Source organism: Hydrogenophaga atypica, assembly GCF_042665215.1.
In the GTDB taxonomy this organism is placed as follows: domain Bacteria; phylum Pseudomonadota; class Gammaproteobacteria; order Burkholderiales; family Burkholderiaceae_C; genus Hydrogenophaga; species Hydrogenophaga defluvii_A.
In genome coordinates this window covers 1-57,317 of record NZ_JBHTCA010000016.1, presented here as the reverse complement: position 1 = coordinate 57,317, position 57,317 = coordinate 1, and the positions used below count along the sequence as shown (strand labels likewise).

General features: G+C 64.5%; 48 protein-coding genes and 4 tRNA genes (1 of these 52 running past the window's edge). 19 read left to right on the top strand and 33 right to left on the bottom strand.

The annotated features are described in order from the left end of the window. Nucleotides 1–758: the 3' portion of an IclR family transcriptional regulator gene (locus ACFQPB_RS16975; protein ID WP_382200822.1), read on the top strand. It extends 28 nt beyond the left edge of the window; the window shows 758 of its 786 coding nt (coding positions 29–786); its start codon lies beyond the left edge, outside the window; it ends in the stop codon at nucleotides 756–758. Nucleotides 759–821: 63 nt separating this feature from the next. Here the strand turns inward: ACFQPB_RS16975 and pbpG are convergent, their stop codons facing one another. Continuing rightward, entirely contained in the window at nucleotides 822–1,799 is a 978-nt protein-coding gene (gene pbpG / locus ACFQPB_RS16970) for a D-alanyl-D-alanine endopeptidase (protein WP_382225889.1), read from the bottom strand. Here pbpG and ACFQPB_RS16965 point away from each other — a divergent pair. Beyond that, nucleotides 1,737–2,111: a hypothetical protein gene (locus tag ACFQPB_RS16965; RefSeq protein WP_382225891.1), complete on the top strand. Its 375-nt coding sequence runs from the start codon at nucleotides 1,737–1,739 to the stop codon at nucleotides 2,109–2,111. The two genes, pbpG and ACFQPB_RS16965, sit on opposite strands and share 63 nt — an antisense overlap. 2 nt (nucleotides 2,112–2,113) lie before the next feature. Here the strand turns inward: ACFQPB_RS16965 and ACFQPB_RS16960 are convergent, their stop codons facing one another. The 10 genes from ACFQPB_RS16960 to ACFQPB_RS16915 all read right to left on the bottom strand — a co-directional run bounded on the left by ACFQPB_RS16960 (nucleotide 2,114) and on the right by ACFQPB_RS16915 (nucleotide 15,341). Next, nucleotides 2,114–3,655 (bottom strand): 2-isopropylmalate synthase, encoded by a 1,542-nt coding sequence (locus tag ACFQPB_RS16960; RefSeq protein WP_382200820.1) that lies wholly within the window; start codon nucleotides 3,653–3,655, stop codon nucleotides 2,114–2,116. 33 nt (nucleotides 3,656–3,688) lie between these two features. After that, entirely contained in the window at nucleotides 3,689–5,398 is a 1,710-nt protein-coding gene (gene leuA, locus ACFQPB_RS16955; protein WP_382225797.1) for a 2-isopropylmalate synthase, read from the bottom strand. Between the two features lie 189 nt (nucleotides 5,399–5,587). Continuing rightward, on the bottom strand, nucleotides 5,588–6,394 hold the full coding sequence (gene pssA, locus ACFQPB_RS16950; protein WP_382225794.1) for a CDP-diacylglycerol--serine O-phosphatidyltransferase: 807 nt from the start codon (nucleotides 6,392–6,394) through the stop codon (nucleotides 5,588–5,590). 61 nt (nucleotides 6,395–6,455) lie between these two features. Next, nucleotides 6,456–8,897 carry a GspE/PulE family protein gene (locus ACFQPB_RS16945; RefSeq protein ID WP_382225791.1) on the bottom strand — a complete coding sequence of 814 codons (2,442 nt, stop codon included), beginning with the start codon at nucleotides 8,895–8,897 and terminating at the stop codon, nucleotides 6,456–6,458. A 134-nt stretch (nucleotides 8,898–9,031) separates the two neighbouring features. Next, entirely contained in the window at nucleotides 9,032–10,729 is a 1,698-nt protein-coding gene (locus ACFQPB_RS16940; RefSeq protein ID WP_382225788.1) for an ABC transporter ATP-binding protein, read from the bottom strand. Then, complete coding sequence (locus ACFQPB_RS16935; protein WP_382225785.1) at nucleotides 10,729–11,772, bottom strand: ABC transporter permease; 1,044 nt, start codon at nucleotides 11,770–11,772, stop codon at nucleotides 10,729–10,731. Before ACFQPB_RS16935 ends, ACFQPB_RS16940 begins: the two co-directional genes overlap by 1 nt. Further along, nucleotides 11,769–12,173, bottom strand: a complete 405-nt coding sequence (locus tag ACFQPB_RS16930; RefSeq protein ID WP_382225783.1) for a type II toxin-antitoxin system VapC family toxin — start codon at nucleotides 12,171–12,173, stop codon at nucleotides 11,769–11,771. Before ACFQPB_RS16930 ends, ACFQPB_RS16935 begins: the two co-directional genes overlap by 4 nt. 2 nt (nucleotides 12,174–12,175) lie before the next feature. Next, nucleotides 12,176–12,466, bottom strand: coding sequence for a type II toxin-antitoxin system Phd/YefM family antitoxin (locus ACFQPB_RS16925; protein WP_382225780.1), 291 nt, complete (start codon nucleotides 12,464–12,466; stop codon nucleotides 12,176–12,178). A 59-nt stretch (nucleotides 12,467–12,525) separates the two neighbouring features. Beyond that, nucleotides 12,526–13,554, bottom strand: coding sequence for a microcin C ABC transporter permease YejB (locus tag ACFQPB_RS16920; RefSeq protein ID WP_382225777.1), 1,029 nt, complete (start codon nucleotides 13,552–13,554; stop codon nucleotides 12,526–12,528). Between the two features lie 2 nt (nucleotides 13,555–13,556). Continuing rightward, nucleotides 13,557–15,341 (bottom strand): extracellular solute-binding protein, encoded by a 1,785-nt coding sequence (locus ACFQPB_RS16915; RefSeq protein ID WP_382225775.1) that lies wholly within the window; start codon nucleotides 15,339–15,341, stop codon nucleotides 13,557–13,559. Between the two features lie 38 nt (nucleotides 15,342–15,379). Between ACFQPB_RS16915 and fabI the strand changes: the two genes are divergently transcribed. Then, nucleotides 15,380–16,174 carry an enoyl-ACP reductase FabI gene (fabI, locus tag ACFQPB_RS16910; RefSeq protein WP_382225771.1) on the top strand — a complete coding sequence of 265 codons (795 nt, stop codon included), beginning with the start codon at nucleotides 15,380–15,382 and terminating at the stop codon, nucleotides 16,172–16,174. Nucleotides 16,175–16,184: 10 nt separating this feature from the next. Next, nucleotides 16,185–17,069 (top strand): DNA ligase, encoded by an 885-nt coding sequence (locus ACFQPB_RS16905; protein WP_382225768.1) that lies wholly within the window; start codon nucleotides 16,185–16,187, stop codon nucleotides 17,067–17,069. Here ACFQPB_RS16905 and ACFQPB_RS16900 read toward each other — a convergent pair whose 3' ends face one another. After that, entirely contained in the window at nucleotides 17,070–17,294 is a 225-nt protein-coding gene (locus ACFQPB_RS16900) for a YdcH family protein (RefSeq protein ID WP_382200796.1), read from the bottom strand. A 44-nt stretch (nucleotides 17,295–17,338) separates the two neighbouring features. Further along, nucleotides 17,339–19,621, bottom strand: a complete 2,283-nt coding sequence (locus ACFQPB_RS16895) for an Orn/Lys/Arg family decarboxylase (RefSeq protein ID WP_382200794.1) — start codon at nucleotides 19,619–19,621, stop codon at nucleotides 17,339–17,341. 148 nt (nucleotides 19,622–19,769) lie between these two features. Here ACFQPB_RS16895 and ACFQPB_RS16890 point away from each other — a divergent pair, with 148 nt between their 5' ends. The 3 genes from ACFQPB_RS16890 to ACFQPB_RS16880 all read left to right on the top strand — a co-directional run bounded on the left by ACFQPB_RS16890 (nucleotide 19,770) and on the right by ACFQPB_RS16880 (nucleotide 21,304). Continuing rightward, on the top strand, nucleotides 19,770–20,204 hold the full coding sequence (locus ACFQPB_RS16890; protein ID WP_382225765.1) for an NfeD family protein: 435 nt from the start codon (nucleotides 19,770–19,772) through the stop codon (nucleotides 20,202–20,204). Between the two features lie 31 nt (nucleotides 20,205–20,235). Continuing rightward, nucleotides 20,236–21,153 (top strand): SPFH domain-containing protein, encoded by a 918-nt coding sequence (locus ACFQPB_RS16885; RefSeq protein ID WP_382225762.1) that lies wholly within the window; start codon nucleotides 20,236–20,238, stop codon nucleotides 21,151–21,153. Nucleotides 21,154–21,211: 58 nt separating this feature from the next. Continuing rightward, nucleotides 21,212–21,304 (top strand) — tRNA-Ser (locus ACFQPB_RS16880). A 152-nt stretch (nucleotides 21,305–21,456) separates the two neighbouring features. On the opposite strand, the gene ACFQPB_RS16875 is transcribed toward ACFQPB_RS16880, so the two are convergent. The 6 genes from ACFQPB_RS16875 to cysS form a co-directional block, all read right to left on the bottom strand. Beyond that, nucleotides 21,457–21,546: transfer RNA gene (locus ACFQPB_RS16875), tRNA-Ser, on the bottom strand. Nucleotides 21,547–21,591: 45 nt separating this feature from the next. Further along, nucleotides 21,592–22,875 (bottom strand): aspartate kinase, encoded by a 1,284-nt coding sequence (locus ACFQPB_RS16870; RefSeq protein ID WP_382225759.1) that lies wholly within the window; start codon nucleotides 22,873–22,875, stop codon nucleotides 21,592–21,594. Between the two features lie 136 nt (nucleotides 22,876–23,011). After that, on the bottom strand, nucleotides 23,012–23,974 hold the full coding sequence (gene tilS, locus ACFQPB_RS16865) for a tRNA lysidine(34) synthetase TilS (protein WP_382225756.1): 963 nt from the start codon (nucleotides 23,972–23,974) through the stop codon (nucleotides 23,012–23,014). Beyond that, nucleotides 23,971–24,963 (bottom strand): acetyl-CoA carboxylase carboxyltransferase subunit alpha, encoded by a 993-nt coding sequence (locus ACFQPB_RS16860; RefSeq protein WP_382202500.1) that lies wholly within the window; start codon nucleotides 24,961–24,963, stop codon nucleotides 23,971–23,973. The genes tilS and ACFQPB_RS16860 overlap by 4 nt, the downstream gene beginning before the upstream one ends. 46 nt (nucleotides 24,964–25,009) lie before the next feature. Next, nucleotides 25,010–25,657: a DNA-3-methyladenine glycosylase family protein gene (locus tag ACFQPB_RS16855; RefSeq protein WP_382225753.1), complete on the bottom strand. Its 648-nt coding sequence runs from the start codon at nucleotides 25,655–25,657 to the stop codon at nucleotides 25,010–25,012. Then, a complete protein-coding gene (gene cysS / locus ACFQPB_RS16850) occupies nucleotides 25,657–27,030 on the bottom strand; it encodes a cysteine--tRNA ligase (protein WP_382225751.1) in 1,374 nt (457 codons plus the stop codon). The genes ACFQPB_RS16855 and cysS overlap by 1 nt, the downstream gene beginning before the upstream one ends. 254 nt (nucleotides 27,031–27,284) lie before the next feature. Between cysS and ACFQPB_RS16845 the strand changes: the two genes are divergently transcribed. From ACFQPB_RS16845 to ACFQPB_RS16825, 5 genes are all read left to right on the top strand, one after another. Next, nucleotides 27,285–27,824, top strand: coding sequence for a tetratricopeptide repeat protein (locus ACFQPB_RS16845; RefSeq protein WP_382225748.1), 540 nt, complete (start codon nucleotides 27,285–27,287; stop codon nucleotides 27,822–27,824). A 78-nt stretch (nucleotides 27,825–27,902) separates the two neighbouring features. Next, a complete protein-coding gene (locus tag ACFQPB_RS16840) occupies nucleotides 27,903–28,490 on the top strand; it encodes a peptidylprolyl isomerase (RefSeq protein ID WP_382225745.1) in 588 nt (195 codons plus the stop codon). Nucleotides 28,491–28,492: 2 nt separating this feature from the next. Next, complete coding sequence (locus tag ACFQPB_RS16835) at nucleotides 28,493–28,999, top strand: peptidylprolyl isomerase (protein WP_382225742.1); 507 nt, start codon at nucleotides 28,493–28,495, stop codon at nucleotides 28,997–28,999. Nucleotides 29,000–29,019: 20 nt separating this feature from the next. After that, nucleotides 29,020–29,802, top strand: coding sequence for a UDP-2,3-diacylglucosamine diphosphatase (locus tag ACFQPB_RS16830; protein ID WP_382225740.1), 783 nt, complete (start codon nucleotides 29,020–29,022; stop codon nucleotides 29,800–29,802). A gap of 26 nt (nucleotides 29,803–29,828) precedes the next feature. Further along, on the top strand, nucleotides 29,829–30,701 hold the full coding sequence (locus ACFQPB_RS16825; protein WP_382225738.1) for a M90 family metallopeptidase: 873 nt from the start codon (nucleotides 29,829–29,831) through the stop codon (nucleotides 30,699–30,701). On the opposite strand, the gene ACFQPB_RS16820 is transcribed toward ACFQPB_RS16825, so the two are convergent. The 9 genes from ACFQPB_RS16820 to tolB all read right to left on the bottom strand — a co-directional run bounded on the left by ACFQPB_RS16820 (nucleotide 30,688) and on the right by tolB (nucleotide 42,128). Then, nucleotides 30,688–33,411, bottom strand: coding sequence for a DUF349 domain-containing protein (locus tag ACFQPB_RS16820; RefSeq protein ID WP_382225735.1), 2,724 nt, complete (start codon nucleotides 33,409–33,411; stop codon nucleotides 30,688–30,690). The two genes, ACFQPB_RS16825 and ACFQPB_RS16820, sit on opposite strands and share 14 nt — an antisense overlap. 83 nt (nucleotides 33,412–33,494) lie before the next feature. Continuing rightward, nucleotides 33,495–37,100 (bottom strand): DUF748 domain-containing protein, encoded by a 3,606-nt coding sequence (locus ACFQPB_RS16815; RefSeq protein WP_382225733.1) that lies wholly within the window; start codon nucleotides 37,098–37,100, stop codon nucleotides 33,495–33,497. Between the two features lie 98 nt (nucleotides 37,101–37,198). Further along, nucleotides 37,199–37,274 (bottom strand) — tRNA-Lys (locus tag ACFQPB_RS16810). An 11-nt stretch (nucleotides 37,275–37,285) separates the two neighbouring features. Beyond that, a tRNA-Lys gene (locus tag ACFQPB_RS16805) sits at nucleotides 37,286–37,361 on the bottom strand. Between the two features lie 46 nt (nucleotides 37,362–37,407). After that, nucleotides 37,408–38,220 carry a tRNA threonylcarbamoyladenosine dehydratase gene (locus tag ACFQPB_RS16800; protein ID WP_382225730.1) on the bottom strand — a complete coding sequence of 271 codons (813 nt, stop codon included), beginning with the start codon at nucleotides 38,218–38,220 and terminating at the stop codon, nucleotides 37,408–37,410. Nucleotides 38,221–38,231: 11 nt separating this feature from the next. Next, nucleotides 38,232–39,344 (bottom strand): YeeE/YedE family protein, encoded by a 1,113-nt coding sequence (locus ACFQPB_RS16795; protein WP_382225727.1) that lies wholly within the window; start codon nucleotides 39,342–39,344, stop codon nucleotides 38,232–38,234. An 82-nt stretch (nucleotides 39,345–39,426) separates the two neighbouring features. Further along, nucleotides 39,427–40,221, bottom strand: coding sequence for a tol-pal system protein YbgF (gene ybgF, locus ACFQPB_RS16790; protein WP_382225724.1), 795 nt, complete (start codon nucleotides 40,219–40,221; stop codon nucleotides 39,427–39,429). 11 nt (nucleotides 40,222–40,232) lie between these two features. Beyond that, nucleotides 40,233–40,820 carry a peptidoglycan-associated lipoprotein Pal gene (pal, locus tag ACFQPB_RS16785; RefSeq protein ID WP_382225722.1) on the bottom strand — a complete coding sequence of 196 codons (588 nt, stop codon included), beginning with the start codon at nucleotides 40,818–40,820 and terminating at the stop codon, nucleotides 40,233–40,235. Between the two features lie 45 nt (nucleotides 40,821–40,865). Continuing rightward, complete coding sequence (gene tolB, locus ACFQPB_RS16780; RefSeq protein WP_382225886.1) at nucleotides 40,866–42,128, bottom strand: Tol-Pal system beta propeller repeat protein TolB; 1,263 nt, start codon at nucleotides 42,126–42,128, stop codon at nucleotides 40,866–40,868. Nucleotides 42,129–42,368: 240 nt separating this feature from the next. Here tolB and msbA point away from each other — a divergent pair, with 240 nt between their 5' ends. Then, on the top strand, nucleotides 42,369–44,132 hold the full coding sequence (gene msbA / locus ACFQPB_RS16775) for a lipid A export permease/ATP-binding protein MsbA (protein WP_382225719.1): 1,764 nt from the start codon (nucleotides 42,369–42,371) through the stop codon (nucleotides 44,130–44,132). A gap of 21 nt (nucleotides 44,133–44,153) precedes the next feature. Here msbA and ACFQPB_RS16770 read toward each other — a convergent pair whose 3' ends face one another. Continuing rightward, on the bottom strand, nucleotides 44,154–44,996 hold the full coding sequence (locus ACFQPB_RS16770; RefSeq protein ID WP_382225717.1) for a fumarylacetoacetate hydrolase family protein: 843 nt from the start codon (nucleotides 44,994–44,996) through the stop codon (nucleotides 44,154–44,156). Nucleotides 44,997–45,106: 110 nt separating this feature from the next. On the opposite strand from ACFQPB_RS16770, the gene grpE reads away from it, so the two are divergent. From grpE to ACFQPB_RS16740, 6 genes are all read left to right on the top strand, one after another. Next, a complete protein-coding gene (grpE, locus tag ACFQPB_RS16765; RefSeq protein ID WP_382225883.1) occupies nucleotides 45,107–45,661 on the top strand; it encodes a nucleotide exchange factor GrpE in 555 nt (184 codons plus the stop codon). Between the two features lie 83 nt (nucleotides 45,662–45,744). Continuing rightward, the gene (dnaK, locus tag ACFQPB_RS16760; RefSeq protein WP_382225714.1) at nucleotides 45,745–47,685 is read left to right on the top strand and encodes a molecular chaperone DnaK; all 1,941 of its coding nucleotides are present in this window, start codon (nucleotides 45,745–45,747) and stop codon (nucleotides 47,683–47,685) included. 88 nt (nucleotides 47,686–47,773) lie between these two features. After that, nucleotides 47,774–48,907: a molecular chaperone DnaJ gene (dnaJ, locus tag ACFQPB_RS16755; RefSeq protein ID WP_382225711.1), complete on the top strand. Its 1,134-nt coding sequence runs from the start codon at nucleotides 47,774–47,776 to the stop codon at nucleotides 48,905–48,907. Between the two features lie 110 nt (nucleotides 48,908–49,017). Next, the gene (locus ACFQPB_RS16750; RefSeq protein ID WP_382225708.1) at nucleotides 49,018–50,382 is read left to right on the top strand and encodes an MBL fold metallo-hydrolase RNA specificity domain-containing protein; all 1,365 of its coding nucleotides are present in this window, start codon (nucleotides 49,018–49,020) and stop codon (nucleotides 50,380–50,382) included. A gap of 135 nt (nucleotides 50,383–50,517) precedes the next feature. Next, nucleotides 50,518–51,690: a porin gene (locus ACFQPB_RS16745; RefSeq protein WP_382225705.1), complete on the top strand. Its 1,173-nt coding sequence runs from the start codon at nucleotides 50,518–50,520 to the stop codon at nucleotides 51,688–51,690. 40 nt (nucleotides 51,691–51,730) lie between these two features. Beyond that, entirely contained in the window at nucleotides 51,731–53,008 is a 1,278-nt protein-coding gene (locus ACFQPB_RS16740) for an ABC transporter substrate-binding protein (RefSeq protein ID WP_382225702.1), read from the top strand. A gap of 15 nt (nucleotides 53,009–53,023) precedes the next feature. On the opposite strand, the gene ACFQPB_RS16735 is transcribed toward ACFQPB_RS16740, so the two are convergent. From ACFQPB_RS16735 to ACFQPB_RS16720, 4 genes are all read right to left on the bottom strand, one after another. Next, nucleotides 53,024–54,112 (bottom strand): PA0069 family radical SAM protein, encoded by a 1,089-nt coding sequence (locus tag ACFQPB_RS16735; protein WP_382225699.1) that lies wholly within the window; start codon nucleotides 54,110–54,112, stop codon nucleotides 53,024–53,026. 109 nt (nucleotides 54,113–54,221) lie between these two features. Next, nucleotides 54,222–55,190, bottom strand: a complete 969-nt coding sequence (locus ACFQPB_RS16730) for an NAD(P)H-dependent flavin oxidoreductase (RefSeq protein ID WP_382202541.1) — start codon at nucleotides 55,188–55,190, stop codon at nucleotides 54,222–54,224. A gap of 91 nt (nucleotides 55,191–55,281) precedes the next feature. Continuing rightward, nucleotides 55,282–57,072, bottom strand: coding sequence for an acyl-CoA dehydrogenase (locus tag ACFQPB_RS16725; RefSeq protein WP_382202542.1), 1,791 nt, complete (start codon nucleotides 57,070–57,072; stop codon nucleotides 55,282–55,284). A 63-nt stretch (nucleotides 57,073–57,135) separates the two neighbouring features. After that, nucleotides 57,136–57,317: electron transfer flavoprotein subunit alpha/FixB family protein (locus ACFQPB_RS16720; RefSeq protein ID WP_043387147.1), on the bottom strand; the 182-nt coding region annotated here is incomplete at its 5' end.

The window sequence follows — 57,317 nt, the reverse complement described above, 5'->3', positions numbered from 1 at the left end:
GCCACCCCAGCGTCCAAGTGATTGAGCGCATGTTCAATTTGCTGGAGGTGCTGGCTTCCCGCGAGGAAGCGGTTTCACTCAAAGAAATCAGCGAGAAAACCGGCCTGCACCCCTCGACCGCACACCGCATCCTGAACGACCTCACCATCGGTCGTTTTGTGGACCGCCCGGAAGCCGGCGCATACCGGCTCGGCATGCGCCTGCTGGAGTTGGGTAACCTGGTGAAAGCCCGCTTGAGCGTGCGCGACACCGCCCTAGGCCCCATGCGCGAGCTGCACAAACTCATCCAGCAGCCGGTGAACCTGAGCGTGCGCCAAGGCGATGAAATTGTGTACGTGGAACGTGCCTACAGCGAACGCTCAGGCATGCAGGTGGTGCGCGCCATTGGTGGCCGTGCGCCGCTGCACCTCACCTCGGTGGGCAAGCTCTTTCTGGCGGCCGACGACCCACAGCGCGTGCGCGCCTACGCCACCCGCACCGGGCTGCAAGGCAACACCCGCAACAGCCTCACGCAAGTGGCCGCACTGGAGCGCGAATTGAGCCTGTGCCGCCAACTGGGCGTGGCGCGCGACAACGAGGAGCTGGAGCTGGGTGTGCGCTGCATGGCCGCAGGCATCTACGATGACCAGAACAAACTGGTCGCCGGTTTGTCGATTTCAGCGCCTGCCGACCGCCTGGACGATGGCTGGTTGCCCAAGCTCAAGGCCACCGCCGCCAGCATTTCAGCGGCCTTGGGCAACCTGAACCAACGCCCATAAAAAAACCCCGGCAACCATCTGGCGCCGGGGTTGTTGTGTGGCGCGCGCACGTCGCGCACGAATTCAGCTCTGTGGCTTGGCAAACTGCATCAGGGTGTCGGTGCGTTGTTCCACCCAGCGGCGCACACGCTCCGCGTCACCTATACGCGCCGCCTTGCCTGCGGCGTCCAGAAACACCATGATGACCTGACGACCGGCCACGTTGGCCTGCATCACCAGGCAGCGACCCGCCTCGGAGATGTAGCCGGTCTTCTGAAGCCCAATGCTCCACTCCGGGTTGTGCACCAGGCGGTTGCTGTTGTTGAACTGGACGGTGCGCCGACCCACATCCACCTGGTGGCTGGGCGAGGTGGACAGGTCGCGCAACATCGGTCGGTTGTAGGCCGCAGCGGCCAGCGTGGCCAGGTCCTTGGCACTCGAACGGTTGTCACTGGACAGGCCGGTTGGCTCCACATAGCGCGTGTCGTTCATGCCCAGCTCGCCGGCCTTGGCGTTCATCAGGGTCACAAACGCCGACAAGCCGCCCGGAAAGGTGCGTCCCAGCGCGTGGGCTGCACGGTTCTCGCTCGACATCAGCGCCAGGTGCATGAGCTCGCCGCGCGACAAGGTGGTGCCCACGGCCAGGCGCGAACTGCTGCCCTTGAGCGTGTCCACGTCGGCCTGGGTGATGGTGATCATCTCGTCCATAGGCAACTGCGCGTCCACCACCACCAGCCCCGTCATCAGCTTGGTCAGCGACGCGATTGGCAGCACCGCCGTTTCATTTTTGCGCAGCAGCACTTCGTGCGTGTCTTGGTCAACCACCAGTGCCACGCTCGAATTCAGGTCCAGCGGATCGTCGCGCTCACGCAGACCCAGCTTTTCACCCATTGAGGGCCGCGCCACGGCCAACGTGGCGGCAGAAGTGACCGCAGCAGCAGCAACCACCGATTTGCGCACCCGTTTGTTGGCGGACGCCACGCGCGTACCTGATTTGCGTTGCGCCACAGCGGCCTTGTTGGTGCGGCCCGTATTGGCTTGAGCGGTTTTTTTGCCTGCCACTGGTTTGACAGCCACCGGCTTTTTGGCTTTGTTGACTGTGCTCGTCTTGGCCGCCTGGGCGCTGCGCGTCTTTTGGGTCTGAGCGTGAGAGACATTCAACAGGGACAAGGCCACAAACAAAGCGGCACCACCCACCCATTTCAGCGTCCGACCTGTTGTTTGCATCATGCGGAAACCTTAAAAGTGAAGTTTTATGTAACGGAGTATACGCATGAAAAAAAACGCAAGCAATATCAATTGCTTGCGTTTACTTGTTCAAAAAGAGCCTTAAGACGTGGTCCTAACTGGCTCCAGTTTGCACCTTTTTGGTGAAATCATCCCTGGGCCGCCACCCGCTCGCCCTTGCTGTGCAGCTTGTTCAGCGCGCTCAGGTAAGCCTTGGCAGATGCAACCACGATGTCGGGATCGGCGCCCACACCATTGACCACGCGCCCACCATGTTGCAGGCGCACCGTCACCTCGCCCTGGCTTTCGGTGGAGCCGCTGGTGATGGCGTTCACCGAATACAGCACCAGTTCGGCACCGCTCTTGACGTGGCTTTCGATGGCCTTGAGCGACGCGTCCACGGGCCCATTGCCATCGGCCGTGCCGTGAAACTCCTTGCCGTCCACGGTGAACACGACCTCGGCGTGCGGGCGTTCGCCGGTTTCACTGCGCTGGGCCAGCGACACCAGGCCGTACTGCTCCTTCTCGGCGGTGACGCTTTCGTCGCTGCACAAAGCCAGGATGTCTTCGTCGAAGATTTCCGCCTTGCGGTCGGCCAGTTCCTTGAACGCGGCGAAGGCGGTGTTGACTTCGCTCTCCGACGCCATTTCAATGCCCAGCTCCTGCAGGCGCTGCTTGAAGGCGTTGCGGCCGCTGAGCTTGCCCAGCACGATCTTGTTGGCGGCCCAGCCCACGTCTTCGGCTCGCATGATTTCGTAGGTGTCGCGCGCCTTGAGCACGCCGTCCTGGTGGATGCCGCTGGCATGCGCAAACGCGTTGGCACCCACCACGGCCTTGTTGGGCTGCACCACAAAACCCGTGGTCTGGCTCACCATGCGGCTGGCAGGCACGATCTGCGTGGCATCGATGCCAAGGTCCAGGCCAAAGTAATCGCGGCGCGTTTTCACGGCCATCACAATTTCTTCCAGCGAGCAGTTGCCGGCACGCTCACCCAGGCCGTTGATGGTGCACTCCACCTGGCGCGCGCCGCCAATCTTCACGCCAGCCAGGGAGTTGGCCACCGCCATGCCCAGGTCGTTGTGACAGTGCACGCTCCAGATGGCCTTGTCGGAGTTGGGCACGCGCTCGCGCAGCGTTTTGATGAAGTTGCCGTACAGCTCCGGCACGGCGTAGCCCACGGTGTCGGGCACGTTGATGGTGGTCGCACCTTCGGCGATGACCGCCTCCAGCACGCGGCACAAAAAGTCCATGTCGCTGCGGTAGCCGTCTTCGGGGCTGAACTCGATGTCGGCACACAGGTTGCGGGCAAAACGCACCGATTGCTTGGCCTGCTCCAGCACCTCTTCGGGCGTCATGCGCAGCTTTTTCTCCATGTGCAGCGCGCTGGTGGCGATGAAGGTGTGGATGCGCGCGCGGTTGGCGCCTTTCAAGGCCTCGGCCGCACGTGCGATATCGCGGTCGTTGGCACGGGCCAACGAGCAGACGGTGGAGTCTTTGATGGTGTTGGCGATGGCCTGCACACAATCAAAATCGCCGTTGGAGCTGGCGGCGAACCCGGCTTCGATCACGTCCACCTTGAGGCGCTCGAGCTGGCGGGCGATGCGCAGCTTCTCGTCCTTGGTCATGGAGGCGCCGGGCGACTGTTCGCCATCGCGCAAGGTGGTGTCAAAAATGATCAGTTGGTCAGACATGGCTTATCTCCTGGGAATGCGTGAAACCGGGCCTCAAGCGCCGGCCAACTCGTTGGCGGTGGGGACGTCGGCCGAAGCCGGGGAAACTGTGATTGTCGCGCGTTGCAAGCCTGAAAGTACGGCCTTGAGCGACGCAGCCACGATGTCGGTGTCGCGGCCCACGCCGTACACCGTCTGCGAAGCGCCGATGCGCAGCTCCAGGTAGGCGACCGCATGGGCATCGGCCCCGGCGCCGATGGCGTGTTCGTGGTAGTCCAGCACGCGCACCGAGACCCCCAGGGCTGCTCCCATGGCCTGCACAAAGGCGTCGATGGGGCCATCGCCGTGGCCGGCAAACGCCACGGAACGGCCCGCCACTTCGCACTCGCCTTCGAGCCGCACCGCCTGGGCGCCCTGCCCTTCGCTGGCCTGCAGCCGGTAGCGCGGCAAAGCGGTGGCGCTGACGTGGTACTCGCTGTCAAACAGCCGCCAGAGATCGTCCGCCGTCAACTCGTGGCCCTCGGTGTCCATGACCTGCTGCACCGCCTGACTGAATTCGATCTGCAAACGGCGCGGCAGATCCAGCCCGTACTCGCTGTCGAGCAGGTAGGCGATGCCGCCCTTGCCCGACTGGCTGTTCACGCGGATCACCGCCTCATAGCTGCGGCCCAGGTCCTTGGGGTCGATGGGCAGGTAGGGAATGGCCCAAACGTCGCCGTCGCGTCGCTGGGCAAACGCCTTCTTGATCGCGTCCTGGTGAGAACCCGAGAAGGACGTGTAGACCAGATCGCCCGCGTAGGGGTGGCGCGGGTGCACGGGCAACTGGTTGCAGTGCTCCACAGTGCGGCGCACCTCGTCGATGTCGGAGAAGTCCAGCCCAGGGTCCACGCCCTGGGTGTAGAGGTTGAGAGCGACGTTGACCAGGTCGAGGTTGCCCGTGCGCTCGCCGTTGCCAAACAGGCAACCCTCGACGCGGTGGGCGCCGGCCATGAGCGCGAGCTCGGCCGAGGCGGTGCCGGTGCCGCGATCGTTGTGCGGGTGCACTGAGACCACGATCTCGGGACGGTCGCGGAAACGACGCACCATCCACTCCACTTGGTCGGCGAATACGTTGGGTGTGGCGTTCTCCACCGTGGTGGGCAGGTTGAGGATGATGGGCCGACCCAAACCCCAGGCGGCAATGGCGGTTTCGCAGGCTTCAAGCGACACCTCCAGCTCGGCCAACGAAAAGGTCTCGGGCGAATACTGCAACACCCATTGGGTGTCGGGGCGGTCGTCGGTGAGGCGGCGCACCAGGCCCACATGCTCGTCCACCAGTTGCATGACCTGCGGCACCTCCAGCCCGAAGACCACGCGGCGCCACACCGGCGCGACAGCGTTGTAGACGTGCACGATGACGCGGCGGGCGCCGGCCACGGCCTCAACAGTGCGCTCGATCAGCTCGGCGCGTGCCGGCGTCATCACTTGGATGGTCACGTCGGCGGGGATCAGATCTTCCTCGATGAGCTTGCGCACGAAATCGAAGTCGGTCTGCGAGGCGGCCGGGAAGCCAACCTCGATCTCCTTGAAACCGATGCGCACCAGCAGCTCGAACATGCGCAATTTGCGCGCCGCGTCCATGGGCTCGATCAGGGCCTGGTTGCCATCACGCAGGTCGGTGCTCAGCCACACGGGGGCCTGCGCCAGAACGGCGTCGGGCCAGGTGCGGTCGGTGAGCCCGATGGGGCGGAAGGCTTGGTACTTGCTGGCGGCTTGCTTCAACATGGTGCTCTCTCGAAGGTGAGCCAGCAACGCCCAAAAACAACCACGGCCCGTTGCTGGTGCATACGGGCCGTGGTTTGGCGAAAAAAGTGCGCGCGAAACTCTACCTGCCCGTGAAGGACAACAGTAGTAGGGTACGTGCAACGAATTTCATGCGTGTCAATGTATCACAAAAAATCTGGCCTCATGCCTTCAGTCGTGCAGGCCGCGCTCGTCGGGTTCATCGGTTGACGTGCTGACCACACTCACGGGCCGGCCCTTGGACTTGCGCCACGCGTACACCACATACCCCGACAGGCCGTAGCACACGAACAGGCCAAACAACACGGTGGGCGGGTGGATGTTGATGATGGCAATGCCCAGCGCGACCAGAACGATGGCGGCAAAGGGCACGCTCTTCTTCAGGCTGAGATCCTTGAAGCTGTAGAAAGGAACGTTGGTCACCATCGTGAGCCCAGCGTAGAGGGTGATGGCAAACATGGGCCACTCCAAATCTTCCCCTTGCCACCCGGCTTCGGTGGTCAACCAGATGAAGCCTGCCACCAGCGCCGCCGCCGCAGGCGATGGCAAGCCCTGGAAATAGCGTTTGTCCACCACGCCGGTGTTGACGTTGAAGCGGGCCAGGCGCAGCGCCGCGCAGGCGCAGTAGACAAATGCAGCGATCCAGCCCCAGCGGCCCAGGCCGCGCAGCGACCATTCGTAGGCAATCAGCGCGGGTGCCGCGCCGAAGGACACCATGTCGGACAAGGAGTCCATCTGCTCGCCAAAGGCGCTTTGGGTGTTGGTCAGCCGCGCCACACGGCCATCGAGGCTGTCGAGGACCATGGCCGCAAAAATGCCGATCGTGGCCAGGTCATAGCGGCCGTTCATGGACATCACCACCGCGTAAAAGCCGCCAAACAGCGCGGCCAGTGTGATCATGTTGGGCACCATGTAGATGCCCTTGCTGCGGCGTGGCACGTGGCCGGCGTCCGCGTTCGATTCGGTTTCCTCTTGCATGCGCTGAAGTGTAAGGCAGGCTTAAGAATAGAAACCAGGGATCGCCCTGAGGTGCCTCGGGTCAGGCGTTGCTGTTGGCGCGCACCTCTGCCAGGCTGGTCTGCCCCAGCAGCACCTTTTCAATGCCATCCTGGCGCAAGGTCCGCATGCCCTCGATCAAAGCCTGCTGCAACAGGTCCTCCGAGCGCGAGCGCACCTGGATCATGTGCCGCAGTTGGGGCGACACCACCAGCAGCTCGTGTATGCCCAGGCGCCCACGGAAGCCGGTGCGGCCACACTTGTCGCAACCCGGTGCGTGCGTCGACAGCAGTTTGCCTTCGTGACCATAGGTGTCGCGCCAGAGTTGATGCAGCCTGCCTGAGTCGCGCAGGTCATCGCCCTCAGCCAGCGACGACTGAAAATCCACCGTCAGTTGCTCCAGCTCCTCGTCGCTCATGTCACGACGCTGTACGCAGTGCGGGCACAGGCGCCGCACCAGGCGCTGGGCCATCACGGCCAGAATGGAATCAGAGAAGGAAAACGGATCGAGTCCGAGGTCGATCAAACGGGTGATGGTTTCGGCCGCCGTGTTGGTGTGCAGCGTGGACATCACCAAGTGGCCGGTCAGAGACGCCTCCACCGCGATCTCTGCCGTTTCCTGATCGCGGATTTCCCCCACCATGATGACGTCGGGGTCGGCACGCAACAACGCGCGCAGCGAGGTGGCAAAACTCCAGCCGATCTTGGGGTTCACCTGGATCTGACGCAGACCGTGCTGGGTGATTTCCACCGGGTCTTCGGCGGTCCATATCTTGCGCTCGGGCTTGTTGAGGTGGTGCAGCGCGGAATGCAGCGTGGTGGTTTTGCCCGAGCCGGTTGGGCCCACACACAACACCATGCCATAGGGGCGTTCGATGGCGTCGGTGAACAGCGCCAGGTTGCGTTGGGTCAGGCCCACGTCCGCCAGCGCCATGGTGCGCGACGACGCCAGGATGCGCATCACCACATCCTCCAGGCCCTGGGTGGTGGGGATGGTGGCCACCCGCAACTCCAGCTTGAGCCCGCCGAATTTGGCGAAGTTGATCTTGCCGTCCTGGGCCTTGCGCTTTTCGGAGATGTCGAGGTCGCACATGATCTTGATGCGCGCGATCAGGGCACTGCGGTAGCTTGCCGGCAACTCCAGGTAGGGCCGCATCTTGCCGTCGATGCGAAAACGGATCTTGAGCTTTTGCCGCCCTGGGTAAGGCTCGATGTGGATATCGGACGCGCCCTGCTGGTAGGCCTCCAGGATCATGGAGTTGATCAGGCGCACCAGCGTGTTGTCCGACTGCTCAATCTGCCGCTCCTCCTCGGTGTCGCGGCTGTCCACCACCAGTTCGGACGCCAGCTGGAACACGTCATGCTGCTGCGCGTCGCCCGGCTCAGGTGGGGACTGCGTGTCAGGATGGCTGTCGTGCAGGTGCTCGGCCAGGCCCACTTCGCGGTAAGTGCGGCTGATTTTGGCCGCAATCTCATCACCCGAACACAACACAGGCATGACCTTGAGCTGGGTGGTGAACTCGATCTCTTCCAGCACCTTGTACTGCAAAGGATCGGGCATGGCGACCACCAGCAGCCCCTTGTTGAGCATCAAGGGCTGCACCTTGAGACGCAATGCCAGCGACAGCGGCACCATGCGCAGCGCCGCCACATCGTATTCAAACGACTTGAGCTCCACCATGGGGTAGCCCATCTTGCGTGCAAAGGCGGTCTGCAGATCGGCGGTGGACACCATGCCCAGCTCCACCAGAATCTGTCCAAGCGGGACGTTCTTGGTGTCTTTCTGCTTTTTCAGCGCGACCGCCAACTGGGCCGCCGTGATCTTGCCAAGGCCAATCAAGGCTTCGCCAATGGGCACGGGTTTGATGCGCGCCTGACGCTCCAGCGCATTGAGCAGCTCGCCGCGGGTCTCGACCACTGTGTTCGCCAGACCCGAGTGGAAATCCAGCGTGGTGTCGGCAAACCCGTGGGAGACGGTGTGCGAAAAATCGGTGGCAGCGTAGCTGTCCGGATCAGCGCCACCGGTGGCCACATCGGACGCCTCGTAGCTTTCGAGTGCCGCGCGTGGCACAAACAGGCGCGACAGGCCCAAGCCGTCTGCCGTTTTGACAAACAGCCACAGCCCCGAGGGCAAATCCTGCACACCGGCGCTGTCACCGGCGAGCCGGGAGCCATCGATGAGCCGGATGGCAAATGGCTGGAAATTCAACAACTCATCCCACCGGGCACCTCGGCTGGCGCCACCCACCACGGTCATGCCACCGTCGATGCGCAAGGACTTGAACTGGTTGAAACGGATGGCCGTAGGCGCTTTGCTGGCTTGGCCCTGCACCTTGAGCAGTTGCTGCTCCACATCCAGTGTCAACAAACGGCCTTGCAAGCTGTTGGCCCCCCAGCCGGCGACCTCACAGGGCCAACGTTTGCTGTTGGCCGGATCGACGGTCACCAGGCCCGAAGGCGGGAGTGGGAATTCAAAACTTTTCATGGGCCGCGCACCTTGAAAGGACCAACCAGCCGCTGATCAGAAGAGCAAAGCCACTCGTCCGGGCATGGTCCAGATTTATTAATTTTACCGGCATGAGTCGGCAACAGAGTTGCGCCTGTGATACAGCAAAAATATCAAATTGCCGCACCCAGCAATTGCTGCGTATAGGGGTGTTGTGGCGCCTCAAGCACCTGCTGGCAATCACCGGCCTCCACCACCTCACCGTGTTGCATCACCAACACCACGTGCGACATGGCGCGCACCACCGCTACATCGTGGGTGATCAAGAGGTAGCTGAGGCCGCGTTCGCGCTGCAAGCCCTGCAACAGGGCCACAACCTGCTTTTGCACCGTGACATCGAGTGCGCTGGTGGGCTCGTCGAGCACCAGCACCTGCGGCTGCACCACCAAGGCACGCGCGATGGCCAGGCGCTGACGCTGCCCACCCGAAAACTCGTGGGGATAGCGCGATAGAAACGCGTCCGCCTGTGTATCGCCGGGGTCGGCGTCGGCAACGGCCTTGAGCAACCCCACGTCCGTCAGGGCAGCCACCACCCGTTTGCGCCGTTGCGCCACCGACAACGCCGGTTCGTGGACCAGCAGGCCTTCCCCCACCAGCTGCTCCACCGTCATGCGCGGCGACAGCGAGGAAAACGGGTCCTGAAACACCACCTGCACCACACGCCGCAAGGCCCGCTCGCTGTTCGCCCGTCGGGCGTCGGCCCAGGATTGGCCGGCCACGTGCAAGTGGCCACCATGTGGCAGCAGGCCCAGCGCCGCCAGCGCCAGGGTGGATTTGCCCGAACCCGACTCGCCAATGACGCCCAGCGTCTGGCCTGCGCACAGGCTGAAGCGGGTGGGCTGCACGGCCCGGAACTGGCCTTTTTTCCACCACCCAGCAAAACCACCCAACGGCACCGCGTAGTCCACGGTCAAGCCTTCGGCCTCCAACACCACCGGCGCATCGCTGCGCGGCGGCGGCACATCGCGCTGCGGCTGGCTGTCGATCAACAGGCGGGTGTAGGCGTGCTGCGGACGAGACATCACCTCCTGCACCGGCCCCTGCTCCACCAAGTGCCCGAGTTCCATCACAGCCACCCGGTCGGCCACGCGGCGCACCAGATTGAGGTCGTGGGTGATGAGCAACAAGGCCATGCCATGTTCGCGCTGAAGCCGGCTCAGCAGCTCCAGCATCTGGCTGCGCAGGCTGGCGTCCAGTGCGGTCGTGGGCTCGTCGGCCAGCAGCAGCTTAGGCGCACTGGCCAATGCCATTGCGATCACCACGCGCTGGCGTTGCCCCCCACTCAGCTGGTGGGCGTAGCTGCCGGCGCGCCGCGCGGGCTCGGGTATACCGGTGGCCGCCAGCAGCTCCACCGCCCCCGCCAGCGCCTGCTGGCGCGTCAGGCCTTTTTTGAGCTGCAGGATTTCCGCGATCTGGTCGCCCACGGTGTAGACGGGGTTGAGCGCCGTCATGGGCTCTTGGAAGATGATGGCCACGTCATCGCCTCGAACGCCACGCAGCTCGCGTTCGCTCAAACGCAACAGGTCGCGACCATTGAGCGCGGCGCTGCCGCTGATGTCGGCGTTTTGCACCAGCCGCAACAGCGCCAGAGCCGACACCGTCTTGCCCGAGCCGGACTCCCCCACCAGCGCCAGCTTTTCACCCGCGTGCAGGTGAAAGTCGATACCGTGCACCACCTCGCGTCCGGCGAACGACACGCGCAGGTCTTTGACTTCCAACAGCGGCTTGCGCCCCGCCACCGGGCCGCCCCAAGGCGGGGCAGCACCCTCGGGGGGCAGCGAAACCTGCGCAGCGGCGAGCGTGGGGGCCATCATTTGTCGGCCTTTCGGGGGTCGAGCGCATCGCGCAATGCGTCCCCCATGAAGGTCAGCAGCAGCAGGGTGAGCACCAGCACGCCGAAGGTGGACAGCGAGATCCACCAGGCGTCGATGCTGGCCTTGCCCTGGCTCAGCAGCTCACCCAGGCTGGGCGTGCCGGCGGGCACGCCCAGGCCGAGAAAGTCCAATGAGGTCAGCGCCAGGATGGCCGCACTCATGCGGAAGGGCAAAAACGTCACGACGGGTGTCATGCTGTTGGGCAGGATGTGGCGCCACATGATCTGGCGGTTGCCCACGCCCAGCGCACGCGCGGCACGCACGTAGTCCATTTGCCGGTTGCGCAGGAATTCGGCACGCACGTAGTCGGACAGGCCCATCCAGCCAAACAGGCTCAGCAACACCAGCAGCAGCGTGATGCTGGGGGCAAACACGGCACTGAAGATGATGAGCAAATACAGCTCAGGCATGGAGCCCCAGACCTCAATGAAACGCTGGAAAGCCAGGTCGGTCTTGCCACCGAAATAGCCCTGCACCGCCCCGGCCAGCACGCCCAGCACCACGCCGATGGCGGTGAGCGCGAGCGCAAACAACACACTCACCCGGAAACCGTACACGAGCTGCGCCAGCAAATCGCGGCCCCGGTCGTCCGTGCCCAGCCAGTTCTCAAAGGTGGGTGGCGACGGGTTGGGCGATGGCGCAAAGTAGTTGATGGTGCGCGGGCCGTAGGGGTTGAGCGGGTAGATGGCCCAGTTGTCACCCTGGGTCAGCTGCTGGCGGATGAAGGGGTCGAGGTAATCGGTGGCGGTTTCAAAGTCGCCCCCGAACGTGGTTTCGGGGTAGTCCTTGAGCACAGGCGCGTAGTACTGCCCCTCGTACTTCACCAGCAAAGGCCTGTCGTTGGACCACAACTCGGCGCCCAGGCTCAACACCACCAGTACCACAAAGGCCACCAGGCTGGTGAAGCCCAGGCGGTTGCGGCGGAAGCGCTGCCACGCGCGGCGCGAGGGCGACAGGGAGACCAGGCCCACCGCACTCATGAGACAAAAGGGTCAAGCACGGCGATGCCGCAGCCATCAAAATCGCGCACGTTACGCGTGACCAGCGTGAGCGCATGCACTTGGGCGGTGGCTGCGATCAGCATGTCGGCCTGCGTGCGCACGTGGCCGCGTGCGGCAAGTTGAGCGCGCATTTCACCAGCACGGCGGGCAATCGGTGCCGAGATGGCGAGCACCTGGTTGCGCTCCAAGAAAAAGTCGAACCAGGCCAGCATGGCGCCGTGGGGGCGGCGCGCCAGGCCACAAGCGATTTCGTCCACGGTCACCGCTGAGATGGTCAGGCGCCCATAGGCCGCGTTGGCCATATCGCGCCACGCCAGCAGGGCCGGGTGGGGCCGCTGACGCATGAGTTCGCTGATGACATTGGTATCGGCCAGTTGCATGGTTATCCGCCCCAGTAGCCGGGCTCGTCCATGGGGTTGGGCCGGTCCACGCGCGGCGGCAGCTCAATGCCATCCATGCCTTCTGCGGCCAGCAAGGCCCGAATTTCGTCGAACTGCTGTGCCAACGTGGGGCGATCACGCTCGCCGCGCCAACGCTGGAAATCCTCGTAATCCTTGGCCGAGACCAACACGGCCACCGGCTTGTCCCGGTTGTAAATCGCCTGCGGTGCCTGGGCGGACAACCGCACCACCTCCGAGAACTGCTGTTTGGCGCTGGCAATGTTCCACGTCATGGCGACCCCCTAAAAGACACATGTTTCATGTCCATATTATCCATTCAATATGTCCACATTCAATCGAACTTGACACGCGGGTCCACCCAGACGTAACAGAGATCGCTGATGAGTTTGGTGACCAAACCGATCAGCGTGAAGAAATACAGCGTGCCCAGCACCACGGGGTAATCTCGCCGGATCACGCTTTCGTAGCTGAGCAAGCCCAAGCCGTCCAGCGAGAACAGGGTTTCGATGAGCAGCGAGCCGGTGAAAAAGGCGCCGATGAAGGCAGCAGGGAAGCCGGTGACGATGGGGATGAGCGCGTTGCGGAACACGTGTTTCCAGAGCACCTGGCGCTCGCTCAGGCCCTTGGCGCGGGCCGTCAGCACATACTGCTTGCGAATCTCTTCCAGAAAAGCGTTTTTGGTCAACATGGTGGTGACGGCAAAACTGCCCAGCACCATGGCCACAACCGGCAGGGTGATGTGCCAGAGGTAGTCCACCACACGGGCGCCCCAGCTCAACTCCTCCCAATTGCTGGAGGTGAGGCCACGCAGCGGAAACCACTGCAACTGCCCACCAAAAATCACCAGCAAGGCCACGCCCAACACAAAGCCCGGGATGGCGTAACCCACCAGCACCAGCAAGGTGGTGACCAGGTCAAAACGCGAGCCCGCCCGCACGGCTTTGGCCACGCCCAGCGGCACGGCAATGCCGTAGCTGATGAAGAAGGTCCACAGGCCCAGGCTGATGGAGACGGGCAACTTCTCAACAATCAGCGTCCACACGTCCTTGTTCTGAAAAAAGCTCTTACCCAGGTCAAAACGCGCGAACTGGCCCAGCATGTCGATGAACCGCTCGTGCGCCGGCTTGTCGAACCCGTACAAAGCCTTGATCTGCTCGATGCGTTTGGGGTCCACACCCTGCGCGCCACGGTACACACTGCCACCGCCTTCGGCACTGCCCCCGGCCGCAGCGCGTGCCTCCGCCAGGTATTGCTCCACCGGGCCACCGGGCACAAACTGCACCACCACAAAGGTCAGCAACAACACGCCCAGCAAGGTGGGGATCATGAGCAGCAAGCGCTTGAGGATGTACAGCCACATGGTCAACGGCTCCACCAGGTGTCAATGGCCCAGGCTTCACCCTGGAAGTATGGCGGCACCACATCGGGTTTGGCCAGGCGGCGTTGGTTGTAGGCCATGCGGTGGGTGCCGGCGGTCCACTGCGGGATGAGGTAGTGGCTGTGGGTGATCACGCGCTCCAGCGCCCGGCAGGCGGGCAACAATTCGGCCTTGGTTTTGGCGCTCACCATGCGGGCAATCAGGTCGTCGACGGCGGGGCTGCTCACGCCGGCGTAGTTGCCTGAGTCGGGTGTTTTGGCGGCCTGGCTGCCAAAGATGTCGGCGTATTCCTGGCCGGGGTTGTGGGTGCCAGGAAACCCAACTCCCACAATATCAAAGTCGAAAGTTTGAACGCGCTGCTGATACAGCGCAAAGTCCACCGCACGATAGCGCAGGGTGACGCCGAGTTTTTCGAGGTTGCGTATCCACGGCGTCACGGTACGAATACCACCCTCGCTGCTGTCCAGGTACTCCAGCGTCATGGCTTGGCCCTGTGCGTTCTTGAGCACCCCACCCTGCACCGTCCATCCGGCGTCGGCCAGCAAGGCCTTGGCACGGCGCAGGTTCGCACGCAGTGACGATTCGCCATCGGTACGTGGTGGCAACGCCATGGGCCCGAACACACCCGCAGGCACTTGCTTTCGCCATGGTTCCAGCAAGGCCAGCTCGTCGGCACCGGGCACGCCTGAAGCCGCACATGCGGTGTTGCCGAACAAGCCGTTGACGCGCTGGTAGGCGTTGTAGAACAACTGCCGGTTCATCCATTCGTAGTCCATGGCCAGGCCCAAGGCCTCGCGCACGCGCACATCCTGCAGCAGCGGGCGGCGGGTGTTGAGCACATAGCTTTGGAAACCCGAGGGCAACTGGTGCTTGAACTCGCCTTTGACGAGCTCGCCACTGTCAAAGCGCCGGCCGTTGACGCGGCGTGCCCAGTCGCCCGCCGAGAAAAAGCGCATGAGGTCGAATTCGCCCGCCTTGAGCGCCTCCAACCGAGCGGTGTTGTCCTTGTATATCTTGACGGTGATACGGTCAAAGTTGGCGCTGCCGCGCCGCACGTTGAGATCGCGCGCCCAGTGCTGGGGGTCGCGCAGGTAGGTGATGTCTTTGCCAAACCGCACCGGGCCAATTTTGTAGGGGCCGCTGCCAATGGGCACATCGGTGACCACTTGATCGAAGGACTTGCCCCCGCCCCAGTCGCGGCTGAACACTGGCAACCCACCGACCGTGAGCGGCAACTCTCGGTTGGGTTGTTTGAAGCGGTAGCGCACGGTGCGGTCGTCCAGCACGTCGAGCCCAGCCACGTCGGCCAGCAAGGTCTTGTAGGCGGGGGACACGTGCGGCCCGATCAGCGTGTCATAGCTGTGTTTCACGTCCTGCGCCAGCACGGGCTTGCCGTTGTGGAACCGCGCTTGTGGCCGCAGCTTGAAGGTGGCGCTCATGCCGTCTGGTGCCACAGCCACGTCTTCGGCCAGCAGGCCATAGCCGCTGGCGGTTTCATCCAGTGCGCCGATCAGCAGCGACTCAAACATCAACCCCGACAGATAAGCTGGCGCACTGCCTTTGATGGTGAACGGGTTGTATTTGTCGAAGGTGGAGGTGCGCAGGTTGCTGACCAGACGGATTTCGCCGCCCTTGGGCGCCTGCGGGTTCACGTAATCGAAGTGGCTGAAGCCGGGGCCGTATTTCAGATCGCCCCACAACGCATAGCCGTGGGCAGCCCACACGGGCGAAGCCAAGGCCAGCAAGCAAGAGAGCAACAAACGACGCATGAGACAATTCTGCAGGATATTTTTCTGGAGACTGATCCATGGGTTTTCTCACCGGCAAGAAGCTGCTCATCACCGGCGTGTTGTCCAACCGCTCCATCGCCTACGGCATTGCTCGTGCTTGCCACGAACAAGGTGCCGAGCTGGCTTTCAGCTACGTGGGTGAGCGCTTCAAGGACCGCATCACCGAGTTCGCCGCCGACTTCAACTCCTCACTCGTGTTTGACTGCGATGTCGGCGATGACGCCCAGATCGACAAGCTGTTCAAGGATTTGTCGGCCCACTGGCCCAACTTCGACGGTTTTGTGCACAGCATAGGTTACGCACCGCGCGAGGCGATTGCGGGCGACTTCCTCGATGGCCTGTCGCGCGAAGGCTTCAAGATTGCGCACGACATCAGCGCCTACAGCTTCCCGGCCATGGCCAAGGCCGCCCTACCCTACCTCAACCCCAAATCGGCGCTGCTGACACTGACCTACCTGGGCGCCATCCGCGTGGTGCCCAACTACAACACCATGGGCCTGGCCAAGGCCAGCCTGGAAGCCAGCGTGCGCTACCTGGCCGACTCGCTGGGCCCCAAGGACATCCGCGTCAACGGCATCAGCGCCGGCCCCATCAAGACCCTGGCCGCCAGCGGCATCAAGGGCTTTGGCAAGATCCTCAGCGTGGTCGCCGACACCTCGCCCATCCGCCGCAACGTGACCATTGAAGACGTGGGCAACGTGGCCGCTTTCTTGCTGAGCGATCTGGCGGGAGGTGTGAGTGCCGAAATCACCTATGTGGACGGTGGCTTCAGCAACGTGGTGGGCGGTATTGCCGAGCCCGCCGAGAGCTGAAGCACCACCTATGCTGAAGCTGGCTCGCCGCGGATTTCTGCTGGCGGGCCTGTTGCTGGTGGTTGGTTGGAGCGCTGCACAAACGCCCACCGCCCCGCCCGCCCTGATGCTGGCGGGCACCTTCAAGACCGGCATCCACCTGCCGGATTACTGGGTGAGTGAAAAGCTGGACGGCGTGCGCGGCCATTGGACCGGCAGCCAGCTCATCACGCGAGGTGGTTTGCCCGTCGCGGCGCCCGCCTGGTTCACCGCAGGCTGGCCCAACGTTGCCATGGACGGCGAACTCTGGGCAGGGCGCGGGCGTTTCAGCGACACCGTGTCCACCGTGCGCCGCGAAACGCCGGACGATGGCGCCTGGCGACACATCCGTTTCATGGTCTTCGACCTGCCCTCTCACCCTGGCAGCTTTGACGAGCGCGTGGTGGCCATGGCCTCGTTGCCAACCACACCTTGGCTGCAGGTGGTCCCCCAGCAGCGCGTTGGCAATGAAAAGGCCTTGATGGCCCTGCTGCGCCAGACCGAGCGCCAAGGGGGCGAAGGCCTGATGCTGCACCGGGGCGCGGCCGTGTACCAGGCAGGCCGCAGCCACGACATCCTCAAGCTCAAGACCCACGAGGACGCCGAAGCACAGGTGCTGGGATGGGAACCCGGCAAGGGCAAATACGAAGGTATGGTGGGCGCGCTGCTGGTTCAAACATCCCAGGGCCAGCGATTCAAACTGGGCAGCGGCCTGACCGACGCCCAGCGACGTGACCCGCCACCGCAGGGCACCTGGGTGACCTACCGCTACAGGGGCATCACCGAGAGCGGTGTGCCTCGCTTCGCCACGTTCCTGCGGGTTCGTGAGGACTTGGCCCTCAATGGGCCACGCACTGCAGCGCCTTCACCCCGCTGATCACTGCGCGCCAGCCTCCACCTTTTTGAGGTGGGCATAGATCTGGTCCTTGAGCTGCAGTTTTTCCTTTTTCTTGACCTCGATCTCAACCTCGGTAGCCGCAACGATGTGGGCCTCCATGTTCTTGATCAGCTGATCCAGCTCGTTGTGTTTGTCGAACAGGCGCGTGAAATGTGCGTCGTGGCCCTTGAGCTTGGTGATCAGGTCGCGGTATTCGGGAAACATCGGTCGCTCCTCAACAAACCCAAGGGGACCATCCCCCTGGGGTATCAGGACTTTTTAACACAGTCGGCAAAGTAGGCCGGGCGGCCGTCCGGGCCGTCCTGCACCACCAGACCGTGGATGTCGTTCTCGAAACCCGGGCACTCGCGCGCAAACTCGCGGTTGAACTTGAGGTAGTCCACGATCTTCTTGTTGAACACCTCGCCCGGGATGAGCAGTGGAATGCCCGGTGGGTACGGCGTGACCAGGCTGGTGGTGATGCGCCCTTCCAAGTCGTCAATGGCCACACGTTCCGTGCTGCGGTGGGCAATGTGAGCAAACGCGTCGCTGGGTTTCATGGCCGGCGTGTGGTCGCTCAGGTACATGTCGGTGGTCAGGCGCGCGATGTCGTACTTGGCGTAGAGGGCGTGCACGTGCTGGCACAGGTCGCGCAGGCCCATTTGCTCGTAGCGCGGCTGCTTGGCGCAGAACTCCGGCATGATGCGCCACATGGGCTGGTTCTTGGCGTAGTCGTCCTTGAACTGCTGCAAAGCGGTCAGCAACGTGTTCCAGCGGCCCTTGGTGATGCCGATGGTGAACATGATGAAGAAGCTGTACAGGCCCGTTTTCTCGACCACCACACCGTGCTCGGCCAGGAACTTGGTGACGATGGAGGCTGGGATGCCGGAGGTCTCGAAACGCCCATCCAGATTGAGGCCCGGCGTGACGATGGTGGCCTTGATCGGGTCCAACATGTTGAAGCCCGGCGCCATGTCGCCAAAACCGTGCCAATCCTTGGCGGTCGCTGTGTCATCCTTGCCGCGGTTGAGCACCCAGTCGCTTGCCGCGCCAATGCCTTCATCCGCCAACTCATCGGGTCCCCAGACCTGGAACCACCAGTCGTCAGCGCCAAAATCGTTCTCGATCTGGCGCATGGCGCGGCGGAAGTCCAGCGCCTCCAGAATGCTCTCCTCCACCAACGCGGTGCCGCCCGGCGGCTCCATCATGGCAGCGGCCACGTCGCAGCTGGCGATGATGCTGTACTGCGGGCTGGTGCTGGTGTGCATCAGGTAGGCCTCGTTGAAGAGGTGGCGGTCCAGCTTGGTGGTCTGCGAGTCCTGCACCAGCACATGGCTGGCCTGGCTGATGCCGGCCAGCAACTTGTGGATGGACTGCGTGGCGTACACCACCGAGCTCTTCGGCCGTGCGCGCTTCTTGCCCATGGCGTGGTACGGACCGTAGAAGGGATGGAAGGCAGCGTGTGGCAGCCAGGCCTCGTCAAAGTGCAGGTTGTCGACGTAGCCGTCCAGCATGCCCTTGATGGTCTCGGTGTTGTAGAGCACACCGTCGTAGGTGGACTGGGTCAGCGTCAACACGCGCGGCTTGACCGCGTCGGCATCCACACCCGCCAACAGCGGGTTGGCGCGGATTTTGGCTTTGATGGCCTCGGGCTCGAACTCGCTTTGCGCGATGGGCCCGATGATGCCGTAGTGGTTGCGCGTGGGCTTCAAAAACACGGGCACGGCGCCCGTCATGATGATGCTGTGCAGAATGGACTTGTGGCAGTTGCGGTCCACCACCACCACGTCGCCCGGCGCCACCGTGTGGTGCCACACCATCTTGTTGCTGGTGCTGGTGCCGTTGGTGACGAAGAAGCAGTGGTCGGCATTGAAGATGCGGGCGGCGTTGCGCTCGCTGGCGCCGATCGCGCCATTGTGGTCCAGCAGTTGGCCCAGTTCTTCCACCGCGTTGCACACGTCGGCGCGCAGCATGTTTTCACCGTAGAACTGGTGGTACATCTGGCCCACCGGGCTCTTCAGAAAGGCCACACCGCCCGAGTGCCCTGGGCAATGCCACGAGTACGAACCGTCTTCGGCGTAATCGAGCAAGGCCTTGAAGAACGGCGGTTGAATGCCTTCGAGGTAGCTTTTGGCCTCGCGGATGATGTGGCGCGCCACGAACTCGGGCGTGTCCTCGAACATGTGGATGAAGCCATGCAGTTCGCGCAGCACATCGTTGGGCAGGTGGCGGCTGGTTTTGGTCTCGCCGTACACGTAGATGGGCACGTCGGCGTTCTTGCGGCGCACCTCTTCAATGAAGCTGCGCAGGCTCAGCACAATGGGATCGAGGTCCGGGCCCGGCGTGAACTCTTCGTCGTCAATCGACAGGATGAAGGCGCTGGCCCGCGACTGCTGCTGGGCAAACTGCGACAGATCACCGTAGCTCGTAACACCCAAGACCTCAAAACCCTCGGCCTCAATGGCCTGCGCCAGCGCGCGGATGCCCAGGCCCGAGGTGTTTTCGGAGCGGTAGTCTTCGTCGATGATGACGATGGGAAAGCGGAATTTCATGAGCGTGGCCCGGTTCAGCGAAACAGAGCGCGAAGTGTACGGAAATAATGCGGCGCCCCCGTGACCGTGAGCCCCATTTGGCCTCAAAATCAAAAAGCGCAATTCGCCGGCACGTGCCGCTGGCGATCAACCAACAAGGAGTGATGGCATGGCGGAATCAACCCTGTGGTGGCTGCTGGCCGGTGTGGCGGTGGCGGTGGAGCTGGTGACCGGCACCTTCTATCTCTTGATGATCGCCCTGGGCCTGGCCAGTGGTGCCCTTGCGGCCCATCTGGGGCTGCCACTCGCCTGGCAGTTGGTGTGCGCCGCCGTGGTCAGCGGTGGCGCGGTGGCGCTTTGGTACCGTGTGCGCAAGAACTCACCCGGGCGGTTGCCCGCCCGCGCCAACCGAGACGTCAACCTCGATATCGGCGAAACGCTGCATGTCGCCGCTTGGGACGCCGACGGCACAGCCCAGGTCAAGTACCGTGGCGCGCAGTGGACCGCCGCGCTCATGCCAGGTGTGGCACCCGCGATTGGCGAAGGCACCTACCGCATCGAGCAAGTCGTGGGCAACCGGCTTTTGGTCGTGCCCGCCCCCTGACCGTTTTCACGCCACCTAGAGAGGAACCCTCATGGAAATCGCCCTGCTGCTGTTCATCGTCGCCATCATCTTCATCGTGCGTGCCATCAAGGTGGTGCCGCAGCAAAACGCCTGGGTCAAGGAGCGGCTGGGCAAGTACGCCGGCACACTCACGCCCGGCCTCAACTTCCTTGTGCCGTTCATCGATCGGGTTGCCTACAAACACAGCCTGAAAGAAATTCCGCTGGATGTGCCCAGCCAGGTCTGCATCACGCGCGACAACACGCAGTTGCAGGTGGACGGCATCCTGTATTTCCAGGTCACCGACCCCATGCGCGCCAGCTACGGCTCGTCCAACTACATCATGGCCGTCACGCAACTGGCACAAACGTCGCTGCGTTCGGTGATTGGCAAACTGGAACTGGACAAGACCTTTGAAGAACGGGACATCATCAACGCCCAGGTGGTGCAGGCCATCGACGAAGCGGCTTTGAACTGGGGCGTGAAAGTGCTGCGCTATGAGATCAAGGACCTCACGCCGCCCAAGGAGATCCTGCATGCCATGCAGCAACAGATCACCGCCGAGCGCGAAAAACGCGCGCTGATCGCCGCGTCCGAAGGCCGCCGCCAGGAGCAGATCAACATCGCCACCGGCGAACGCGAAGCCTTCATCGCCCGCTCCGAAGGCGAAAAACAGGCCGCTATCAACAACGCACAAGGCGAGGCCGCCGCGCTGATGGCTGTGGCCGAAGCCACCGCCCAGGCCATCGAGCGGGTGGCCGCCGCCATACGCCAGCCTGGCGGTGAACAGGCGGTGCAGTTGAAGGTGGCTGAAAAAGCCGTGGACGCCTATGCCAAGGTGGCGGCTGACGCGACCACCACCCTCATCGTGCCGGGCAACATGACCGAAGTCTCCAGCCTCATCGGCTCGGCCATGACCATGGTCAAGGCCGTTCAGAGCAAAGCTTGAAGCCGAAAACAGGCGCCAACAGAATTGCCTCATTCTTGGGGCATAATAGAGGGCTTACGGAGCGATGACCGAGTGGCCGAAGGTGCTCCCCTGCTAAGGGAGTATGGGATGTAGAGTCTCATCGAGGGTTCGAATCCCTCTCGCTCCGCCAAACAAAAACCCCTGTCTACTGTGAAAAGTGGCAGGGGTTTTTTCTTGCCTGCCGAAGCGTTTTTGCATATCGCCGCAGCGGCAAGTTCACACCAAAAACAGGCCTCAGAAAGCAAAAAACCCAAGTGACGTCAATCACTTGGGTTTGCATACTGGCGGAGAGGGCGGGATTCGAACCCGCGGTGGGGATTAGCCCACACACGCTTTCCAGGCGTGCGACTTAAACCGCTCATCCACCTCTCCGCGAAGCCTTGCATTATAGCAGCCTCGCAACGCCGAATTCCTCTATCAGGCGATGGAATCGGCTTCTTCGTCTTTGTCGAGGTCGAACACACGGTGCAAAGCGCGCACGGCGAGTTCCATGTACTTCTCGTCGAGCACAACCGAGGTCTTGATTTCGGAGGTGGAGATCATCTGGATGTTGATGCCCTCTTCCGCCAGGCAGCGGAACATCTTGCTGGCCACGCCGACGTGGCTGCGCATGCCGATGCCGACGATGCTGACTTTGCAAATGCGCGCATCACCCACCACGTCGGCCGCACCCAGCTTGGGCACCACCTGGCCTTTGAGCAGGTCGATGGTCTTGCTGTAGTCGTTGCGGTGCACGGTGAAGCTGAAGTCGGTCTTGCCGTCTTTGCTCAGGTTCTGGATGATCACATCGACTTCGATGTTGGCGTCTGCCACGGCGCCCAGAATTTGGGAAGCGATGCCCGGGGTGTCGGGCACGCCCAGGACGGAAATTTTGGCTTCGTCGCGGTTGAAGGCGATGCCAGACACAACGGCTTGTTCCATTTGCTCGTTTTCCTCAAAAGTGATCAGGGTGCCGGAGGAGGCTTCCTCGGCCAAATCAATGTCCCACGGGGTGAAACTGGACAGGACGCGCAGCGGCACCTTGTACTTGCCGGCAAATTCCACCGAACGGATCTGCAGCACCTTGGAGCCCATGCTGGCCATCTCCAGCATTTCCTCGAAGCTCACGCGATGCAGGCGACGCGCCTCGGGCACAACACGCGGGTCGGTGGTGTAGACGCCGTCCACGTCGGTGTAAATCAGGCACTCGTCGGCCTTGATGGCGGCGGCCACGGCCACGGCCGAGGTGTCGCTGCCGCCACGGCCCAGGGTGGTCACGTTGCCCGTGCCGTCAATGCCCTGGAAACCCGTGATGATGACGACCTTGCCCGCGTCCAGGTCGGCGCGCACGCGCTGGTCTTCGATGGATTCGATGCGGGCCTTGGTGTAGGCGCTGTTGGTTTTGATGGGCACTTGCCAGCCGGCATAGCTCACGGCCTGCATGCCTTCGGCCTGCAGCGCAATGGCCAGCAGCGCGGACGAAGCCTGCTCGCCAGTGGCGGCCAGGGCATCGAGTTCGCGGCCGTAGGCGGCGTTTTGCAGGCTGGGGGCCAGTTCTTTGGCCAGGCCCAGCAGGCGGTTGGTCTCGCCGCTCATGGCGCTGGGCACCACCACCATCTGGTGGCCGGCGCGGTGCCATTTGGCGACGCGTTTGGCGACGTTGCGGATGCGCTCGGTGGAGCCCATGGAGGTGCCACCGTACTTGTGAACGATCAGTGCCATTGGGAGATGGAAGCGGTGATGGAGACGGGTTGTCTGGGGCGATGAGCCATGCACTGCGCAGGACCGCGCAAAACCCATCAATTATAGCCAGCGCGTCCGGGAAGACCCTCGGAACTGGCCCTCACGCGGCGTGGCTTCAGGGCTCGAAGCGCAGCACCTGGCCATCGCGCAGCACATGCCCATTGGCCACCTTGAGGCGGATGTGATGACCCCGTGTGGTGCAGGCCGCAATTTGTCGCAGCAGCGCGGTCATCTGCGCCTCGCTGGGCGAGGCCTGCCAGCCCAAGCGCAGCCAATGGCGCAGCAGATTGGCCTGCCGCTCCACCGAGAGCAGACGCAAGCGCGCGATCTGCGGTGGCTGCCCCACGGCCAGCAGGTCTTGCGCGGCCACTTCGTCCAGCAGCCGCTGCGCCTGCGCGGCATGGCGCGCGCTGCGCGCCAGGGTCTGCTGGTAAGCCGGAAACTGCTCACGCCACGCTGGCAACAGGTGCTGGCGGATGCGGTTGCGGGTAAAGCGGGTGTCGGTGTTGGTTGGGTCGTCGATGAAGGGCTCGCCGATGTCGACCAGCCAAGCGCGGATTGCCGCGCCGTCCACCTCAAGCACCGGGCGGCCAAATGCCATGCCATGGCGCTCAAAGCGAGCTGGCATCGATGCCAGGCCCGGCAGGCCGGCCCCTCGGCTCAAGGCCAACAGCAAGGTCTCCACCTGATCGTCGGCGTGCTGGGCCAGCCAGACCTCGCCACAGCCCTGGGCGAGCGCCAGGTCCGCAAGGCATCTGTAGCGTGCCCGACGGGCCGCGTCCTCAGGACTTTCGCCGGCGGCATGAGCCGCCCGCGCCCGGGCGCTGAAAAATGCCATACCGCGTGTTTCGCAGAAACGCTGCGCGTGTGATTCGAAATCATTGGCAGCCGCCTGCAGGCCATGGTTCACATGCAGCGCGACCACCTGACCCGGACAAGCCGCGTGGGCGGCCAGCAGCAGCGCGGTGGAATCGGCACCACCGCTGAATGCCACCGCGTGACGACAACCGGCGGGCGCGGCCGCCAACCACGCAGCCACCGGGGCAGCACAGGGGTTGGCCGGCGCGGCGGTGTTCACCGCTTGCCGTCGGCCTTGCTGTCTGCCTTGGTGTCGGTGAAACGGCCGTAGCTGTTGAGGCGGTTATGGCGGCGCTCGATGAGTTCCTTGACCTTGAGGTCGGCCACCTGCCGGTAGGCGTCGCCCAGGGCGCGCTTGAGGAAAGCCGCCATCTGTTTGGGGTCGCGGTGGGCACCGCCCACGGGCTCGTTCACGATCTTGTCGACCAGGCCCAGGGCCTTGAGGCGGTGGGCGGTGATGCCCAAGGCATCGGCCGCATCGGACGCACGCTCGCTGGTCTTCCAGAGGATGGACGCGCAGCCCTCGGGGCTGATCACCGAGTAAACCGAGAACTGCAGCATCAGCACCTGGTCGGCCACCGAGATGGCCAGCGCACCACCAGAGCCACCCTCGCCGATGATGGTGGAGATGATGGGCACTTCGAGTTGCGCCATCTCGAAGATGTTGCGGCCGATGGCCTCGGACTGGCCACGCTCCTCGGCATCGATGCCGGGATAGGCGCCGGGTGTGTCCACGAAGGTGAAGACCGGCAGCTTGAACTTCTCGGCCAGCTTCATCAGGCGCAGCGCCTTGCGGTAGCCCTCGGGCTTGGTCATGCCGAAGTTGCGCAGGCCACGCTCTTTCGTATCGCGCCCTTTTTGCTGGCCCAGCACCATGCAGGGCTGGCCGTTGAAGCGGGCCAGACCGCCGACGATGCTCAGGTCGTCGGAGAAATGGCGGTCACCGTGCAGTTCAACAAAGTGCGTGAAGATGTCGCGCACATAGTCCAGCGTGTAAGGCCGGTCGGGGTGGCGGGCGATCTTGGTGATCTGCCAAGGGGTCAGATCGCTATAGATATCTTTGGTGAGTTGCTGGCTCTTTTTGCTCAGCTGCTCGATTTCTTCAGAGATGTCGACCGCCGACTCGGTCTGGACGTAACGCAGTTCTTCGATCTTGGATTCGAGTTCGGCGATGGGCTGCTCGAAATCCAGAAAATTCTTTTTGGCCAAGGTTTCACTCCTTTGGGCGGTGTTCTTGCGGCTGGCGCGGCGTGGCTCAATACGCCACGGGCAGGGGGTCCAGCGAGCGCCAAATATACCAAGTGGCGACGCTGCAATACGGTGACCACGCGGCGGCCACCTCGCGCGCATCGCTGCGGCTCACGGGCTCGCCTGAGAAGTAGGCCTGGCTGATGCCATTGATCAGCCCGACGTCGTCCAGCGGCAGCACGTTGGGGCGCATGAGGTGGAAGATCAGGAGCATCTCGGCCGTCCAGCGGCCAATGCCGCGGATGGCAATCAGCTCCGCGATGATGGCGTCGTCGTCCATGCCGGTCCACTGGTCGACGTGGACCGCGCCGTTGTCGAAGTGCAGCGCCAGGTCCACCAGGTACTCCACCTTGCGGGCGCTCAGGCCGGCGGCGCGCATATCGTCCACCTTGAGCTTGAGCACATTGGCGGGCACCATCTTGGCCGGCAGCTTCTCGAAACGCTCCCACACCGACTGCGCGGCCTTCACCGAAATCTGCTGGCCCACGATGCTGCGTGCCAGGGTGGTGAAGGCGTCACCGCGCGATTGCAGCGTGGCCCCCGGAAACTGCGGGATGAGTTTTTTCATCACGCGGTCGCGTTTCATGAGGTGCTTGCAGGCGTCGGCCCAGTAGCTCGGCGCGTTGGCGGGCATGGGCAAAACGGCGGTGACCATCAAGCACGCTCCCAGGTGGTGCCAGCGGCACTGTCCTTCAGCACGATGCCCTGCTCCAGCAACACCTTGCGGATGCGGTCGGCTTCGGCAAAGTTTTTGCTGGCTTTGGCGGCCGCACGCTCGCCAATCAGCCCCTGGATGGCGGCTTCGTCCAGCCCGGCACCCGCCTGCAAAAACGCCTTGGGGTCACCTTGCAACAGGCCCAACGTACCGCCCAATGCCTTGAGCAAACCAGACAGTTCGGGTGAGCGGGTTTTGTTCACGTCGCCAGCCAGCTCGAACAACACCGACACGGCTTCAGGCGTGCCGAAGTCCTCGTCCATCGCGGCCTGGAAACGCGCCGCCTGCGGCTGCGCCCAGTCGATGCTCACTGCTGTAGGGGGCACCGCATCCAACGTGGTGTAGAGGCGCTTGAGACCACTGCGCGCGTCGTCCAGGTGCACATCGCTGTAGTTCAGCGGGCTGCGGTAGTGGGCGCGTGCGACGAAGAAGCGGATGGTTTCGGCATCGTACTTTTCCAGCACGTCGCGGATGGTGAAGAAGTTGCCCAGGCTCTTGGACATCTTCTCGTTGTCGATGTTGATGAAGCCGTTGTGCATCCACACGTTGACGAAGCGCTGGCCGGTGGCCCCTTCGCTCTGCGCGATTTCGGTTTCGTGGTGCGGGAACTGCAGGTCAGCCCCGCCACCGTGGATGTCGAAGGTCTCGCCCAGCAGATCGCAGGCCATGGCCGAGCACTCGATGTGCCAGCCCGGGCGGCCAGGGCCAAATTCGCTGGCCCATTTGGCCTCTTCGGGCTCCTCGGGTTTGGCACTCTTCCAGAGCACGGGGTCCAGGGGATCGAGCTTGCCGTCGTCCACCGCCACGCGCTCACCGGCACGCAACTCATCGAGCGACTTGCCTGAAAGCTGACCGTAGGACGGGAACTTGCGCACCGCGTAGTTCACGTCACCGTTGGCGCCGCGGTAGGCCAGCCCCTTGTGCTCCAAGGTGGCGATCATCGAAAGCATCTGGGGCACGTAATCGGTGGCGCGCGGGTCGTGTGTGGGGCGCTCGATGCCCAGCGCATCGAAGTCGCGGTACATCTCCGCGATCATGCGGTCGGTCAGGCCGCGTATGGTTTCGCCGTTGGCCAGCGCGCGCTTGATGATCTTGTCATCGATGTCGGTGATGTTGCGAACAAATGTGACCCGCAGGCCACGGGCACGCAGCCAGCGTTGCACGATGTCAAAGGCCACGGCCGAGCGCGCATGGCCCACGTGGCACAGGTCGTACACGGTGATGCCACACACGTACATGCGCACGTGGCCGGCTTCGATGGGAGAAAAAGGCTCGACGCGGCGCGTGAGCGTGTTGTAGATACGCAAACTCATGAAACAGGCTTGGGGGCAGGAGGGCCGAGGGTCCGCGAACGGGGTGGACACAATGCGGACAGGTTGCCGCTGCGAAGGCGCCAGGAGGGCCACGTGGCGCATCGGTACAGGACAGGCCCTCAGATACAATCCCGCCAGTATATCGACCCGCCCGGCAGCCCTCCGCCGGCCCCGCGCGTCGCGCGGCACGATCCGCCACGGTTAACGCCAAGTCCACTGAGGCCTCCATGCTCCTGTCCGTGATTTCGAAACCCATGTCCCCCCTTACGCGCGCACTCGCTGCGGTGCTGCTGGCCGGCTGCGCCACAGTGGTGGTGGCCCAGGCCCCCCAGAGCAACGAGTACGACAACGTGAGCCGCATGGTGCGTGCGGGCCAGTTGGACCAGGCGCAGGCCAAGGCCGAACAGTACCTTGTCGGCAACCCCAAAGACCCACAAATGCGTTTCCTCAAGGGCGTGATCCAGCAGCAGCGCGGCCAGGCCGACGAAGCGCTGGCCACCTTCACCCAGCTGACGCAGGACTACCCCGAACTGCCCGAGCCCTACAACAACCTGGCCGTCATCCACGCCGCACAAAACCAGTACGACAAGGCGCGCATTGCGCTGGAAATGGCGGTGCGCACCAACCCCAACTACGCCACCGCCCACGAGAACCTGGGCGACGTGTATGCGCGGCTGGCCGCCCAGTCGTACGGCAAGGCCCTGCAGCTTGACGGCGGCAACACCTCGGCGCCGGCCAAGCTCAAGGCGGTCAATGCCATGCTCACGCCGCCCGCCAAAAAAGTGGCCCGCTGAGCGGGCCTTGATCGGCCGAACACACGCTGCATCTGCGGCCAGTGTGGTTTTTCCTCTTTCCGACAGGACACCCTCACCATGTCATTTTTCTCCCTCCGCCGCCGCAGCCTGGCGTTGATTGGCGGCGCCGTGCTGGGCCTCACCCTCAACGTTGCCGCGCACGCCCAATCGGCGCTGCCCAAGGTGAAACTCAGCACCTCGCTGGGCGACATCGTTCTGGAACTCAATGCCGAGAAGGCGCCCAAGACGGTCGAGAACTTCCTGCAGTACGTCAAGGATGGCCACTACGACGGCCTGGTGTTCCACCGCGTCATCCCCGGTTTCATGATCCAGGGCGGCGGCTTCAGCGCCGACATGCAGCAAAAGGCCACGCGCACACCCATCGTGCTGGAAGCCACCAATGGCCTCAAGAACGAACGCGGCACCATCGCCATGGCCCGCACCAACGTGCCGGACTCGGCCACCAGCCAGTTTTTCATCAACGTGGTGGACAACGCCATGCTCAACGCCACCGGCCCGGGCAACGGCTACGCCGTGTTCGGCAAGGTGACCGCTGGCATGGATGTGGTCGACAAGATCCGCGCCGTGCCCACCGGCAGCCGTGGCATGCACCGCGACGTGCCCACCACCCCCGTCACCATCCTCAAAGCCAGCCTGGAGAAATGAACATGGCCAACCCCCAAGTCGAACTGCACATCACCGGTCACGGTGTCATCACGCTGGAACTCGACGCTGAAAAAGCGCCCAAGTCCACCGCCAACTTCCTGGCCTACGTGGCCAGCGGCCACTACAACAACACCGTGTTCCACCGCGTGATCGACGGCTTCATGGTCCAGGGTGGCGGCTTTGAGCCCGGCATGAACCAGAAGCCCACGCAAGAAGCCATTGAGAACGAGGCCAACAACGGCCTGAAGAACAACAAGTACACCGTGGCCATGGCGCGCACCCAGGCGCCCCACTCCGCCACCGCGCAGTTCTTCATCAACGTGGCCGACAACGGCTTCCTCAACCACACCGCCCCCACCGCACAAGGCTGGGGCTACGCTGTGTTCGGCAAAGTGGTGGCAGGCACCGAGGTGGTCGACGCGATCCGCGCCGTCAAGACCGGCCGCAAGGGCTTCCACGACGACGTTCCGCTGAACGACGTGGTGATCGAAAAGGCCGTGGCGCTCTGATCCCCGCCACGCCTCGTGCCATGCCTGCCGCTCACACCATTGTGTCGCCAGGCTGGCGCGCGGTGGACCTGATCTCCGACCTGCACCTGCATTCCGGCGACCAGGCCACCTTTGAATGTTGGCGCCGCTACCTGCTGGCGCCCCAGCCCGAAGCCGAGGCGGTCTTCATCCTCGGCGACCTGTTTGAGGTGTGGTGGGGCGACGACGTGCTGGACAGCACCGGCACGGGCGAAGCCGCCTTTCTGCGCGAATGCGCTGCCGTGCTGCAAAAAGCCGCCGGGCAACGGCCGGTGCACTTCCTGCACGGCAACCGCGACTTCCTGGTGGGCGAGCGTTTTTTTGCACACACTGGGGTTCGGGCACTCACCGACCCCAGCACCCTGCAGATGGGCACACGCCGTTTCGTGCTAAGCCACGGTGACGCGTGGTGCCTGGATGACACCGACTACCAGCGTTTTCGCACCGAGGTGCGCTCTGCCGCCTGGCAAACTCGCTTCCTGGCACAACCCATCGCGCAGCGTGAAGCCACCGCCCTTGCCCTGCGCCAGCAAAGCGAGGCCCGCAAACACAGCGGCGCCGCCTATGCCGATGTGGACGCGCCCAGCGCCATGGCCGCCTTGGCACAACGCCAGGCCACCGTGCTCGTGCATGGCCACACGCACCGACCGGCCGACCAACAGCTCGCGCCCGGCCTGATGCGGCATGTGCTGAGCGATTGGGACGCACTGGCCTCACCGCCGAGAGCCGAGGTCTTGCGCCTGCACCACGACGGCCGCGCAGAACGCCTGCCGCTGTTGCAATAAGCGCCCCAGCCCTCAGGTGTGAGGCCATGACTTTGAACCTCTCACGCCTGTGGCGGCGTGCCCGGCAGCAATTGCCCATGCTGCGCCGCCAGGCCGAAGCCATCCCCGACGGCCTGTGGCTGCACACCCTGGTGCGCTACCCCTTCCTGGCCGCCCTGCCCTTGCCGGTGCAGCAACGCCTGCGCAGCCTCAGCGCACAGTTCCTGACCGACAAGGAATTTCACGGCGCCCACGGCCTCCATATCACCGACGAGATCGCGCTGGCCATTGCGGCGCAGGCCTGCCTGCCGTTGGTCTACCTGCCTGGCCAGGGCCGTTGGCGCGACGACGCACTGGGCTGGTACGACGACTTCGTGACCATCGTGGTGCACCCCGCCGAAGCCGTGGCACAGCGCGAGGTGACCGATGGTGCGGGTGTGGTTCACCGCTACCAGGAAACCCTGCTGGGCGAAGCGATGGAGCGCGGCCCGGTGATGTTGAGCTGGCAGCATGTGGCCCAGGCCGGCGACACCACCGACCGTGGCCACAACCTGGTCATCCACGAATTTGCCCACAAGTTCGACATGCGCGGCAAAGCGCCTGGGCAAGGCGCCGATGGTTGCCCGGTGTTGCCCAAGGGTTTTTTGGGCCTGCGCACCGCAGCCGAAGCCCGCCGCCACTGGCGCACGGTGCTTGGCCACGAATACGCGGCCTTCAATGAGAAGGTCGTGATGGCGCAGCGCTTTGGCGAAGCGCCGCCCTGGCTGGACGCCTACGGTGCCCACTCGCCGGCCGAATTTTTTGCCGTGGCTTGCGAGGCCTACTGGGTCAGCCGCGAGCGTTTCGGGCAAGCGTTCCCTGAACTGCTGCGGCTGTTCGACGGCTTTTTCGTGCCGTCATCCCCCATCAAGCCTTCTTGAGCAGCGCCTTCAGGGCATTTTGCAAGCGGCGCGCGGCGGTCGCGTCAAAACCACTGGCCAGCACCTGGGCCGCATCCTGGCCCCAGGTCTGCGTGGGCGCGGCTTCGTTGCGCTTGGTCAGCAACTGCAACTGGTACATGCGGCGAGCGCTCAGCTGTTCGGCCGGCGTGGGCACATCGGCTGCGATCTCCAGCCGCAACAGCGCGGTGGCGGCCTGGTCGCTCTGGCCGTTGCCAGCCTGCAGTGCCTGAACCCAGGCGCCACGCACGGGCGCAGCCACACGGCCACCCAGCTCCTGCACGCTGGGCAGGGCTTCGGCGTCGCGTTTTTCCCAGGCCGTCATCACACGCGACAGCACTTCGCCATGGGCTTGTGCGGCCAGCTTGCGCAGGGCCATGTCGGCACGCTCCAAGGCCTCACGCTGGGCTCGGAAGGCGGCATCGCCCAGTCGCGGGCCACGGTCTTCGCGCATGGGGCGTTCACCCATGCGGAAATCGCCACGGCCTTCGCCTCGGTTGTCACCACGCGGGCCACGGTCGCCACCGGGACGGCCACCGTCACGGCCACCGGGCTTGCGATCGCGGTCACCCGGGCGACCACGGTCGTTGCCTGCGGGCTCTGCCTTTTTCATGCCCGGGCGGTCATCGCCACGCACGGCCACGATCTTCTTGGGCGGCGCCACAGGCGCGGGCGCGGGAGTAGGCGCTTCTGCGCTCTCGTCCTGGGCATCCGCAGCAGCCTCTGCGGGCGCATCACCTTCGGCCGCTGCCGACACACCCGAATCCACTGCAGTGGACGCTGGCACGTCAGCAGATGCTGCAGCAGGTGCGGCAGCCTGAACCGCCTGAGCCTGACCACGCAAAGCGGCCTCCAGTGCGGCCACGGCGGCACGAATCTGCTGCGCGTCACCACTCTGGTTGGCCGCATCAACGGCCTTGGCAGCTTCCAGCACGCGGCGATCGTGTTCGCTCACAGCTTGGGCGGCCTTTTCACGGTCCGCGCCCTTGCGGTTGAACGCTTCGTCAATCGGCTGGCGGAAGGCTTCCCACAGTTTCTGTTCCTGTTTGCGGTCCAGCGGCACGGCCTGCGCTTCGGCCTGCCAGCGCTGCTGCAGCGCCTTCACGGCGTCGATGCGCAAACTGGGTGCAGCGCCCAGGGCCGCAGCCTCTTCGATCATCGCGCGGCGTCGTGCCAGGCTTTCGGCCTGCGCAGCCTCCAGGCGGGCGTGCGCCAGGTGCATGGCGTCTTTCCATTGCGGCTGCAGTTCGGCGAACTGCTTTTCGCTCAGGTGGCCAGCCTCGCGCCAACGCTCGGCCAGTTGGTGCAGTTCGCGGATCTGCTTTTTCCAGTCGGAGCTCTCGGCATGGGCATCGGTCCAGGCGCGCACCTCGTCCAGCAGCGCCAGGCGCTGGGCCTTGTGTTGTTCGGCCTGCTCGCGCACCTTGTCCAGCCAAGCCTCCACCAGCTTATGGGCACGGGTGCAGGCTTCGTCGAATTTTTTCCACAAACCGTGGTTGGGCACGCCACCCTGGTCGGTGGCCTTCCACTGCTCGCGCAGCTGGCGCAGGGTTTCCTGCATCTTGCGGCCACCCAGACGCTGGCCTTCGGGGGCGGCGGTCAGGGCTTCGGCCTTGGCCAGCAGCTCTTCGCGCAGCTGGTCGGCACGCCAACGCTGCCAGCCCTCCAGTTCGCCGGCCTGGGTCAGCGCGGCGTGAACTTGGCCTTCCAACTCGGCACCGATGTGGCGGCCATGCTGCTTGAGCGCGGCGCGCACATCGGCCGCCGCCTTGGGTGTGGCCTTGCCATGGCCTTCGGCCAACTCTTTGACCAACACCTTGAGCGCGGCCCCCACAGCCTCTGCGGCTTCGGTGCGGCGGGCCTGGGCAGCGGCGTTCTCCACCGGTGCGGCGGCCGTGCGGGCTTCAGGCGCGGCTTCGCCCCGTGCGGTGCGCAACTCGTCGGCCCACACGGGCACGGCGGGCAGCGGCGCCTGGGCATCGGTCGATGCCACCACGGCCTGCGCCAGCGCGGCCTGGAAGGCCTCCCACACCAGCGTGAGCTGCTGCCGGGCGCTGTCGATCATGGGCGAGAACTTGGGATCCATGCTGGACCAGTGGGCGTCGGCGCTCAGGCTGGAGGCCTGGCCCTGCCAGTTGGTCACGTCGGCGCCCAGCACCTCTGCGGCACCCTGGGCGTCGCGCCAGGATTTGGTGGACAGCACCTCGATGCGCTGGGCCAGCAACACGGCGGCTTCGCGCTCGACCTGCACACGGTGTTGCAGGTCTTCGATCGCTTTCACGCGTTCGGCCAAGGCCTGCTTGAGGCCGGCCAGCGGCTCGCGCGACAAGGGCGCACCGGCCTTGGCGGCATCGCGCTGCCAGGCCAGCGCGTCGGCCATGTTCAAGCGCGGCAGGGCGAGCAAGGTGTTGGCTTTCTCGGCCCACTCCACCGCCATGGTTTCCTGGGCCTTCGCGCGGCGCAACTCTTCGAGCTTTTCACGCAGCGGCTTGGCCGCGCCCTTGTCGCGGTGCGAGAGTTCCTTGAACACCTCGGCCATGCGTTCGGGCGAGGGATCGGTGGCCAGCCACTCACGCACCCGCGCGGCGCGGTCGCCGGAGGTGGCGGCCGAGAACACCCCGCCGGTCAGCGCATCCAGCGCTTGGGTGTCTGCAGTTTTGGCGGAAGAGGGGTTCGTTTGAGCGGAGTTCACGGTCGCAATGGCCACAAGGCGTGTCTGGTTGGGCAAACGCGTATTGTCGCCTCAGTCGGTGCCGGTTTTCGCGACACCCTGTCTCAAGGCACGGAAAGCCGCAGATCAGCGTGTGACCCAGCGGCATCTGACCCGGCTTTGGCCACCTCGACAAACACCCGCGCGCCTGCCAGCCCCTGAGCGACCAGCCGCTCCTTCACAGCCACAGCACGTCGGGTGGCCAACGCCCGCAAGGCCTCATCAGAGGATGGCGCATGGGCCAGCCACAAGGCCTCCATCTCAGCCACGCTAAGGTCCTTGAGCAGGCCGATGGCGTTGCGCGGCTTGGGAAAATCCCCCCTGCGATAGACCTCGCGCAGCAGCGCCGGGTAAGCCTCAGGCGACACCTCGGTGTCGGTCTCGGCGCCCTGCCCCGCGCGCATCGCCTGGCGGCGCTTTTCGGCCCGCACCGCTTCCTGAAGGCGCTCGCGCTGAAAGGCCGAGCGCTCGCCTTCCACGTCGCTGCGCCCCACCACCGTGACTTGCAACGCGGGCCGGTCGTTCAGCGCCTTGGCAATGGCCGCCAAGGCCGGGCTGGCGGTGTCAGCCAAACGGTCGGTGCCGGCCACAAAATCAATGCGCCCGGGCTGCGCGTCCGGCCCGCCCAGCAGGTTGCCCAGCAGCGCAAACGGTGCCGTCACCGCTTTGCCAATCAGCCCCAGGATCAGGCGGCCAATGACGGGACCGAGGCGAAACTGGGGGTCGTTGAGCGAACCGCTGATGGGCAGGTTGATGTCGATGACGCCATTGCGATCGGCCAGCAAGGCCACCGCCAGCTTGACAGGCAGGTTGGGGGCATCGCTGTCCGCAGCGCGCTCGCCAAACGCCAAGCGGTTCAAGGTGAGCTGGTTGCTGGCGTTGAGCTGCCCGTCCGCGCCCACCTGATAGCGCACATCCACACTGAGCTGGCCGCGCTCGATGCCATGGCCGGTGTACTTCAATGCGTAGGTGGACAGCGGTGGCAACTCCAGCTCGCGCACCTTGCCCACAACGTCCAGCACCGGCGGGGTGAGCAGCGGATTGAGCTGGCCCCCGATGTCCAGCGTGCCCGTGCCCTCGACCCGCCCACGCAGGCTGACTTGTGCGGGCGCCGAGCCCGCGCCGCTGTGGTTGCTGAACGCGCCCAATCCCCCGCTGACTTCGCTCAGCCGCGCGCTGTAGTTGGGCTTCACGAAACGGTCGGAAAAAGCGATGTTGCCGTTGACGAGCGCGATGGGCCCGAAACTCAGCTGCGCGGGCGGCTGCGCCGTTGCCCCGGCTGCTGAATTGGCCGCAGGGTCCGGTGCAGAGCTGCCCTTGGGAGGTGAACGCACCACGTCTTGCAGGTTGACGCGCCCGGTCGGGTCGATGTCGATGCGTGCGAAGTAGTCGCTGAGCGCGGTGTCGGCCACACTGAGCTTGAACGCTTGGCCCGGTGCCAACGCCAGTTGCAGGCCACGCAGGTGCAGGGACTTCCAGTCCAGCAACGGTGAGCCGTCGTTGGCATCCAGGGCCTTAAGATCATCGACCGTGAAATCACCCTTGGCCACCACCGCCAGGCCGCTGGCGTTGTGGCTGAGTTCGAGGTCGCCGCTCCAGCTGGTGTCGGCCTGTCTCAGCACGAGGTTGAGGCGGTCTGCCATGTAGGGCGCAAGCGCGTGGGCAGGCACGCGCTGGAGTTTGAGTTGGGCGCTCAGTTTGCCGCCCATGGCCGCCGATGCGGTCGCAGGGGTTAGCCCCAGTCGTCCGTCCAGAGCCAGCGTACCGGGGTTGGTGGTCTGGCCGTCCGCGGCCAGCCGCATCGCCACCGACACAGGCGCATCCACGACCACGTCGCTGCGCCAGGCGCCCAAACGCAACTGGAGGGCGCTCCAGCGCAAGCCCACTGTGGTGGGCGCGGCAGCATCGTCCAGCCGCCCGCTGCCGTCAGCCAAACGCAAGCCCTGCCAGCCCAAGCGCCAGGGCGTGGCCACGGTGCTGGCCTGCACGGCGTCACTGGACTGGCCGACTTCTGAGCGAAGCCAGTCTTCCCACAGCCAGCGGCCAGTGGCATCGCGCGCCAAGTGCACCACGGGTCGGGACAGGCTGATCTGCCCCAGATCGGCGCTGCGTGCGTTCAAGTCGATGCTGCCGTTCTGCAGCCGCAGCTCGCGCAGGGTCTGCAGGGGCCGGGCGGTCGGGCCCAATGCCACGTCTTGCAGCAACAGATCGCGCAGCTGAAGCTGCAATGCTGGTGCAGCGCCCGACGACTGGGCGGACGCTGGAACGGCGGCCCGCCACTGCAACCCCAGGTCGGCGGCGCTGCGCCCGGCCAGGGCGGGTTTGAGCACCTGGCCAACATAAGGTGCCAGGCCCTGCAAAGGCAGGTCGCGCCAGTTCAGGCTCAGGTTGGCCGCCACCGGACTGATGTCGCCTTTTGCCGTCAACGAGGCTTCGAGCCAGCGGCCACTGAGCACCAACGGTGTGGGCGCGTGGTTGGGCCAGACCAACGGGCCACCCGACAGCGTGAGCGCATCTACCGTGGTTTCCCAGGCCGGCGACACGGCAGCGTCGCGCCAGTGCAAAGCGCCATTGCTGAGCTCGAAGCCATCGAGCTTGACGTCCCACGGTGGCGCCGGAGCCGGATCGGCCTCATTGGCACCGGCCGCTGGCAAAAGATCCGACAGGTTGAGGCGGCCATTTGCCGCGCGTGCCAGGTGCAGCTGAGGCGCATGGAGCGACAGCTTCTCGACATGCACGCGCCGCGCGAGCGGTTCGCTCGTGCCCAACACCAACGACAAAGCCTCCCACGACAGCAGCGGCTCGCCAGCGCTGCCTTTGGCGGTCCGCGCGATCTTCAGGTTGTGCAGCGCCACCCGCCCCGACAACTGGACCACGGGGCGTTGCTGCAACTGCTCGAACGCCACACTCAGATCGGCTTGCACCCGGGCCTGCAAAGGCCGCCAGGGCATGTTTTGAGGCCAATAAGGCAAATACGGGGACAGGTCCAGGTCAGGCAGGTGCAACTGCGCGCGCGTGGCCAGCGTCTCGGCAAATGGCAGGGTGGACAACTGCGTGTCGAAGCGGCTGCCGTTGAGCTCGAATGCGATGCGCGGCTCGGTGTGCACGTCGCGCTGGGTTGGCAAGTTGCTGAGAAACGGCACCGCGACCGAAAGCCCGCGCAGGCGATGTTCACTGCCGGTGGATGTGTCATCCAGGGTCAGTTCGCCGTCGGTGAGCGCCAGGTTGAACAAGCCAAAACTGACACTGCCTTCGCTTTTGGGGCGTTCGGCCCAGCGGGTCAACAGGTCATCGATGTCGTAGCGCCCGTCGCCCAGATGCCGCAGCCGCAGCACAGGCCGCTCCACCACGAGGGCATCCACCACCGGGGCCAAGCGAAAAAGGGACTGCGCCTCGGCGTCCACGTACAGCCGCGCGACGTCCAACAAGGCAGGCTCATCGGGCGTGGCCCCAGCCACTTGCAAGCCCTGGATGTCCAGCTCAAGCGACCACGGGCGAAAGGACACGGCTTCGACCCGCACCTCGCGGCCCAAAGCGGCGCGGCCCTGATCCTGAATGACGCCCTTGAGCCAGACCGGAACGGCCCACCAGGCCAACAGCCAGGCCGTCAGCACCAGCAGCAAAACAACCCACAGCGGCCGCAGGCGCGGCAAGAGCAATTCCCTGTTCATGGGTGGGGATTGTGCGCCGTCGACTGGACAGGATAGATGCATGGAGAAATAAAAAAAGCACTTGAAGGCAATACCTTCAAGTGCTTTTTTCTGATGCTTGGTGGGTCCTGAGTGACTCGAACACTCGACCTACGGATTAAGAGTCCGCTGCTCTACCAACTGAGCTAAGAACCCGAACATGAGAATGGTAGGACGTGAGGGATTCGAACCCACGACCAACGGATTAAAAGTCCGCTGCTCTACCAACTGAGCTAACGTCCCACTCACCACATTCAACTTCTTGCGTCGTTGCCTGCGAAGCCTCAAATTATAGCGTCATTTTTCTTGATTTTGAAACTGCCTGAAATTTTTCTGCACCCGAAGCCAACCGGTCCATGACCCACCCCGCCGCACACAGGCCAAAGGTCGCCGTGACACCCACACTCGACCCATACCCATGGCAGTTCAGCGACCCGTCTCCCGCCACGTCACACGAGGGGTCGGGTGGCGCGACGGCCTCACGGCTGAACACGCACGTCACCTTGATGCGGCCATCGCGTGCGGCACCGTGGTGCTTGCGCAGGCGGTAACGGAGCTGTGCCAACAACGGGTCGTGGGTGGCCAGCCCGAGGTCGTCCACCTCCACGAGGTGTGCCAGGCGCTTGCCTCCGGCGGCACCCGCCACCACCAGCGGCGTGTGCTGCAACAACGACCAGGCGGCCATGGTCGTCTTGGCGGCCATCTGATCACAAGCGTCGATCACGGCCGACAGCGGCCCATTGGCCGCCTGCGCATCACCCACGATGCGCGTCCAGTTGGAGGCATCCACAAAGTCATCGATGGTCACCACCTGCACACCGGGGTGAATGGCCAGCATGCGCTCGCGCATGGCCAGCACCTTGGCTTGGCCCAGGGTGCTATCGAGTGCATGCACCTGGCGGTTGACGTTGGACTCGGCGATGTGGTCCATGTCCACCAGGGTGATGCGCCCCACCCCACTGCGCGCCAGCGCTTCGGCGGCCCAGGAACCCACGCCCCCGATGCCCACGACCATCACATGCGCGTCGAAGATGCGCTGCGCACCGGCCACGCCATAGAGTCGGCGCAAGCCGCCAAAACGGCGTTCGAAATCGGCCGACATAGAACGGGTGCTCAGTCGCGTTCCAGCAACCAGAGCTGGAAACGGAAGCCCGCGAGCGCACCCGCGACGATGCCCAGCACCGCGATGAAGCTGGTCACGCTCAAGGTAGACAAACCCGACAGGCCCTGGCCCACGGTGCAGCCCATGGCGGTGACACCCCCCACCCCCATACACACCGCGCCCGCCAGATGCAATGCGGTGTCGCGGGTGTCGCGAAAGCCCTCCCAACGGAAGCTGCGGGTCAACAAGGCATGGACAAAAGCCCCGAGCACCACACCCGCCACCGACACCACACCCAATGTGAGGACCTTGCTGCGGTCGCTGAAGAACATCAGCCAATCCAGGGCATAAGCCATGGGTGCCGTGAAAGTCAACGACTCCATGCGCCCGGAGTTGGAGGCCAGGTAAACCGCCTCCAAGGTTTCAGGGTGTTCGGCCACAAAACCCAGTCGCCCGCTCACCCACCACATCGCGGCCACCGTGCCGCCAATGCCCACACCCGCCAGCAGGTTGTCGGCAGTGCAAAAACCTTTGCCCAGCACGGCCCACATGACCAGCAGACCGCCCACGGCCAAGCCCAGCCACAGCGTGGTGTGGGTGGCTGACCACCCACTGGCTGCGGCCAGCAACTGCGGCAGACCACTTCCGGGCGCCAGATCAAAGGCCACCTGGTCCACGGTCTCGTTGCGCAGCACGGCGGTCACACCACGCAATGTGGCGAAAGAAGCCACGCCCATTACCACAAACACCACCAGCGACTTGAGGCTGCCACCACCGATGCGAACCAGGGTTTTGCTGCCGCAACCGGACGCCAGCACCATGCCCAAACCGAACAGTGCCCCGCCCACCAGGGCCGACAGCCAGATGACGCGGCCAGAGGCGTAGATGGTCTTGGTGGGGTCGATCCAGCCCAGCCACACCATGAAGGCAAAACCCAGCACGGCCACCCCCACGGCCAGACCCCACATGCGCATGCGGGTCCAGTCGCCCATGTTGACGATGTCGCTGATGGCACCCATGGTGCAGAAATGGGTGCGCTGGGCGATCACACCAAACAGCGCGGACACCACAAACGCGGCCCACAGCACCTGGGACTTGAGCAAGTCGAAATCGGCAATTTCCATGGGGCGAGATTGTAAAAGGCCCACCCAATGAGGGTGGGCCGGGGCAGGCAAGCGCAGCGCGGCGGCGCGCCGGTGGGGGTGGTCAGCGCAGACGCGCGAGGCGGTCGCGCGCCGTGGCGCCGGCTTCGGTCTGAGGATGGGCCTTGACCAAGTCTTCCAGGCTGCGCTTGGCTGCGCGCACGTCCTTGAGCTCGATCTGGCAGTTGGCGATCGCCAACATGGCCTCGGGCACCCGCGCATGCCGGGGCGAACCCGCGATCAAGCGCTGGTAAATGGCAATGGCTTCCTTGTACTCACGCAGTGCGTAGTGGGTGTTGCCCAGCCAGTACTGCGCAGCGGGCGTGTAGCCGCTGTCTGGGTAGCGTTGCAAAAACTGCTGGTAGAGCTGGGCCGCACGCGGGAACTCGGTCTTGCGCAGCTCGGCCATGGCGGCCTCGAAGTCGCGCTTTTCTGCCGGCGTGGCATTGAACTCAGCGCCGTCGAGCTGGACCTTGGTCGGCTCCAGCGTGCGCAGCCGCTCGTCCAGCGTCGCCAGCACGTCTTTTTGCTGGCGCTGCAGATCAGCCACTTCGCGTGCCAGTTGCTCGTTCTGCCCACGCAGGCGCGCCAGCTCCGCTCGCAAGGTCTCGATCTGGTTGGACAACTCGAGCAGGCTGCGCCGGGTGGGCGCCGCACTTTCCTCGGTCAGGCGCGAGAGCTCCGTTTCCAGGCGGCGGTTGGCCGCGTCCGATGCCTGGCGGTTGGCCTCCACCTTGTCACGCAACTCGATGATGGCCTTGCGTGCCTCGTCGTCGCCAAACAACGCGTGCGAAGGCAAGGCAAGCAACACCGCTGCCCCAAGAACAGAGGTGCGAAGCAACAGACGGACTGCGCGCATGGTGAAACCGCTCAACGGTAGGTGATCTCGACGCGGCGGTTCTTGGCGAACGCGGCTTCATCGGCGCCCGCGTCCGCCGGCTTTTCCTTGCCAAAACTCACCGCCTCCAGCTGGGCGTCGTTGACACCCAGCAAGCCCAACGCGCGGCGCACCGCCTCGGCACGTTTCTGGCCCAGGGCCAGATTGTACTCGCGTCCGCCACGCTCATCGGTGTGGCCTTCCAGCGCGATGCGGCGGCGGGTGTCCGCCTTGAGGTGACGGGCATGCGCCTCCAGCAGCGACGCAAATTCGGGCTTGATCGCGAAGCTGTCGTAGTCGAAATACACGACCCGGGCCACGCCCACCGGCGCCTGGCCTGCCGGATTCTGGCCGACCTGCACACCGGTCACACCGCGTGGATCAACAGCCCCCGTGCTGCCCTGCCCGCCGCCGGCACCGCCCACACCACCGGTGATGGGGGCTGCGTTGCGGTCTTCCACGGCCACATCGTCCAGCTTGACGTTGGAGCACGCCCCCAGTGCACCGGCCAGGACAAGCAAGCCCAGGCGCGCGGACCAGGAGGATTTGGACAAACGGGGCATCGGATGTGAGGAGTTCATGGCAAATGGGGAGGAAAAAATGGCAAGAAAACAAAAACGAACAGATCAGCGCTGGAACGGACCCCAGTCGGGCTCGCGGATATCGCCCTGCGCACTGGCCAGACGGGCTTTGATGCGGCCGTCCACGGTGATGGTCATCAAGGCTTCACGGCCTTGTTGCCGCGTGGCGTACACGATCATGCGGCTGTTGGGCGCAAAACTGGGGCTCTCGTCGGCGGTGGTATCGGTCAGTGGGTTGGATTGCCCGGACTGCAGATCGAGCACGTAGAGCTTGAACGCGCCACCCACCCGCGACACGTAGGCCAGCCAGCGGCCATCGGCGCTCGGCGAAGGCGAAATATTGTAGTTGCCTGTGAAGGTCACCCGCTCCGCATTGCCGCCTTGTGCGGGCATGCGGTAAATCTGGGGCGAGCCGCCACGGTCGCTGACGAAATAAATCGTGCGCCCATCCGGCGCAAACGCCGGCTCGGTGTCGATGCTGCTGGATTGCGTGAGCCGGCGAGGCTCGCCGCCGTTGGCATCAAGTGCGTACAGCTGCGACTGACCGCCCAGCGTGAGTGTGGCCACCACCTGGCGCCCATCGGGCGACCACGCAGGGGCACTGTTGGACCCACGGAAATTGGCCAGCAAACGCCGCCGACCGGTGGCCACATCGTGGGCGTAAATCACCGGCTTGCGCGCCTCAAACGACACGTAAGCCAGTTGCGAGCCGTTGGGCGACCACGCCGGCGAGATGATGGGCTCTGGGCTGGTAAGCGCCGCCTGGGCGTTTTCGCCGTCCGCATCGGCCACCCACAGGTTGTAGCGCGCGCCCTGTTTGGACACATAGGCCACGCGGGTGGAAAACACACCCTTGTCGCCGGTCAGTTTTTCGTACACGTGGTCGGCCACGCGGTGGGCAGCGAGCCGGAGGTCGCCCACCGGCACCGGGAAGCTCAGGCCGCCGAGGTCTTGCGCACGCACCACGTCCCACAGGCGAAAGCGCACGTCGTAGCGGCCATCGGCCAGGCGGGTGATGCTGCCGGTCAGCAACGCGTCGGCCTGGCGCTCGCGCCATGGCGCCAGGTCGGGACGCGAAGTTTCGTCGAGCGCACCACCCACGGGCGGCACGGCGCGCAGCAGGCCGCTGCGCTCCAGGTCGGCCTGCACGATGGCCGCCACGTTCTGGGGCGCCGCCTCACCGCCCCGAAAAGGCGCGATGGCAATGGGAATCTGCGTCAGGCCCACACCCGACACCTCAACGCGAAATTGCGCATGTGCCGTGGACGCCGCACCGGTCAACATCAGCGCGGACACACCCGCCACCATGCGGCGGCGATCCACAACGGGCAGAAAATGAGAATGGGCAGGGAGTTGGGAAGGAATCATCGTTTATAGAACGGTCGGGGCCGGGTACCCGGCGCGGGAGGCCACCGGCATGGCGCCGATAATACTGGACCGGCCAGCACGCGAGCGTGACAAGTTGTGCCCCAATGGAGCGCCCGCGCACGCCCAGGTTCCCGTCCGTTTGGCAAGATCAGCCATTTTTGCCCTTTTGTTGCATCCGCCTTGACCACCGACGCCTCCACATCCACGTTGACCCAGCGTCTTTCCAGGCTCTGGCCCTACTTCCGCTCGGCACGCGGGGGCATTGCGCTGGCGGCCGTGGGCACGCTGATCGGCGCGCTGACCGAACCGCTGATTCCCGCCTTCTTGCAGATGTTGCTCGACAAAGGTTTTGTGGACCGCGGCATCCCGCTGTGGGCGGTGCCCGCCGCCCTGCTGGGGCTGTTTGGCATACGGGGCCTGGCCGGCTTTGTGGCCCAGTACGCGCTGACCTACACCGCCAGCCTGGGGCTGCTGAACCTGCGCCGCGCCATGTTCGAGCGACTCAACGCTGCCGAGTTGTCGCTGTTTTCGCAGCAGACGGCCAGCAAGCTCTCCAACACCCTGGTGTATGAGGTTCAGACCGGCTCCACCACCCTGGTGAACGCATTCCTCACCCTGACCAAAGACAGCCTGACGCTGATGGCGCTGATGGGCTACCTGCTGTACCTCAACTGGAAGCTCACCCTGATCGTGCTGCTGCTGTTTCCAGGCCTGATCTGGATCATGCGGGTGTTTTCGCGCCGCCTGTACCGGCTGACCCAAGCCAGCCAGCAGGCCACCGACGACCTGGCCTACGTGGTGGAAGAAAACGTGTTGGCCCACCGCATGGTGCGCCTGCACGGTGCCCAGGCCCAGCAGGCCCGCCGTTTTGACGTGCTCAGCGTGGCCCTGCGGCGCTTGGCACTGAAAACCACCATCGCCCAGGCGGCCATGACGCCCCTCACCCAAATGCTGGCCGCAGCCGCGCTCTCGGCCGTGATCGCCGTGGCCCTGGTGCAAAGCGGTGGCAGTGGCGTCACCGTGGGGGGCTTTGTGTCGTTTGTTACCGCCATGCTGATGCTGGTCACGCCCATACGCCACCTGGCCGAAATCGCCGGCCCCATCGCGCGCGGGCTGGCGGCGCTCGAACGCGGCCTGGCCCTGATTGAAGAAACACCCAGCCAGGCAGGCGGCCAGCACGCACCCACCCACGTGACGGGTCACATCGATCTGCAAGACGTCTGGGTTCGCTACGGTGAAGAAGGCTCGGCCGCGCTCCAAGGCGTGAGCCTGGACATCGCACCCGGCCAGGTGGTGGCGCTGGTCGGTCCGTCCGGGTCAGGCAAAACCACGCTGGCCAACCTGTTGCCTCGCTTCGTGGAGGCTTCGGCCGGGCAGGTACAACTCGATGGCCACCCGCTGGCCGACTGGGACTTGGGCACCCTGCGGCGCCAGTTCGCCATGGTCAGCCAGGATGTGGTCATGCTCAACGACAGCCTGGCCTTCAACGTGGCCCTGGGCAGCGACCCAGACCCTGTGCGGGTAGAACACGCCCTGCGCGCCGCCAATCTGGGCGACCTGCTGGACCGCCTGCCCCAGGGCATTCACAGCAAGGTGGGGCACAACGCCACCGAACTCTCGGGTGGCCAACGCCAGCGCCTGGCCATCGCCCGGGCCCTATACAAAGACGCCCCCATCCTCATCCTGGACGAAGCCACCTCGGCGCTGGACAACGAATCCGAGCGGCTGGTGCAGGACGCCATAGGCCGGCTCATGACCGGCCGCACCACCATCGTCATCGCCCACCGGCTGTCCACCATCGAACACGCCGACCGCGTGGTGGTGCTGGCCGAAGGCCGCATCATCGAACAAGGTAGCCACCGCGAGCTGCTCCAGCTCGATGGCCTGTACGCCAGGTTGCACGCACACGGCGGGCTGACGGGCAGCGACAACTCCGGGGGCTGAGGGGCGTTCAGCTGCGGCGGCTCACACCGCCACCACCCTCTGACGCTGCCGACCCAGCACGCCACCGTCCAGCTCCATCACGTCGCCCGCCTTCAGGTAGACCGGCGGCTTGAAGCCCATGCCCACCCCGGGTGGTGTGCCGGTGGGGATCACATCGCCGGGTTGCAAGGCCATAAAACGGCTGAGGTAGCTCACGATGTGGGCGACGCCAAAAATCATGGTGCGGGTGTTGCCGGACTGGCGGCGTTGTCCGTTGACGTCCAGCCAGAGGTCGATGGCCTGCACGTCGGCAATCTCATCGGGCGTCACCAACCAAGGGCCGATGGGGCAATGGGTGGGGTAACTTTTGCCCTTGGTCCACTGGCCTTCGTATTCCATTTGATAGGCGCGCTCCGACACGTCGTTGACCAGGCAAAAACCCGCCACGTATTGCAAGGCATCTTCCTCGCTCACGTGCCAGGCGCGCCGGCCAACGACGATGCCAAGTTCCACCTCCCAATCCATCTTTTCGCTGCCCGGTGGCAGCAGCACGTCGTCGAAGGGGCCGCTGATGGCGCCGTTGTGTTTGTTGAAAACAATCGGTTGGCCCGGCGGTTTCAGGCCGGCTTCGGCCGCGTGGTCGGCATAATTGAGGCCGATCGCCACCACGTTGCCCACCTGGCCAACGCAGGCGCCCAGCCGGGTGTCGGCGGGCAACACGGGCAGCGTGGCCGGGTCGATGGCGGCCAGGCGGGCCAGCGTGTCCGGGTGCAGAGTGGCGGATGAGATGTCTGCCACATGGGCCGAAAGGTCGCGCAGGGCGCCTTGGGCGTCCACCAGACCGGGTTTTTCCTGACCTTGCGGGCCGTGTCGCATGAGCTTCATGGGTGTTCCTGTGGGGTTTTCAACCATTTTGTCATGAGGGCCTTGAAAGCCGCCGGGCTGCCCCCATGTCCTCTTTTGATTTCGATTTACCTATCGCCAGCACGAACGCCATGAGCCACCCCGCACAAGACCCCCACGCCACCGGCGCCCCGGTGAGCCCCGAGGAAGCCGAAGCCGCCCTGGCTGCCAATCAGCATGAAGCCGAGCAGGCCATGGCCGATGAGCTGGCCACGCTGAAGGCCCAGAACACCGACTTGGCCGACCAATTCCTGCGCGCCAAGGCCGAGGCCGAAAACGCCCGCCGCCGCGCTGAGGAAGAGGTCAGCAAGGCCCGCAAGTTTGCGGTGGAGAGTTTTGCCGAAAGCCTGCTGGCCGTCGCCGACAGCCTGGAAGCGGGCCTGGCCATCAAGGACGCCACGCCCGAGCAAATCCGCGAAGGCGCCGATGCCACGCTCAAGCAGCTGAACAGTGCCCTGGCCCGCCACAAGGTGCTGCCCATCGCACCCGCTGCTGGCGACAAATTCGATCCCCACCACCACCAGGCCATCAGCATGGTGCCGGCCGAACAAGAGGCCAACACGGTGGTGGCGGTGTTGCAAAAAGGTTACCTGATCGCCGAGCGCGTGCTGCGCCCCGCGCTGGTCACCGTGGCCGCACCCAAGTGACACACAGCCTGTGCACTTGAAATCCAGCCACTTATCCACAGATTCACCACAGCTTTAACTCTTTTCGTATTTCGGAGAACACCATGGGAAAAATCATCGGCATTGACCTCGGCACCACCAACAGCTGCGTGTCCATCATGGAAGGCAACACCACGCGGGTGATCGAGAACAGCGAGGGCGCGCGCACCACGCCGTCCATCGTGGCCTACCAAGAAGACGGCGAAGTGCTGGTCGGCGCGTCCGCCAAGCGCCAGGCCGTGACCAACCCCAAGAACACGCTCTACGCGATCAAACGCCTGATCGGCCGCAAGTTCACCGAGAAGGAAGTGCAGAAGGACATCAACCTGATGCCCTACGCCATCGTGGCCGCCGACAACGGCGACGCCTGGGTGGAAGTGCGCGGCAACAAGATCTCGGCCCAACAGGTCAGCGCCGACATCCTGCGCAAGATGAAGAAGACCGCCGAGGACTACCTGGGCGAGCCCGTGACCGAAGCCGTCATCACCGTGCCCGCCTACTTCAACGACGCCCAGCGCCAGGCCACCAAGGACGCTGGCCGCATCGCCGGCCTGGATGTCAAGCGCATCATCAACGAGCCCACCGCCGCCGCGCTGGCCTTTGGCCTGGACAAGCAGGAAAAGGGTGACCGCAAGATTGCCGTGTACGACCTCGGTGGTGGCACGTTTGACGTGTCCATCATCGAAATTGCCGACGTCGATGGCGAGAAGCAGTTCGAAGTGCTGTCCACCAACGGCGACACCTTCCTGGGTGGCGAAGACTTCGACCAGCGCATCATCGACTACATCATCGGTGAGTTCAAAAAGGAACAAGGCGTTGACCTGAGCAAGGACGTTCTGGCCCTGCAGCGCCTGAAGGAAGCTGCTGAGAAGGCCAAGATCGAGCTGTCCAGCTCGGCCGCCACCGACATCAACCTGCCCTACATCACGGCAGACGCCACCGGCCCCAAGCACCTGAACATCAAGATGACCCGCGCCAAGCTGGAAAGCCTGGTGGACGAGCTGATCGAGCGCACCATCGCACCTTGCCGCACCGCCATCAAAGACGCCGGCATCAGCGTGGGCGACATCCACGACGTGATTCTGGTGGGTGGCATGACCCGCATGCCCAAGGTGCAGGACAAGGTCAAGGAGTTCTTCGGCAAGGACCCGCGCAAGGACGTCAACCCCGACGAAGCCGTGGCCGTGGGTGCCGCCATCCAGGGCCAGGTGCTCTCGGGTGACCGCAAGGACGTGCTGCTGCTGGACGTAACCCCGCTGTCGCTGGGCATCGAGACCATGGGCGGCGTGATGACCAAGATGATCGCCAAGAACACCACCATCCCGACCAAGTTCGCGCAGGTGTTCTCCACCGCCGACGACAACCAGCCGGCCGTGACCATCAAGGTGTTCCAGGGTGAGCGCGAAGTGGCCGCCGGCAACAAGCTGCTGGGCGAGTTCAACCTTGAAGGCATCCCGCCCGCACCGCGTGGCACGCCGCAGATCGAAGTGTCCTTCGACATCGACGCCAACGGCATCCTGCACGTGGGCGCCAAGGACAAGGGCACCGGCAAGGAAAACAAGATCACCATCAAGGCCAACTCGGGTCTGACCGAGGAGGAAATCCAGAAGATGGTGAAGGACGCCGAGCTCAACGCCGCCGAGGACAAGAAAAAGGTGGAACTGGTGCAGGCCCGCAACCAGGCCGAAGCCCTGGCCAACAGCGTCAAGAAGAGCCTGACCGAGTACGGCGACAAGCTCGACGCGGCCGAGAAGGACGCCATCGAAGCCGCCATCAAGGACCTGGAAGAAGCCGCCAAAGGCGAGGACAAGGACGCCATTGAGGCCAAGTCCACCGCGCTGATGACCACCAGCCAGAAGCTGGGCGAGAAGATGTACGCCGACCAGCAGGCCCAGCAAGCTGCGGCGGCAGCAGGTGCAGGCGCAGCGGAAGGTGCAGCGTCCTCGTCCAAACCGGTCGATGACGATGTGGTGGATGCCGAAGTCAAGGAAGTGAAGAAGGGCTGATCGGGCTCGGCCCCGCCACCGCCGCCGCGTCCGGACACTGCAAGGTGGCCGGCGCGGCGTTTGTGTTCAACAGGAACAGTGACAGACCATGGCAAAACGCGACTTTTACGAAGTGCTGGGTGTGCCCAAGAACGCCTCCGACGAGGAGATCAAGAAGGCGTACCGCAAGCTCGCCATGAAGCACCACCCGGACCGCAACCAGGGTGACACGGCCAAAAACGCGGAAGAAAAATTCAAGGAGGCCAAGGAGGCCTACGAGATGCTTTCGGACCCGCAGAAAAAAGCGGCATACGACCAGTACGGCCACGCGGGCGTGGACCCGAACATGCGCGGTGGACCAGGGGCCGAGGGCTTTGGCGGCTTCTCCGAGGCTTTTGGCGACATCTTCGGCGACATCTTTGGTGGCCAGCGCGGCGGTGGCCGGGGCGGGCGCCAGGTCTACCGTGGCAACGATTTGTCGTACGCCATGGAGATCAGCCTCGAAGAAGCGGCCCAGGGCAAGGAAGCGCAAATCCGCATCCCGAGCTGGGACAACTGCGACACCTGCAGCGGCACCGGCGCCAAGCCCGGCACCAGCGTCAAGACCTGCCCCAGCTGCCAGGGCTCGGGCTCGGTGCAGATGCGCCAGGGCTTCTTCAGCGTTCAACAGACCTGCCCGCACTGCCACGGCAGCGGCAAGATCATTCCCGAGCCTTGCACCACCTGCAACGGCCAGGGCAAGCTCAAGAAGCACAAGACGCTGGAAGTCAAGATCCCAGCCGGCATCGACGACGGCATGCGCATCCGCAGCGCCGGCAACGGCGAGCCGGGGCGCAACGGCGGCCCCTCGGGCGACCTGTTCATCGAGATCCGCATCCGCAAACACGACATCTTCGAGCGCGACGGCGACGACCTGCATTGCCAGGTGCCGGTGAGCATGCCCACGGCCGCATTGGGTGGCGAAATCGACGTGCCCACGCTGAGCGGCAAGGCCACCATCGACATCCCCGAAGGCACACAGAGCGGCAAAACCTTCCGTCTGCGCGGGCGCGGCGTCAAGGGCGTGCGCTCCAGCTACCCGGGCGACCTGTACTGCCACATCGTGGTGGAGACGCCGGTCAAGCTCACCGAGCACCAGCGCAAGCTGATCAAGGAGCTGGACGAGTCGTTCAAGAAGGGTGGCCACAAGCACAGCCCCAACGACAAGGGTTGGTTCGAGAAGGCCAAAGACTTCTTCAGCTGAGTCCCCGCCATCCACCCAAAAGGCCAGCCTCGTGCTGGCCTTTTTTGTTGGGGGTCACCCGTAAACGAATCGGTGGGCACGGCGGTGGCAAGCGGGCATAAGATGTGCCCATGAGCGTCAACATCACCTTCCTCGGTGGCACCGGAACGGTCACCGGCTCCAAGTACTTGGTGGAGCACGCGGGCCAGCGCTTGCTGGTGGACTGCGGTCTGTTCCAGGGCTACAAACAACTGCGGCTGCGCAACCGCCGGCCCCTGCCCTTTGAGCCGCGTCACCTGGGTGCGGTGCTGCTGACCCACGCCCACCTGGACCACAGCGGCTACCTGCCCTTGCTCGCCAAAGAGGGTTTTCACGGCAAAGTCTGGGCGACACCGGCCACGCGTGATCTGGCGGCCATCCTGCTGCCCGACAGCGGGCACATCCAAGAGGAAGATGCGGCCTTCGCCAACCGACACGGTTTCTCCAAACATGCGCCAGCGCTCCCGCTCTACACCGAAGAAGACGCGCGCCGCAGCCTCAAGCTCTTGCACACCGTGCCCATGCAACAAGACTTCGAGCCCCTGCCCGGCTGGCGGGCGCGTTTCACCGGCGCCGGGCACATCCTGGGTGCGGCCAGTGTGCTGCTGCAGGTGGGGGGTCGGCGCATCCTCTTCTCGGGCGACCTGGGCCGTCCCGACGATCTGCTGATGAAACCGCCTGAGGCAGCACCTGCCGCCGACACGGTGCTGATCGAATCGACCTACGGCGACCGCGAGCACCCCAAGGAAGACGTAGTGGCCGAGCTGGGCCCCGCGTTGGCACGGGTGGCCGCACGCGGCGGCACCGCCGTGGTGCCGGTGTTTGCGGTAGGCCGCGCGCAGGCGCTGCTCCATGCCATTGCCGAGTTGAAGGCGCGCCACGCCATCCCACCCTCGCTGCCCATCTACCTTGATAGCCCCATGGCCATCCACACCACCGAGCTGTTCCAGCACCACCTGGGCGAACACCGGCTGGACGCCGCGCAGTGCCGGGCCATGGGCCACGCGGCACACTTCACGGTCACGCCCGACCAGTCGCGTGCGATTGCGATGAACCACGGTCCCAAGGTGGTGTTGGCGGCCAGTGGCATGGCCACCGGCGGGCGGGTTCTGCACCACCTGGCGCAGTACCTGGGGGACCACCGCCACATGGTCATCCTCACCGGCTACCAGGCGCCGGGCACACGAGGTGCCACGCTGGCTGCGGGCGGCACCCATCTGCGCCTGCATGGCCAGGACATACCGGTGCGGGCCGAGGTGGTGCAACTGCAAAGCGCCTCGGCCCATGCGGATGCTGGCCAACTCATGGCCTGGCTGCGCACCCTGCCCAGCCGCCCACATCAGGTGTTTGTGGTGCACGGCGACCCCGAGGCCTCGGACGCGCTGCGCCTGCGCATCGAAAAGGAACTGCGCTGGCCGGCCATGGTGCCCGAGCATGGGGCCACCTGGCCTGCCTGAACCACCGCTTTTCGCCCGAAATGTTTCGGGAAAGCGTTCAAAATCGTCACAAATTTGACGTTTCAACGGAGAAAGATCAAAGAAAATCAAGGCAAGACGGGTTTACCCGCAGTTCACCAGGTCAGGGAGAAAAAAATGAAAAGAACAAGCGTCTTGCTTGCTTGCGCAGCACTGAACGTGGCCCCCGTGTGGGCACAGTCATCGCTCACGCTGTTCGGCGTCGCTGAGGCACAGGTCGGCAGTTGGCGCGGCGTCGTGGCGGCGCCGGTATCGCCCACCCAGCCGCTGGGCGCCACGCTGGCCGGCGAGCGATCCACCGGCCTCATCCCCTACGGCATCAACGCTTCGCGCATCGGTTTTCGCGGTGTGGAAGACCTGGGCCAGGGTGTCAAGGTCGGTTTTGTTTTGGAGAACCAACTGTCGCTGGACACCGGGGCCACACCCGCCCGCGCGTTTCACCGGCAGGCCAACCTGGGCGTGACTGGCCCATGGGGCCAACTGCGCCTGGGCCGGGTCTACACGCCGTGGAACGACGTGGCCTCGAACTCGGCCGTGGGTTATGGGGACACCTACGACCCCTATGTTCGCACCTGGCGTATCGGCGGGCCCAGCCCGCTGGGCTCGCAAACGCCCACGCCTGATGGACAGCTCACCGGCTTGGCTGGCGCGTTGGGCCTCAACAACGACATGAACAGCCCGCAGCAGTACACCCACGTGCGCATGGACAAGTCCCTGCGGTACGACGCGCCCAGCTGGGGCGGTTTCACGGTCTCGGCTCAGATGGGCATGCTGGACCCCAGCGGCAAGACGGTGTCGGCACAAAGTTACGCCCTGGTGTACGACGCCAGCCCGTGGCGCGCCGGCCTGGGCTACTACCGCCAAGACACGCTCAGCACCTACGACACGGCCACGGGCCGGCACAACCCCGCAGCGGCACGCCGGGGCCAACTGGACACGGTGACACTGGCCCTCAACCGCGACTTCGGCGGCGCCAAGCTCTGGGCCATGTTGGGCCAATCGCGCTACGACCAGTTTGTGCTCTCACAACGCGCCAAGTCGCGCGAATGGTCTGTGGGTGTGACCGTGCCATGGGGCAGCAGTTGGCTGCTCAAGGCCAGCGTCGCGGGCAGCGACAGCCCACAACTGCAGGGCCGAGACATCGGCGTGGGCACCGAGTTGCACCACCTCCTGTCCAAGCGCACCACCGCCTATGGCGCCTTCAGCGTCAACCACTACGGCGAGCTGTTGCATGGGCAGGCAGAGCGCAAGGCGTCCATCTTTGCGCTGGGACTGCGGCACATGTATTGACTTGCCCCTGGTCACAACCATCTGCTCACGGAACCGTCACATGCCACTTCACCGACTCATGCGCTGGACACTGACGTGTCTGCTGGGTGCTGCCACCCTGCTCCCGCCGGTTGTCCACGCCACCGAACTCAGCTTCTGGAGCTGGCGCGTAGAAGACAAAGCCTTTTACGAACAGGTCGCCAAACAATACAAGGCGAAAACCGGTGACGACGTCAGGTTCACCGCCCACGAGAACACCGACTACCCCACCGCTCTGTCGGCCGCGCTGGCCGCCGGCAACGGGCCCGACATCATCCATGCCCGCGCCTATGGTGGCCTCTCCAGCCTGGCCGATGCCGGCCACTTGTTGCCGCTGACCCCGGCCCAGATCCCCGCCCTGGCGCGCATGAGCGATGGTCTGCTGGCGGGGGCCGCCGGGTACAAGCCGCCCCACGACAAGGTGTTGTACGGTGTGCCTTTTGCCACCCAATCGCTGGGCATCTACGTCAACAAAACCTTGTTGGCTGCACACGGCATCACCACCCTGCCCCGCACCTGGGGCGAGTTCAAGGCGATTTGCCGGCAGCTCAAGGCCAAAGGCGTGAATGCCCTGGCCAATGGCATCAAAGACGCGCCGGTGCTGGAGCAGATGTTTGGTGTGGTGGGGCCAGGTTTCTACGGCGGCACGCCGTTTTTCAAGGATGTGATGGCGGGACGCAAACACTTCACCGCCCCCGAATTCGTGCGCGCCATTGAAGAGGTGGTGTCACTGCGCGCGTTCATGCCACCCAACGCACCCACCATCGCCGAAAACGAAGCCCGAGCGCTGTTCGCGATGGGCCAAGCCGCATTTTTCATGAGCGGCACCTGGAACATTGAAACCATCAAGGCCTTGAACGCCAACATCGTGTTCGACTTCGTGGCGGCACCACCGGTCAGGCCCGGCGCAGCCACCTGGATGTCCACCTTCGCCGACGGCAACTACGCGGTCAATGCCCACAGCAAAAACCGCGACGCTGCCCTGCGGTTTGTCCGATACCTCGCCAGCAAGGAATACGGTCAGCAGTTCAGCGATCAGTTGCGACAGATGTCGGCGGTCCCGGGTGTGTTTCCGAGCGATCCGCTGCTGGCCCAGATCAGCCGCGCCAGCCAGCAGCAAGGCACGCCGTTCATCATGCTCGTGGGCTTTCGCTACCAGGACCCCAACGGCTCGGTGATGCTGCGTGATGGGCTGCAGAGGCTCATGCAAGGTCAAGGCACGGCCCTGGCGCTGGCCAACGCGTTGCAGTCCGGGTTGAGCGCGTGGCACCCGCCGTTCCAGAAAGAGTCGATACGCTGACGCTGTGGCCGCGCCTCAGAACAACGGCATCTGCCCGGCCACCCCCGGGGGACGAAACCGCGAACCGTCCAGGCTGTGTCGCTCGCGGTTGAGGCCCAGGCGGCGGCAGGCCTTCTCAAACCGCTGGTGGATGAGGTCGGCCCAGATGCCCTGTCCCCGCATGCGGGTGGCAAAGTCGGCCGTGTAGTCTTTGCCGCCGCGCATGTCCTGGATGCGCGCCATCACCCGGTCGGCGCGCAGCGGGTGGTGCACCTGCAGCCACTCGCGGAACAGCGGCGCCACCTCCCACGGCAGGCGAACCACCTGGTAAAAGGCACGGTCGGCGCCGGCATCGCGGGCTGCGGCAAGCACCTGTTCCATGTCTTCGTTGATGAACGGAATCTGCGGCGACACACTCACCCCCACCGGAATGCCGGCATCGACCAGCGTGCGGATGGTGCGCAGGCGGCGGTGAGGCGCGGCGGCACGGGGTTCCAGCGTGCGGGCCAGCGCGGCATCCAGCGTGGTGATGGTGACGTAGACCGACGCCAGGCGCTGCGCGGCCATCGGCGCCAGCACATCCAGATCACGCTCCACGCCGCTGGACTTGGTGATGATGGCCAGCGGGTGCTGCGCTTCCTGCAGCACCTCCAACACCGAGCGGGTCAAGCGCAGCTCGCGCTCCACCGGCTGGTAGGCATCGGTCACCGTGCCCAGGCCTATCGGTTCGGGCAGGTGGCCGGGTTTGCCCAAGTCATGGCGCAGCCGTTGGGCAATGTTGCGTTTGGCGATGATCTTGGTCTCAAAGTCCAAGCCGGGCGAGAGGTTGAGGTAACTGTGTGTGGGCCGTGCATAGCAATATATGCAGCCGTGTTCGCAACCTCTGTATGGGTTGATGGACTGGGTGAATGGCACATCGGGCGAGGTGTTGCGGCTGATGGCGCTGCGGGCCAGCTCGTCGGTCACCTGGGTGGCCGGTATACCTTGTGCGGCTGCGCCGGCTTCGTCCAGCGTGCCCCAGCCATCGTCGAACCCGGCGCGCTCGTCCACGGAAAAACGGTGCGCCAACCGGGAAGCGGCGCCGCGCCCCTTGATGGCGTGCACGGGGATGCGGACATCTGACACGGTGAGTGGCCTTAAAACTACTGTTTAAAACATCAGTATTCCACAAGTACGCCCACCACAAAAGCAAAACGCGCCCAACGGCGCGTTTTGCATCAGATGCAAACGGTGCTCAAGCCGAGCAGATGCGCGCCTTCGCCTCGGCGTATTCGCGCTTGAAGCGGGCCACCAAATCGGCAGCGGGCATCACTTCACGGATGGCACCAATGCCCTGGCCACAACCCCAGATGTCCTTCCAGGCTTTGGCGGCATTGGCGCCTTCGCCCGTGCTGAAGTTCATCTTGCTGGGATCGCTGTCGGGCAGCTTGTCGGGGTCCATGCCGGCGTTGCGGATGCTGCCCTTGAGGTAGTTGCCGTGGATGCCGGTGTAGAAGTTGCTGTAAACGATGTCGTCCGAATTGCTCTCGGTGATCATCTGTTTGTAGCCATCCACCGCACGCGCTTCTTCGGTGGCAATGAAGGCCGAACCGATGTAGGCAAAGTCAGCCCCCATGGCCTGTGCCGCCAGGATGGCGCCGCCGGAGGCAATGGAGCCCGACAAGGCCACCGGGCCGTCGAACCACTCGCGGATTTCCTGCACCATGGCGAACGGGCTTTTCACGCTGGCGTGACCACCGGCACCTGCCGCCACCGGGATGAGACCGTCGGCGCCTTTCTCGATGGCCTTGCGCGCGAACACGTTGTTGATCACGTCGTGCAAGACCACACCGCCCCACGAATGCACGGCTTGGTTCACGTCTTCGCGCGCCCCCAGGCTGGTGATGACGATGGGCACCTTGTATTTGGCGCAGACCTGCATGTCGTGCTCCAGCCGGTCGTTGCTCTTGTGAACGATCTGGTTGATGGCAAAAGGCGCCGCCGGGTTGTCGGGGTTGGCCTTGTCGTGCGCGGCCAGGGCTTCGGTGATTTCAGCCAACCAGTCTTCCAGCTGGGCAGCCGGTCGGGCGTTGAGCGCGGGCATGGAGCCCACCACCCCGGCCTTGCACTGGGCAATCACCAGCTTGGGGTTGCTGATGATGAACAGTGGTGAACCGATGACGGGGAACTTGATTTTCTGCAGGACCGGGGGCAGTTTGGACATGGTGTCTCCGTGGGAATGTTGTCTGTGATTCTGGTGGTGACTGCGCGCCCCACCCTGTCGCCGCAGCTACAGGGTGGGCGGCGTGTCAGCCTCAGAAGGCTTCAAGTGCCATCTCGGTCACGCCCGCAGCACCTTCGACGATGCTGTCGCGCACGCCCGGGGCGCGGCTCAGGACGTGGTCGGCGTAGAAACGCGCGGTGGTGATCTTGGCCTGCATGAAGGCCACATCCTCCCCGGCAGCCACCTTCTGCTCGGCCACCAGCAGCGCACGTGCCATTTGCCAGCCCGCCATCACATTGCCCGCCAGCATCAGGTAGGGCACGCTGCCGGCAAACACGGCGTTGGGATCGGCCTTGGTGTGGCCGGCCACAAACTTCACCGCGTCTTCAAAGGCCAGGCGTGCGGCCGTCAGGCGCTTGAGCACCGCCTGTGCGTGCGCGCTGCCGCTTCGGGCCAGCTCGGCCTCGGTGGTGGTGATCTGCTGCGCGATGGCCAACGCCGTCTGGCCGCCGTCGCGCGATGTCTTGCGCCCCACCAGGTCATTGGCCTGGATAGCGGTTGTGCCTTCGTAGATGGTCAGGATCTTGGCATCGCGGTAGTACTGCGCCGCACCGGTCTCCTCAATGAAGCCCATGCCGCCGTGCACCTGCACGCCCAGCGAGGTGACTTCCAGGCTCATCTCGGTGCTGTAGCCCTTGACCAGCGGCACCATGAACTCGTAGAAGGCCTGGTTTTGCTTGCGCACCTCGGCGTCGGGGTGGTGGTGCGAGGCGTCGTAGGCGGCGGCGGCAGTGAGCGCCATGGCGCGGCAGCCTTCGGTCAGTGCGCGCATGGTCATCAACATGCGCTTCACATCGGGGTGGTGGATGATGGGTGCGGCGGTGTTCAGGCTGCCATCCACCGGGCGGCTTTGTACGCGATCACGTGCGTAACCCACAGCCTTTTGGTAAGCGCGCTCGGCAATGGCCACGCCCTGCATGCCCACCGCGTAACGGGCCGCGTTCATCATGATGAACATGTATTCGAGGCCGCGGTTTTCCTGGCCCACCAGGTAACCGACAGCGCCGCCGTGGTCACCGTACTGCAGCACGGCGGTGGGGCTGGCCTTGATGCCCATCTTGTGTTCGATGCTCACGCAGTGCACGTCGTTGCGCGCACCCAGGCTGCCGTCGGGGTTCACGAGGAACTTGGGCACAACAAACAGGCTGATGCCCTTGACGCCTTCGGGCGCCCCGGTCACACGGGCGAGCACGAGGTGGACGATGTTCTCGGCCATGTCGTGTTCACCGTAGGTGATGAAGATCTTGGTGCCGAAGACCTTGTAGGTGCCGTCCGGCTGGGGTTCGGCCCGGCTGCGCACGGCGGCCAGATCGCTGCCAGCCTGCGGCTCGGTCAGGTTCATGGTGCCGGTCCACTGGCCGCTGATGAGCTTTTCCAGGTAAGTGGCCTTGAGCTCATCGCTGCCGGCGGTCAACAGGGCTTCAATGGCGCCATCGGTCAGCAGCGGGCACAGCGCAAAGCTCATGTTGGCGCTGTTGAGCATTTCGGTGCAGGCCGCACCAATGGTCTTGGGCAGGCCTTGGCCGCCGAAATCCACCGGGTGCTGCAGGCCTTGCCAGCCGCCTTCGCCGTACTGTTTGAAGGCATCCTTGAAGCCCGGGGTGGTGCTGACTTTGCCGTCGTGGAAGGACGAGGGGTATTTGTCACCCTCCCAGTTCAAGGGCGAAATCACCCCTTCATTGAGCTTGGCGCACTCCTCCAGCACGGCCTGTGCGGTCTCCAGACCAGCGTCTTCAAAACCGGGCAACTGCGACACCTGGGCGATGTTGGCCAGGTGCTCGATGTCAAAAAGCATGTCCTTGAGGGGGGCGATGTAGCTCATGGGGAGGTCTCCAGATACAAAAAAGGCGTCAAGATCGTTGACGCCCGAGAGGGTGTTGTGGGCTCAGAGCGCCTTGACCAGCTCCGGCACAGCCGTGAACAGGTCGGCCTCCAACCCGTAGTCGGCCACCGAGAAGATGGGGGCCTCAGGGTCCTTGTTGATCGCCACGATCACCTTGGAGTCCTTCATGCCCGCCAAATGCTGGATGGCGCCCGAGATGCCCGCGGCGATGTAGAGCTGAGGCG

Bases quoted from the DNA above. Each gene is read 5' to 3' on its own strand.
- ACFQPB_RS16960 (WP_382200820.1), bottom strand. From the start codon at position 3,655: ATGTCTGACCAACTGATCATTTTTGACACCACCTTGCGCGATGGCGAA.
- leuA (WP_382225797.1), bottom strand. From the start codon at position 5,398: ATGTTGAAGCAAGCCGCCAGCAAGTACCAAGCCTTCCGCCCCATCGGG.
- pssA (WP_382225794.1), bottom strand. From the start codon at position 6,394: ATGCAAGAGGAAACCGAATCGAACGCGGACGCCGGCCACGTGCCACGC.
- ACFQPB_RS16945 (WP_382225791.1), bottom strand. From the start codon at position 8,897: ATGAAAAGTTTTGAATTCCCACTCCCGCCTTCGGGCCTGGTGACCGTC.
- ACFQPB_RS16940 (WP_382225788.1), bottom strand. From the start codon at position 10,729: ATGGCCCCCACGCTCGCCGCTGCGCAGGTTTCGCTGCCCCCCGAGGGT.
- ACFQPB_RS16935 (WP_382225785.1), bottom strand. From the start codon at position 11,772: ATGAGTGCGGTGGGCCTGGTCTCCCTGTCGCCCTCGCGCCGCGCGTGG.
- ACFQPB_RS16930 (WP_382225783.1), bottom strand. From the start codon at position 12,173: ATGCAACTGGCCGATACCAATGTCATCAGCGAACTCATGCGTCAGCGG.
- ACFQPB_RS16925 (WP_382225780.1), bottom strand. From the start codon at position 12,466: ATGACGTGGAACATTGCCAGCGCCAAACAGCAGTTCTCGGAGGTGGTG.
- ACFQPB_RS16920 (WP_382225777.1), bottom strand. From the start codon at position 13,554: ATGTGGCTGTACATCCTCAAGCGCTTGCTGCTCATGATCCCCACCTTG.
- ACFQPB_RS16915 (WP_382225775.1), bottom strand. From the start codon at position 15,341: ATGCGTCGTTTGTTGCTCTCTTGCTTGCTGGCCTTGGCTTCGCCCGTG.
- fabI (WP_382225771.1), top strand. From the start codon at position 15,380: ATGGGTTTTCTCACCGGCAAGAAGCTGCTCATCACCGGCGTGTTGTCC.
- ACFQPB_RS16905 (WP_382225768.1), top strand. From the start codon at position 16,185: ATGCTGAAGCTGGCTCGCCGCGGATTTCTGCTGGCGGGCCTGTTGCTG.
- ACFQPB_RS16900 (WP_382200796.1), bottom strand. From the start codon at position 17,294: ATGTTTCCCGAATACCGCGACCTGATCACCAAGCTCAAGGGCCACGAC.
- ACFQPB_RS16895 (WP_382200794.1), bottom strand. From the start codon at position 19,621: ATGAAATTCCGCTTTCCCATCGTCATCATCGACGAAGACTACCGCTCC.
- ACFQPB_RS16890 (WP_382225765.1), top strand. From the start codon at position 19,770: ATGGCGGAATCAACCCTGTGGTGGCTGCTGGCCGGTGTGGCGGTGGCG.
- ACFQPB_RS16885 (WP_382225762.1), top strand. From the start codon at position 20,236: ATGGAAATCGCCCTGCTGCTGTTCATCGTCGCCATCATCTTCATCGTG.
- ACFQPB_RS16870 (WP_382225759.1), bottom strand. From the start codon at position 22,875: ATGGCACTGATCGTTCACAAGTACGGTGGCACCTCCATGGGCTCCACC.
- ACFQPB_RS16855 (WP_382225753.1), bottom strand. From the start codon at position 25,657: ATGGTCACCGCCGTTTTGCCCATGCCCGCCAACGCGCCGAGCTACTGG.
- cysS (WP_382225751.1), bottom strand. From the start codon at position 27,030: ATGAGTTTGCGTATCTACAACACGCTCACGCGCCGCGTCGAGCCTTTT.
- ACFQPB_RS16845 (WP_382225748.1), top strand. From the start codon at position 27,285: ATGTCCCCCCTTACGCGCGCACTCGCTGCGGTGCTGCTGGCCGGCTGC.
- ACFQPB_RS16840 (WP_382225745.1), top strand. From the start codon at position 27,903: ATGTCATTTTTCTCCCTCCGCCGCCGCAGCCTGGCGTTGATTGGCGGC.
- ACFQPB_RS16835 (WP_382225742.1), top strand. From the start codon at position 28,493: ATGGCCAACCCCCAAGTCGAACTGCACATCACCGGTCACGGTGTCATC.
- ACFQPB_RS16830 (WP_382225740.1), top strand. From the start codon at position 29,020: ATGCCTGCCGCTCACACCATTGTGTCGCCAGGCTGGCGCGCGGTGGAC.
- ACFQPB_RS16825 (WP_382225738.1), top strand. From the start codon at position 29,829: ATGACTTTGAACCTCTCACGCCTGTGGCGGCGTGCCCGGCAGCAATTG.
- ACFQPB_RS16815 (WP_382225733.1), bottom strand. From the start codon at position 37,100: ATGAACAGGGAATTGCTCTTGCCGCGCCTGCGGCCGCTGTGGGTTGTT.
- ACFQPB_RS16800 (WP_382225730.1), bottom strand. From the start codon at position 38,220: ATGTCGGCCGATTTCGAACGCCGTTTTGGCGGCTTGCGCCGACTCTAT.
- ACFQPB_RS16795 (WP_382225727.1), bottom strand. From the start codon at position 39,344: ATGGAAATTGCCGATTTCGACTTGCTCAAGTCCCAGGTGCTGTGGGCC.
- ybgF (WP_382225724.1), bottom strand. From the start codon at position 40,221: ATGCGCGCAGTCCGTCTGTTGCTTCGCACCTCTGTTCTTGGGGCAGCG.
- pal (WP_382225722.1), bottom strand. From the start codon at position 40,820: ATGAACTCCTCACATCCGATGCCCCGTTTGTCCAAATCCTCCTGGTCC.
- tolB (WP_382225886.1), bottom strand. From the start codon at position 42,128: ATGGTGGCGGGTGTGTCCGCGCTGATGTTGACCGGTGCGGCGTCCACG.
- ACFQPB_RS16770 (WP_382225717.1), bottom strand. From the start codon at position 44,996: ATGAAGCTCATGCGACACGGCCCGCAAGGTCAGGAAAAACCCGGTCTG.
- grpE (WP_382225883.1), top strand. From the start codon at position 45,107: ATGAGCCACCCCGCACAAGACCCCCACGCCACCGGCGCCCCGGTGAGC.
- dnaK (WP_382225714.1), top strand. From the start codon at position 45,745: ATGGGAAAAATCATCGGCATTGACCTCGGCACCACCAACAGCTGCGTG.
- dnaJ (WP_382225711.1), top strand. From the start codon at position 47,774: ATGGCAAAACGCGACTTTTACGAAGTGCTGGGTGTGCCCAAGAACGCC.
- ACFQPB_RS16750 (WP_382225708.1), top strand. From the start codon at position 49,018: ATGAGCGTCAACATCACCTTCCTCGGTGGCACCGGAACGGTCACCGGC.
- ACFQPB_RS16745 (WP_382225705.1), top strand. From the start codon at position 50,518: ATGAAAAGAACAAGCGTCTTGCTTGCTTGCGCAGCACTGAACGTGGCC.
- ACFQPB_RS16740 (WP_382225702.1), top strand. From the start codon at position 51,731: ATGCCACTTCACCGACTCATGCGCTGGACACTGACGTGTCTGCTGGGT.
- ACFQPB_RS16730 (WP_382202541.1), bottom strand. From the start codon at position 55,190: ATGTCCAAACTGCCCCCGGTCCTGCAGAAAATCAAGTTCCCCGTCATC.
- ACFQPB_RS16725 (WP_382202542.1), bottom strand. From the start codon at position 57,072: ATGAGCTACATCGCCCCCCTCAAGGACATGCTTTTTGACATCGAGCAC.